This is a genomic window from Marinibacterium profundimaris (genome assembly GCF_002210095.1).
Taxonomy (GTDB): domain Bacteria; phylum Pseudomonadota; class Alphaproteobacteria; order Rhodobacterales; family Rhodobacteraceae; genus Marinibacterium; species Marinibacterium profundimaris.
This window is the reverse complement of sequence record NZ_AQQR01000002.1, coordinates 1-57,671: the sequence shown is the minus strand read 5'-3', so window position 1 is coordinate 57,671 and position 57,671 is coordinate 1. Positions and strand designations below refer to the sequence as shown.

Here is a 57,671-nt window from a genome sequence, read left to right as displayed (position 1 = left end):
CTGCTTGACCGCCTCGTAGGTCAGCGTGCCCGAGCGGCTCACGACGCCGACCTTGCCACGCTTGTGGATGTGGCCGGGCATGATGCCGATCTTGCAGGCGTCGGGCGTGATCACGCCGGGGCAGTTCGGCCCCACCAGCCGGCAGCTGGTGTCCATCAGCGCGCGCTTCACGCGCATCATGTCCAGAACCGGGATGCCCTCGGTGATGCAGACGATCACTTCCATCTCGGCGTCGATCGCCTCAAGGATCGAATCGGCCGCGAACGGGGGCGGCACGTAGATGACAGAGGCATTCGCCCCGGTCACGTGCTTCGCCTCGTGGACCGAGTTGAAGACGGGCAGGCCGATATGCTCCATCCCGCCCTTGCCGGGGGTCACGCCGCCGACCATCTTGGTGCCGTAGGCGATGGCCTGCTCGGTGTGGAAGGTCCCCTGCGAGCCGGTCAGGCCCTGGCAGATCACCTTGGTGTTTTCGTCGATCAGAACAGCCATGTTTATTCTCCTGCCACGGCCAGCGCCGGTTTCGTGCCCTTCACGGCGGCCACGATCTTCTCTGCGCCGTCCTTGAGGTTGTCGGCGGCGATCACGTTGAGCCCGGAGGTGTTGATGATCTCCTTGCCCTTGTCGACATTGGTGCCTTCCAGGCGCACGACCAGCGGAACGCTCAGCCCCACTTCCTTCACGGCGGTCACGACGCCCTCGGCGATCACGTCACAGCGCATGATGCCGCCGAAGATGTTCACCAGGATGCCCTTCACGTTCGGGTCGCTGGTGATGATCTTGAACGCCTCGGTCACCTTCTCGGTGGTGGCGCCGCCGCCCACGTCGAGGAAGTTGGCCGGTTCCGCCCCATACAGCTTGATGATGTCCATCGTCGCCATGGCCAGGCCGGCGCCGTTGACCATGCAGCCGATTTCACCGTCGAGCGCGATGTAGTTGAGGTCGTACTTGGAGGCCTCCAGTTCCTTCGCGTCCTCCTCCGTCTCGTCGCGCAGGGCGGCGATGTCGGGGTGGCGGTAGACGGCGTTGCCGTCGAAACCCATCTTCGCGTCGAGGCACTTCAGGTCACCCGAATCGTCCACGATCAGCGGGTTGATCTCCAGCATGTCCATGTCCTTGTCGTTGAACAGCTGGTACAGGATGCCCATCAGCTTGACGCATTGCTTGATCTGTCCACCTTCGAGGCCCAGAGCAAAGGCGATGCGGCGGCCGTGGAACGGCTGGAAGCCGGTGGCCGGATCGACGGAGAAGCTGAGGATCTTCTCGGGGGTCGATGCGGCGACCTCCTCGATGTCCATGCCACCTTCGGTCGAGCAGACGAAGGCCACGCGCGAGGTCACGCGATCCACCAGCAGCGCAAGGTACAGCTCGCGCGAGATGCCCGAGCCGTCCTCGATGTAGATTCGGTTCACCTGCTTGCCGGCGGGGCCGGTCTGATGCGTGACCAGCGTGCGGCCCAGCATCGATTGCGCCTCGTGAGCGGCCTCCTCGACCGACTTGGTGACGCGCACGCCGCCCTTCTCGCCGGCGCTGGCCTCCTTGAAGGATCCCTTGCCGCGTCCGCCGGCATGGATCTGGGCCTTCACGACCCACAGCGGGCCGTCAAGCGCGCTGGCCGCGGTCTTGGCCTCTTCGCCGCGCAGCACGGCGCGGCCATCGGCGACAGGCGCCCCGTAGTCGCGAAGCAGAGCCTTCGCCTGATACTCGTGGATGTTCACGCGTCCTTTACCTCCCTTGGTGTGGGCCATGTCGGCCCGGGTCGTGATTTACTTGATGAGCGGCAGAAGCTTCTTGAAGGCCGGCGTACCAGCCTCGCCCAGCCATTCGAACACGACCATTTCGGTCGTGACGATCCCGATGCCGGAGGCGTTCAGCCGCGCGAGGCAGGCCTGTTCGCTTTCCAGCGTCCGCGACGCGGTGGCATCGGAGACGACGAAGACATCATAGCCTTCCTCGATCAGGCTCGCCGCGGTCTGGACCACGCAGATATGCGCCTCCATCCCGGCGAGCACGGCCTGCTTCCGCCCCTGGCGGCGGAACTCGGCCGAGAATTTCTCGTCTTCCATGCAGGAAAAGTGCATCTTCGGCAGCACGATGGCGCCCTCCGTGGCCAGTTCTGGCACGGTGGAGCCCAGGCCGGCAGGGTATTGTTCGGTCATGATGACCGGCACGCCGACCTCCTGCGCGCTGGCCAGCAGCGTGCGGGTGTTGCGAATCGTCCTGGCCGGGGCTTGCATGGCGGGAACAAGCCGCTCCTGCATGTCGATGATGACAAGGATGGAATCCTGTGCGCGAATGAGCATGTCGGTCGCTGTCCCCCTTGCTGAGTCCCGGCCCGTCAGGGGCCGGATCACGGAGCGCCCGAAGGCGCATTAACCGTTGCGTGGTATGCCAGATACCACGGGTTTTTCATTTCATCAAGAGCCCCCAAAAACCCGAATTGGCGGCCCCCGTTCCATTCCCCCTCCAATTCGAAAAAATGACTCTCCATTTTGCTGCGCTGCAAAAAGGATCTGCGCGCAGCTTCGCGCCGGGTATTTCCTGATAACGCTAAAATAGATGAGAAATACATTTAATTACAATGGGTTGTGTGCCCGCTTTTGCAGCATCGCGTACCGCGCATACCGCCTCCAACAGCAGGGGGAAAGACAGCCACAGAACGCGGTGCTAAGGTGGCGTACCAAGTGCAGACTGTGCATCTGCAGCGAAGAAGACAGACAAAATTGAATTGCGTGCTCCAGGTCCGTGGTCTATGGTACACCACAGGATCAGGGTTGCACCGCAGATCGCAAAACGAACATGGAGAAGTGGCATGAAGCTTCGACCGATCGCGGCGAATTTTACCCTGAAAGACCACGTCTACGACAAGCTGCGTGAGGCCATTACCGAGATGGACATCTATGCAAGCGATGCCGACCTGCGCCTGGATGAGCGCTCGCTGGCCGAGCAGCTGGGTATCTCGAGGACGCCTCTGCGGGACGCCATCGCCCGGCTCGAGGGTGACGGCCTTGTCTCGGTGGTCCCACGCAAGGGGATCTTTGTCCGCCGCAAGAGCCTGGACGAGGTCCTGGAAATCATCATCGCCTGGGCGGCTCTGGAGAGCATGGCCGCCCGGCTCGCGGCGGAACGGGCCACCGATGCCGAGTTCCTGTCGCTGCGCAAGATTGCCGCCAAGCACAGCGGCAATCCGGAAAGCGCCGAAATCTCGGAATATTCCGACGAGAACATCAAGTTTCATCAACGCATCCTGGAAATTTCCAAATGCGGGATGCTGAAGACCATGGCCGACGGGCTGTTCCTGCACATGCATGCCGTCCGGCTGCGCGCCATGGGGGAAGGCGACCGGCTGCGCCGCTCGATCGTCGACCACGCCGAAATCATCGAGGCCTTGGAATCGCGGGATCCCGATCTCGCCGAATTCCGGGTGCGGGAGCACACGATGCGCCTGCATGAACACGTCCGCCGCACATGGACCCGGCTGGACGTAAGCCTTCGGGAAAAGATGGACACCGCCTGATCAAAGGCAGGCGGACCAGGCCGCAGCAGACGGCCACGGTTTAAAGGGAGAACTGAAATGGACGTTGCCACCGTAGCAGAAGATCGGAAAGCCGACCCGGCTCCGGAAACCCTGACGGACGGGTTTCACCTTCTGATCGATGCGCTCAAGCTTAATGGCGTCGAAACGATCTACAATGTGCCGGGTATTCCGATCACGGACCTTGGCCGCTATGCGCAGGCACAGGGCCTGCGGGTCCTGTCATTCCGCCACGAACAGCACGCCGGCTATGCCGCCGCGGCCGCCGGTTTCCTGACCAAGAAGCCCGGCATCTGCATGACCGTCTCGGCGCCCGGCTTCCTGAACGGCCTGACGGCGCTGGCGCATGCCACGACGAACTGCTTCCCGATGATCCTGATCTCGGGCTCGTCCGAGCGGGAAATCGTCGACCTGCAGCGCGGCGACTACGAAGAGATGGACCAGCTGGCCATCGCCCGCCCGCACTGCAAGGCCGCCTACCGGATCCTGCACGCCGAGGACATCGGCCTGGGCGTGGCCCGCGCGATCCGCGCGGCGCTGACCGGTCGTCCCGGTGGCGTGTACCTCGATGTTCCCGGCGCGCTGCTGGGTCAGGTGATGGACGCCGCCGAAGGCCAGAAGTCGCTGATCGAGGTGGTCGACCCCAACCCGACCTCCGTGCCGGGACCCGAGGCGATCGACCGTGCGGTCGAGGTGCTGAAGGGCGCCAAGAAGCCGCTTATCATCATCGGCAAGGGCGCGGCTTACGCGCAGGCCGACGAAGAGGTGCGCAAGCTGGTGGAAACGCTGGGCTTCCCCTACCTGCCGATGTCCATGGCCAAGGGCCTGCTGCCCGATGACCACGTGCAATGCGCCTCGGCCGCCCGGTCGCTGGTGCTGAAGGAAAGCGATTGCGTCTTCCTGATCGGTGCCCGCCTGAACTGGCTGCTGGGCCATGGCCAGGGCAAGAACTGGGGCGAGAAGGGCGCGAAGAAGTTCGTCCAGATCGACATCGAACCGTCGGAAATGGACAGCAACCAGAAGATCTCGGCGCCGCTGATCGGCGACATCGGGTCGGTTGCGAAGGCGCTGCTCGAAAAGATCGGGTCGGACTGGAAGAAGCCGTCCGAGGAATGGACCGGCGCGGTGCGCTCCAAGGTCGAAGGCAACGTCGCCAAGATGGCGCCGCGGCTGAAGAACAACAACTCGCCGATGGACTACCAGGGCTCTCTGGGCGTCATCAAGGACGCGATGAAGGAAAACCCGGACGTCATCCTGGTCAACGAAGGCGCCAACGCGCTGGACCAGTGCCGGTCGATCGTCGACCTGCACAAGCCGCGCAAGCGTCTGGATGTGGGCACCTGGGGGATCATGGGTATCGGTATGGGCTCTGCCGTCGCGGCGGCGGTCGAGACCGGCAACCAGGTTCTGGCCGTCGAGGGCGACAGCGCCTTCGGGTTCTGCGGAATGGAGATCGAAACGATCTGCCGCTACAACCTGCCGGTCTGCATCGTCATCATGAACAACAACGGCATCTACCGCGGCGATGGCGAGAACTGGTCGGGTGGCGAAGACCCGTCGACCACGGTCTTCGTCAAGGGCTCGCGCTATGACCTGATGATGCAGGCCTTTGGCGGCGTCGGCGTCACCGTCGACAACCCCGATGCCCTGCGCCAGGCGGTGAAGGAAGCATTCGCAAGCCGCAAGCCGACCCTCATCAACGCCGTGATCGCCGAAGGCGCCGGCAAGGAGAGCGGCAACATCGGCAACCTCAACCCGTCTTCGGTCGTGGCGCAGCAGCGCTACCCGCAAGCCAAGAAAATCAACGGATAATCAAGTGACTGCAATCAAGTTGACTGGCAAACTCGTGACTGGGGAGGCACGCAAATGAAGGCTCTCGAAGGAGTTAAGATCCTCGATTTCACCCACGTTCAGTCGGGTCCCACCTGCACCCAGCTGCTGGCATGGTTCGGCGCCGACGTGATCAAGGTCGAGCGTCCGGGCGTGGGCGATGCCACCCGGCAGCAGCTGGTGGATGTGCCCGGGGCGGACAGCCTCTACTTCACGATGCTCAACCACAACAAACGGTCGATCGAGCTGAACTCGAAGAACGAGACCGGCAAGGAAGTCCTGACACGGCTCATCGAGACATGCGATGTCATGGTCGAGAACTTCGCGCCCGGCGCGCTCGACCGGATGGGCTTCTCGTGGGAGCGGATCCAGGAGATCAACCCGAAGATGATCCTCGCGTCGGTCAAGGGCTTCGGCCCCGGCAAGTACGAGGATTGCAAGGTCTACGAGAACGTCGCGCAATGTGCCGGCGGTGCCGCGTCGACCACCGGGTTCCTCGACGGTCCGCCGCTGGTGACCGGCGCGCAGATCGGTGACTCGGGCACGGGTCTGCACCTGGCCCTGGGCATCGTCACCGCGCTGTACCAGGCCGCCAAGACCGGCCAGGGTCAGAAGGTTCTGGCGCCGATGCAGGACGGGGTGATCAACCTCTGCCGCGTCAAGCTGCGCGACCAGCAGCGTCTGGCTGCCGGCCCGCTGAAGGAATACTCGCAATACGGCGCGGGCATCGAATTCGGCGAAGCCACCCCGCGCGCGGGCAATGACTCGGGCGGCGGTCAGCCGGGCCGGATCCTGAAGTGCAAGGGCTGGGAAACCGATCCCAACGCCTACACGTACTTCATCACCCAGGCCGCTGTCTGGGAACGGGTCTGCGACGTCATCGGCGAGCCGGAGTGGAAGACCAAGGAGGGCTATGCCACCCCGCCAGAGCGGCTGGACAAGCTCGACGAGATCTTCGGCCGGATCGAGGAATGGACCATGACCAAGACCAAGTTCGAGGTGATGGACATCTGCAACCCGCTCGACATCCCCGTCGGTCCGATCCTGTCGACCAAGGAGATCATGGAAGACGAGGGTCTGCGCAAGACCGGCACCATCGTGGATGTCGATCACCCCAAACGCGGCCGCTACGTGACCGTGGGCTGCCCGATCAAACTGTCTGCCAGCCCGGTCGAAGTGACCCGTTCGCCGCTGCTGGGCGAGCATACGGTGGAAATCCTGCGCGACGTGCTGGGCTACGATGGCGAGAACCTCGCCAAGGTGGTCGAATCCGGTGCCGTCGGCAACGTGGACAAAAAGGCCGCCGAATAGAATTGTACTACAGGGGGTGAGCCGGCGCAGTGCGGTCACCCCCAGTCCTGGGAGGACATCAATGCGACTGATCGTGATGGGTCAACAGGCGTTCGGGAAGGACGTTCTGGCCAAACTTCTGGAGACGGGCACCGACGAAGTCGTCGCCGTCTATTGCGAGCCCGACAAAGAGGGCAAACCAGCTGACCCGATCAAGGAATTCGCCGTGGAAAAGGGCCTGCCGCTCGAGCAGCCCGCGAATTTCGATGACCAGGCCACGCTCGACAAGCTGGCCAGCTACAACGCGGACCTGATGGTCATGGCCTTCGTCAACGTCTTCGTTCCCGAAGCCGCACGCGACACGCCAACCCACGGTTCCATCTGCTTCCATCCCTCGCTGCTGCCGCTGCACCGCGGACCCTCGGCGGTGAACTGGCCGATCATCTTGGGATCGACCAAGTCCGGCTACAGCTGGTTCTACCCGTCCGACGGGCTGGACGAAGGCGACAGCCTGCTGCAGTGGGAATGCGAGATCGGGCCCGATGACACCGTCATCGACCTGTATTTCAAGAAGATCTATCCGCATGCGGTGGATAGCGTGCTGACCGTCGTGGACCTGTATCGCGACGGCAATCCGCCCCGCATCGTCCCCGACGAAAGCGAGGCGACCTATGAACGCCGCTGCAACAAGAACCACGCGCGTGTCGATTGGCACAAGCCCGTGGCCCATGTCTACAACCTGATCCGCGGCACCAACCCCGCGCCGGGCGCATGGACCACCTTCAACGGCGACGAACTCGGGATCTTCGACAGCGTCCGCGTGCCGGGAGACGGCATTTCGGGTCGTGTCCGCGAGATCACCGACGAAGGCATTTCCGTCCAGGCTGTGGGCGGGCGTGTACTGGTCAAGCGCGTGAGGCCCGCGGGCGACGCCAAGATGCCGGCATCCGAATGGGCCGCCTCCGTCGGACTGAAGCCCGGCGACACTTTCGGCAACTGAAGTAACGCAAACACCGGGAAACCAATCATGAACGACATCGATACGATCAAACCCGCCGAATCCTCTTCGAAGCCCAAGACCGACATCGAGATCGCCCGCGCCGCGACCAAGAAGCCGATCCAGGAAATCGGCGCCAAGCTCGACATCCCCAACGAACACCTGCTGCCCTTCGGCCATGACAAGGCCAAGGTGTCCGAGACCTTCATCAAGTCGCTTGCCGACCAGAAGGACGGCCACCTGGTCCTGGTGACCGCGATCAACCCGACGCCGGCCGGCGAAGGCAAGACCACGACCACCGTGGGCCTTGGCGACGGTCTGAACGCGATCGGCAAGAAAGCCGCCGTCTGCATCCGCGAAGCCTCGCTTGGCCCCTGCTTCGGCATGAAGGGTGGCGCCGCCGGCGGCGGCTACGCCCAGGTGGTCCCGATGGAGGACATGAACCTCCATTTCACCGGCGACTTCCACGCGATCACCAGCGCCCACAACCTGCTGGCCGCGATGCTCGACAACCACATCTACTGGGGTAACGAGCAGGAGGTCGACATCCGCCGCGTGGTCTACCGCCGCGTGATGGACATGAACGATCGCGCGCTGCGCCAGATCGTCTGCAACCTCGGCGGTGTCGCCAACGGTTTCCCGCGTGAAGCCGGCTTTGACATCACCGTGGCCTCGGAAGTCATGGCGATCCTGTGCCTGGCCACCGACCTGGCCGACCTGGAGAAGCGCCTGGGCGACATCATCGTGGCCTACCGCCGCGACAAGACCCCGGTCTACTGCCGCGACATCAAGGCCGACGGCGCGATGACCGTGCTCCTGCAGCAGGCGATGCAGCCGAACCTCGTGCAGACGCTGGAAAACAACCCGGCCTTCGTGCACGGCGGCCCCTTCGCGAACATCGCGCACGGCTGTAACTCGGTCGTCGCCACCACCACCGCGCTGAAGCTGGCCGATTACGTGGTCACCGAAGCGGGCTTCGGGGCCGACCTGGGCGCCGAGAAGTTCATGGACATCAAGTGCCGCAAGGCCGGGCTGAAGCCCGAGGCGGTGGTCATCGTGGCCACGGTCCGCGCGATGAAGATGAACGGCGGCGTCGCCAAGTCGGATCTGGGCACCGAGAACGTCGAAGCGGTCAAGTCCGGCTGCGCCAACCTGGGCCGCCACATCGAGAACGTGAAGAAGTTCGGTGTCCCGGCCGTGGTCGCGATCAACCACTTCGTCACCGACACCGATGCCGAAGTGCAGGCGGTCAAGGACTACGTCGCCACCCAGGGCACCGAGGCCATCCTCTGCAAGCACTGGGCGAACGGCTCTGCCGGCACCGAGGACCTGGCCAAGAAGGTCGTCGAGATCGTCGAAAGCGGTGAGGCCAACTACAAGCCGCTCTACCCCGACGAGATGCCGCTGTTCCAGAAGATCGAGACGATCGCGAAGGAGATCTATCGCGCCGAGGAGGTGGTTGCCGATACCAAGATCCGCAACCAGCTGAAGGAATGGGAAGAACAGGGCTATGGCGACCTGCCGGTCTGCATGGCCAAGACCCAGTATTCCTTCACCACCGACCCGAACAAGCGCGGCGCGCCCACGGGCCACTCGCTGCCGGTGCGCGAAGTGCGCCTGTCGGCCGGTGCCGGATTCATCGTGGTGATCTGCGGTGAGATCATGACCATGCCGGGCCTGCCCAAGGTGCCCTCGGCCGAGATGATCTGCATCAATGATGACGGTCTGATCGACGGGCTCTTCTGATCGCGATGTCAGGCAGCACCTTGCATACGATCATGATGCCGGTCCGCGGCGATGGCAGGGGGCCCGTGCTCTTTGCCCACGCCGCGGCGCTGGCCAAGCGCTTCGGGGCGCATGTGAAGGTCGTTCATTGCCACCCACGGACCGAGGACCTGATGCCCAAGGGCGTCGTCATCCCGAGCTTTCTGCGCAAGCAGATCGAGGAGGCCTCGGAATCCAGTGCTCATAGCGAAGAGGACTTCCTTCACGGGAAGTTCGCCGTCGATGCCACCAAGCATGGCGTCGCCGAGCAAGGCCCGGAGCTGCACAAGGCCACGGCCAAGTTCTACGAGTACACGGGCAAGCAGGTCGAGGCGGTACGCTATTATGGCCGCCTCTCCGACCTGATCTGCGTTGCCAAGCCAAGCCGGAAGGAAAACCTCGGGTACAACACGCTGAAAGAAGCGCTGTTCTACTCGGGCCGCCCGGTGATGGTCTGTACCGAAAGCGACCAGGTCGACATGACCATCGGCAAGCATGTCGCGATCGGCTGGAACGGATCGCTGGAAGCCACGCGCGCCGTGGCCCTGGCGATGCCACTGATCGAGACGGCCGAAAAGGTCACGATCCTGACCGGCGGAAGCCCCGAGCACTCCGCCACGCCCGAAGAGTTCAGGGACTACCTGGCAGCACGTGGCGTGACGGCGGATATCGGGAAGTTCGATGTTCAGGGCGTTGCCGGCCGGCAGCTTCTGAAGAAGACGGGCGACGTCGGTGCGGATCTTCTGATCATGGGCGCCTATCATGAAAGTTACGAACGGGAATCGCTGCTGGGGGGGAATTCGGCAGCTGTCGTAGAGGAAGCGACAATCCCGGTTGTGATGGTTCACTAGGACAACATCGAAACCAAGAGGAGGAAGAGGAGAAGCAAGACCGAGTAACGACATTCGGGAACCCAGCCGCCAGACATATAAAACGGTGCGGCAAGGTTAAGACACGCGTGGAGGTTCGCGTCCCGAATATCCGGACTACTTTTAGGGAGGAACTAAATGAATATCTGGAAGACACTCACGATGACCGCGGCCGCTCTGGCCGTATCGGCACCCGCAGCTATGGCCGAATGGCAGCCGCGCAAGCCTGTCGAATTCATCATCATGGCCGGCACCGGCGGCGGCGCGGACCAGATCGCGCGCCTTCTGCAGGGCCTGATCCAGTCCAAGGGCCTTAGCCCGCGCCCCTTCATTCCGATCAACAAGCCGGGTGGGTCCGGCGCCGAAGCCCTGTCCTACATGAAGGACAAGGAAGGCGACAACCACACCCTGCTGGTGGCTCTCAACAGCTTCTACACCACGCCGATCATCCAGGAAGAGCTGGAAATCGATGTGCTGAGCTTTGCGCCGATCGGACGTATGGCGATGGACACCTTCCTGCTCTGGGTCAACACCGACCAGGAAGACATCACCGATCTCGACAGCTATGTCGCGGCCGTGAAGGCAGCGGACAGCACCTGGAAGGTGGGCGGCACCGGCTCCGGCCAGGAGGATTCGATCCTCACCGCGATGATGGAAAAGGAACTGGGTTACGAAGTGACCTACATTCCCTTCCCGGGTGGCGGCACCGTGGCCAAGAACCTCGTCGGCAACCAGATCGACTCGACGGTGAACAACCCGTCCGAGCAGATGGAGTTCTGGCGCGCCGAGAACACCAAGCCTCTGGTGCAGTTCAACGGCGAACGGACCGAGCCCTTCATGGACGTGCCGACCGCCAAGGAACTTGGCGTCGACATCGAGTACTACATGCAGCGCTCGATCTCGGGCCCGGCGGGAATGGATCCCGAGGCGGTGGCCTGGTACCAGAACCTCTTCGAGGAACTGTTCAACTCCGAGGAATGGCAGGCCTATTGTGAATCCGATGGCCTGACCTGCGAGAAGTGGATCACCGGTGACGAACTCGCCGCCTTCCACGAAGCACAGCTGAAGCGTCACGAAGAGCTTATCGAAGCCGTCGGCGCCGAAAGCATCATGTCCAAGTAAAAGCCAAATGCGCCGGGCCGCCCAGCGTGGCCCGGCGCCCACCGGACAACAACCCGCAGCCACCAATCCGCCCTGCCTGTCCCGACCGGACAGCGAGAGGGATATGGACAGGACGCATGGCGTCGGCGCAGGCGGGAGTGGAGGATATCAATGTCTGTTCGTACGGCTGAGCTGTTCATGGCCATTGCCATGTTCCTGGCGTCCCTGGGACTGATGTGGACCGTCTATTCCGACGGGCTGGCCATCGGCTGGGTCGCGGGCCGCGGTCCTGGATCCGGGATGTGGCCTTTCTGGCTGTCCCTCGGGATGGCGCTGGCTTCGCTCTGGACTCTGTGGCGCTGGTACACAGGTGTCACGCCGGAATCGCGCAATCGGGAAGCTTACATCGACCCTGACACCGTCTTCATGGTCGGCATCACGGTCGTTCTGATCTTCCTGCTGCTGCTTCTTTCCAACATCATCGGTCTGTATTTCTCGATGATGCTCTTCCTGCTTGCCTACGTGAGGGGCCTCGGGCGGCACGGATGGGGTGTCACCGCGGGTGTCGTGCTGGGTATGCCGGTCGCCACCTACATGCTCTTCGAGGTTGCCCTGAACAAGTACCTGCCCAGGGGACTGCCTGTCTTCGAAAGCATCTTCATGCGTATCGACGACTTCCGCTACTCGCTCATGTACTGAGGTCGCCCCTCCAACACATGTCTTCCAACAGGGGACGCTCCAATGGATTCAATACTCACACTCTTGGGCGCCGGGCTGCTTCAGTCCTTCGAGCCGCTCAACCTCGCCATGATCTTCCTGGGCTGTCTCGCCGGGCTGTTCATCGGCGCCATGCCGGGCCTCGGGTCGGTGAACGGCGTGGCCATCCTTCTCCCGGTCACCTTCCTGGTGCCGCCCACCTCGGCGATCATCTTCCTGGCCGCACTTTACTACGGGGCCATGTACGGGGGGGCCGTGTCTTCGATCACGCTGGGCATTCCGGGGGCCTCGACCGCCGTTGCCACGGTGTTCGACGGCCGACCCATGGCCCAGTCGGGCCGCGCCGACCAGGCGCTGATGGCCGCGGCCATCGCGTCCTTCATCGGCGGCACGATCTCGGTCATCCTGTTCACCGGCTTTGCCCCGCCGCTGGCCCTCTTCGCGCTGAAATTCGGCCCACAGGAAGAATTCGCCCTGATGCTCGTGGCCTTCGCGACCTTCATCGGGCTGGGCGGCGATGACATACCAAAGACCATCTTCTCCATCCTCATCGGCCTGGTGCTCGCGGCTGTCGGCTTCGACATCATCTCGGGCCAGCCCCGCCTGATCTTCTTCGGCATGGTCGAATTCCAGCGCGGCATCGAATTCCTCGTGCTAGCGATCGGGATCTACGGCATCGGGGAAATGCTGTGGACGCTCGAACACACCAAGGGCGCGATCCAGATGCACAAGGTCGAATTCGGCCTGAAGCGGATCGTCAAGAACCTGGGCCAGGTGAAGAAGTACCTGCCGACCACCCTTCTGGGATCTGTCCTGGGCTTCTTCGTGGGCACGCTGCCGGCGGCCGGTGCAACGCCCGCGGCCCTGATGTCCTATGGCCTGGCCAAGTCGTTCTCGAAAGACGGCGACAGCTTTGGCAAGGGCAACGTGTCCGGTGTCGCGGCGCCCGAGGCGGCCAACAACGCGGCCTCGACCGGTTCGATGCTGCCGATGCTGACGCTGGGTATCCCGGGGTCGCCGACCACGGCGATCCTGCTGGGCGGCATGATCATCTGGGGCCTGCGCCCCGGTCCGCTGCTCTTCGCGGAAAGCCCGGATTTCGTCTGGGGCCTGATCGGGTCGATGTATGTCGCCAACTTCGTGACGGTCATCCTGAACATCGCGCTGATCCCGATCTTCATCCGGGTCCTGGCGATGCCCTTCTCGATCCTCGCGCCGATCATCTTCGTGCTCTGCGTCGTGGGTGTCTTCGCCACCACCGACCGGATGTTCGACACCTGGCTGATGCTGCTGCTGGGCTGCATGGGGTACCTGATGCGCAAGCTGAACTACCCGGTCGCCCCCGCCGTGCTGGCCATCGTGCTCGGGCCGCTCACGGAACGCTCGCTGCGCCAGTCGCTGATCTCCAGCCAGGGCGACGCGATGACCTTCCTCGAACGGCCGATCTCGCTGGTCTGCATCCTGATCGCGGTTGCTCTGGTGCTCTTCCCGGTGATCTCGAACATCCTGAGAAAGCGCAAGGCCACGCTGAAAGCGGCGGAATAACTCCCATCCCTGTCGTGACTTGGGGGGCCTTCGGGCCCCCCTTTTTTGTTCAGCTTTCGTAGCGGGTGTTGCCGCGCCGGTTCTCGTCGATCGGCAGTTCGGTGAACAGCGGCTGATGCGCGCGTTGCAGGCAGGCCTGCCGGGGGCACAGATGGCAGTTGATCCCGATCGGCGCATACAGCTTCGGATCGTCGAAGTTGTAGCTGGACGCATAGCGGATCCGGTGCGCATAGCCCGCCTCGCATCCCAGGGCGAGGGTCAGGCGCCTGTCCTGCGTCTCCTCCGAGAAGACGGGCCGGTGCACCGTCCGGCTGATGGTGAAGTACCGGTCGCCGTCGGGCAGTTCGACGAATTGCGGCATGATCACCCCCGGCGTGTAGAAGGCCGTGTGGATGTTCCACACCGGGCACGAGCCGCCGTGTTCGGCCAGGTGGAAGGTGGTCGAGTTGAACCGCTTCGTCACGTTCCCGGCCTTGTCGATCCGCAGGAAGAAGAACGGCACGCCGCGTGATCCTTCGCGGTTCAGCGCGGTCACCCTCTGGCACACCTGTTCGAAGGTCGCGCCGAAGGCCGCCGCCACGCGGTCAAGGTCATAGCCGGTGCTTTCCACCTCGGCGAAGAAGGCGTCGTAGGGCATGATGAAGGCGGCGGCGAAGTAGTTCGCCAGTTCCACCCGCAGCCGCGCCAGCGCCGGCTGCGCGGTGATGCGGCTGTCCTCCGCGATGCCCGAGACCATGTCCGGGAATTCCACCCCGCACAGCACATGCGCCAGCTGGAAGACCCGGTTCGCGTTGTTCAGGGCCTGCGACAGGTAGATCACCTTGTCGGTCTCGTCGTAGTACCGCAGCGCCTCGCCCATATCGTCGATTCGCCGCACCACCACGGTAATGCCGTGCAGCCGGTCCAGCCGGTCGCGCAGCTCCATGTAGCGATTCTCGGGCGATGTGAAGCGCCCGTTCCAGACCTCTTCCGCCGCCATTTCCAGTTCGGGGAAGTAGTTGCGGTGATCGCGGAAGAAATCGTGTATCATCGTCTCTGGCGAGGTCTTCAGCAACTCGCCGGCGGTCTCGCCCTCGCCCATTTGCATCATCTTCTCAAGCGCAGAGCGATGAGCGGTATGCAGCTGAAGGAACTGGTCAACAAGTCTGGGCGCATGGTCGATCGCGCCGCGGATTTCCTGCAGATCGGGTTTTTCGCCGGTAAAGATCGGATCCTGCGCCGCGCTTCGCAGCGCCGCGATCCGGCGGCTGCTGTCGTCCTGCGTCAGCTCTCGCCAGTCGATGTCATAATTGTCGGCGATCGTCATCAGCAGCTGGACCGAAAGCGATCTTTGGTTATTTTCCAACAGGTTGACGTAGGATGCGCTGATGCCCAGCGTCTTCGCCATCTGTGCCTGGGTCTGCTTCCGGTCGCGCCGCAACTGCCGCAAGCGGGGGCCGATCAGGGTCTTTGTCATCTCCGTGAACCTTACAACATTACAAAAAGAAAGGCCTGTAAGAATTACAATACACACATTGACCTTGTTTTCGTAGCGGGAATCGATGGCGCAATTATATTACCCCAACAACGGCGCATGAAGGCGACCCTAGGGAGGAGCAAAACGATGGCCAAGAAGATCCTGATCCTCGGGGCATCCTATGGATCGCTGCTGGGCACGAAGCTGCTCATGGCGGGATACGATGTCACGCTGGTTTGCCGTCGCAAGACCGCGGACCTGATCAATGCCGAAGGCACCGACGTCCGCATCAAGCTGCGCGACGAGGACGAGCACCGCTCGTTCAAGTCCAATGAGCTGCCAGGCACGCTCAACGCGCTTTCGCCCGAAGAGGTGAAGGCCGGCGATTACGACATGTGCGCGCTCGCCATGTCCGAGCCGCAATATTGTTCGGATCCGATCCTCGATCTGCTGCGGCGGATCGCCGGAGCGCAGCTGCCCTGCCTGTCGATCATGAACATGCCGCCGCTGCCCTACCTGCGGCGGATCAAGGGGCTCGACACCACCCCTCTCGAACCCTCGTTCAGCTGCCCCGAGGCCTGGAACGCCTTTACCCCGGGCAATGTCACGCTGTGCTCTCCGGATCCGCAGGCCTTCCGCCTGCCCGACGAAGGCGCCAACGTGCTGCATGTGGGCCTGCCGACCAATTTCAAATCCGCCCCCTTCGCGGATCCCGATCACAATGCCATGCTGACCGAAATGGCCGACAAGGTCGCCGCCATCCGCGTCGACGGCAAGGAAGTCCCGGTGAAGCTGCGCGTCTTCGACAGCCTCTTCGTGCCCTTCGCCAAGTGGTCGATGCTGCTGACCGGCAATTACCGCTGCGTCCAGCCCGACGGCGTCCGCCCGATCTGCGAGGCGGTGCAGGGCAACCTGGAGCTGTCGCGCGCGATCTATGACCAGGTCGACCGCATCGTCACGAAGCTGGGCGCCGATCCCGCCGATCTGGTGCCGTTCGAGAAATACGCCAAGGCCGCCGAAGGGCTGCAAAAGCCGTCCTCGGCCGCCCGCGCCATCGACGGCGGTGCCGACGCGATCGAACGCGTGGATCTGCTGGTCAAGCTGATCGCCGATCAGGTCGGCGTGTCGTCCTGCGAGCTGGACGAGATTTCGTCCACCGTCACCGCAAGGCTTGCCGAGAATCAGCGCGCCGCCGCCTGACGGACGAAGACCAACGCGCCGCCGCCTGACGGACAAGAATTACTGCGCCGTCGCCTGACGGACGAAAGTTACTGCGCCGCCGCCTGACGGACGACGCACCAGGAAAGAACCGGAGGAACCATGGAAGATTTTGCGGACCAACCGCTGGCAGCTGCCGCGACCGACACCTTCTTCAAGACCCATCTGTCCGAAACCGATCCCGCGCTGGCCGCGATGATCGGCCGGGAACTGGGCCGTCAGCGCGACGAAATCGAGCTGATCGCATCCGAAAACATCGTCTCGCGCGCCGTGCTGGATGCGGCCGGCAGCGTGCTGACCAACAAATACGCCGAAGGGTATCCGGGCCGCCGTTACTACGGTGGCTGCCAGTTCGTGGACGAGGTCGAGGACCTTGCCATCGAGCGGGCGACCCAGCTCTTCGGCTGCGCCTTCGCCAACGTGCAGCCCAACTCGGGCAGCCAGGCGAACCAGGGCGTGTTCCTCGCGCTGGCGCGCCCGGGGGACACGATCCTGGGCCTTAGCCTCGACGCCGGGGGCCACCTGACCCACGGCGCGAAACCGAACATGTCGGGCAAGTGGTTCAACGCCGTGCATTACGGCGTCGATCCCGAAAGCCACCTGATCGACTACGGCCAGCTCGAAGCGCTGGCGGTCGAGCACAAGCCCGCCATCATCATCGCCGGCGGCTCGGCCTATCCGCGCCAGATCGACTTTGCCAAGTTCCGGGCCGTGGCGGACAAGGTCGGCGCCTACCTTCTGGTCGACATGGCGCATTTCGCGGGCCTCGTGGCCGCGGGTCTGCACCCGTCGCCCTTCCCGCATGCGCATGTCGCCACCACCACCACGCACAAGACCCTGCGCGGCCCGCGCGGCGGCATGATCCTGACGGATGACGAAGCGCTGGCGAAGAAGATCAACTCGGCCATCTTCCCCGGCCTGCAGGGCGGGCCGCTGATGCATGCCATCGCCGGCAAGGCCGTGGCCTTCGGCGAGGCGCTCCAGCCCGAGTTCAAGACCTACGCCGGCCGCGTGATCGAGAACGCGCAGGTGCTGGCCAAGACGCTGGTCGACGCCGGCTTCGCCATCACGTCGGGCGGGACCGACACGCATCTGATGCTGGTCGATCTGCGGCCCAAGGGCGTGAAGGGCAACGAGGCCGAGAAGGCACTCGGCCGCGCCCATATCACCTGCAACAAGAACGGCGTGCCGAACGATCCCGAGAAACCCACGGTAACCAGCGGCATCCGTCTTGGCACGCCGGCGGGCACCACCCGCGGCTTCGGCACGGAAGAATTCGCCAAGGTCGGCAAGATGATCGACGAGGTGCTGACCGGGCTCGCCGCCAATGGCCCCGACGGCAACGGCGAGGTCGAAGCGAAGGTGAAGGCCGAGGCCGAAGCGCTTTGCCGCGCCTTCCCGATCTACAGCGACATGTGAACCAGGATACGGAGGAACAATAAATGTCTGGATTCAAAGGACTGGCCGTTCCCGGCCCCACCAATATGCCCTTCGAGGTCCGCCAGGCGATGGACGTGGCCCTTGAAGATCACCGCGCGCCGGACTTCCCGGAATTCACGCTGCCGCTGTTTGCGGACCTGAAGAAGGCGTTCAAGCTGGAAAACGGCCAGGTCTTCATTTTCCCCAGCTCGGGCACCGGCGGCTGGGAATCGGCCGTCGCCAACCTGCTGTCGCCGGGCGACAAGGTGCTGGCCTCGATCTTCGGCCAGTTCTCGTACCTGTGGGTCGACATGTGCCAGCGCTTTGGCCTCGATGTCGATGCGATCGACTGTGAATGGGGCACCGGCGCGCCGGTCGAGCTTTATGAACAGAAGCTTGCCGCCGACAAGGAGCACAAGATCAAGGCCGTTCTCGTCACCCAGAACGAAACCGCGACCGGCGTGACCTCGGACGTGAAAGCCGTGCGCGAGGTGCTCGACAGCCTCGGCCACCCCGCGCTTCTGTTCGTCGATGGCGTCAGCTCGATCTGCTCTATCGAGTTCCGGCAGGAAGAATGGGGCGTCGACGTTGCCGTGTCGGGCTCGCAGAAGGGCTTCATGCTGCCCACCGGCCTGGGCATCGTGGGTGTCAGCCAGAAGGCGCTGGACCAGCGGCCCAAGCCGGGCTTCCCCAAGTGCTTCTTCGACTTCGACGACATGATCAAGACGAACAAGGACGGCTATTTCCCGTACACGCCGGCCACCACGCTGCTGCGCGGGCTGCGCGCCTCGCTCGACATGATCTTCGAGGAAGGGCTGGAAAACGTCTGGGCCCGGCATCACCGCCTGGCCGAAGGCTGCCGCCGCGCGGTCGACGCCTGGGGCCTGACGCTTTGTGCGAAAGAGCCGAAGTGGAATTCCGACACCGTCAGCGCGATCGTGGTGCCCGAGGGCTACAACGCGAATGACGTGATCCAGACCGCCTACAAGAAGTACGACCTTTCGCTGGGCGCCGGCCTGTCGAAGGTCGCGGGCAAGGTCTATCGCATCGGCCACCTGGGCTACATGAACGAGATCATGGTGCTGCAATCCCTTGCAGGGGCCGAGCTGGCGATGCGCGATGCGGGCATTCCGTTCGAATCCGGTTCTGGTGTGGGCGCGGCTGTCGAATATTATGCGTCGACCGGGCAGACGACGGCGCTCGCCGCCGAATAAGCCCGGCCAGACCCGAACACCCGGCGCGCGTCCCTACCGGGGCGCGCGTCGCCATCTGACTACGTCAAGGGAACGCCCAACCTCATGCGCATCGTCTTTCTCGACCGCGGATCCATCGGACCCAGCGTTGAACTCCATCGCCCGTCCTTCGAACACGACTGGGTGGTCTATGACCAGACCGCCCCCGACCAGGTCGCCGAACGCCTGGCCGATGCGGATATCGCCATCTCGAACAAGGTGCCGATCCGCCGCGATTCGATCGAGAAATGCCCCAAGCTGAAGATGATCGCGATCCCGGCGACCGGCTACGACGCCTTCGACCTCGAGGCCTGCCGCGAGCGCGGCATCGTCGTCTCGAACGTGCGCGGCTATGCCATCAACACCGTGCCGGAACACACCTTTGCCCTGATCCTCGCCCTGCGCCGGTCCATCGTCGGCTACCGCCAGGACGTGATCGACGGCGAATGGCAGAAATCCGGCCAGTTCTGCTTTTTCAACCACCCGATCAAGGATCTGCGCGGCTCCAAGCTGGGCATCATCGGCGAAGGCGTGCTGGGCCAGGGGGTCGCCGACCTCGCCCGCGCCTTCGGGATGGAGATCATGTTCGCCGCGCACAAGGGCGTCGACGGCCTTGGCCCGCTTTACACGCCCTGGGATCAGGTGATCGAGACCGCCGACATCATCACGCTGCACAGCCCGCTGATGCCCGCGACCAAGAACATGATCGCCGAGCCGGAATTCCGCCGCATGAAGCAGAAGCCGCTGCTGGTGAACTGCTCGCGCGGGGGGCTGGTGCACGAGGGCGACCTGGTGAAGGCGCTGGACGAAGGCTGGATATCGGGCGTGGGCTTTGACGTGCTGACGTCAGAGCCGCCGGCGCCGGACAATCCGCTGCTGAAGGTGCTGGACCGGCCCAATGTCATCGTCACGCCGCATGTGGCCTGGGCCAGCGAAGAGGCGATGCAGACCCTGTGGAATCAGGTCCGCGATCACCTTGAGAATTTCGAGCGCGGTGAACCGAGCAATGTGGTCACCTGAACCAGCCTTGCCGGGCGGGGCCCCCGAGACCGGGGGCCTTGCGATGCAGGCGGCATGGGCCGCATCGCCGGGGCAGGGGAGGCCGACGCTTCGGCTTTCCGAAATCTTGCGGCCCGCCCCGTTGTCTCTGGTGTCCAGCAGGGCGGCCCGGCGGGGCCCGGTCTGTCCCGGGCCGTGTCAGGCCGCTGGGGGCCTCGCGCTCAGAGGATGCCGTAGCGCTTTGCCAGCGCGGCGGGCAGTTCTTCGCGGGTCAGGCCATCGGCGGCCAGGCGCGCATTGGACTTGTGCGACAGCTGGTCGAATTCGTTGCCCAGACGGTTGCAGTCGCGGATCGATTCGATCGTCATGACGACCGCGCGCAGCGGCGCCAGCAGGGCATCGCCAAGGCCGAAGCGGGGCGAGGAGTGATCAGCATAGGCCATGTCGGCACCTTTCGTTTCGTCGTGAATTCTGTTGCGATGGCTTATGCCGCAATGCGGCATAGCGAGCAACAGTTCAAGTGCATAACCGCTATGTTCGTTAATCAGGGCTTACGATTGGCCGTTAATAATGGTTAAATATCAGTAATTTACAAAGCCCCAACTAATACGCCATATACCAAAATCTGGTCTCTGGGATGCCAGAATCCACGCATCGGAGGAAAAAATGACCGCCAAGATCATCGACGGAAAGGCCTTTGCCGCCGACGTGCGCGCCCGCGTGGCCACCCATGTGAGTCGCCTGCAGGCCGAGCACGGCCTGACCCCGGGCCTGGCCGTGGTGCTGGTGGGCGAAGATCCGGCCAGCCAGGTCTACGTCCGCAACAAGGGCAAGCAGACCAAGGAGTCGGGCATGCTCTCGGTCGAGCACCGGCTTGACCCCGACACGGACGAGGCGACGCTGCTGGCGCTTGTCGAGCAGCTCAACAACGATCCCACGATCCATGGCATTCTCGTGCAGTTGCCGCTGCCGGACCATCTCGATTCCGACCTGGTGATCAACGCGATCGACCCGGCCAAGGACGTCGACGGTTTTCATATCTCCAATGTCGGCCTGCTGGGCACGGGGCAGAAATCCATGGTGCCCTGCACGCCGCTGGGCTGCCTGATGATGCTGCGCGATCACCATGGCTCGCTCTCGGGGATGAATGCCGTGGTGCTGGGCCGCTCCAACATCGTGGGCAAGCCCATGGCGCAGCTGCTGCTGGGCGACAGCTGCACCGTCACCATCGCCCATTCCCGCACGAAGGACCTGCCCGAGGTGCTGCGCCGCGCCGATATCCTGGTCGCCGCCGTCGGCCGGCCCGAGATGGTCGTGGGCGACTGGATCCGCCCCGGGGCGACGGTGATCGACGTGGGCATCAACCGGATCGAACGCGACGGCAAGACCAAGCTGGTCGGCGACGTCGATTTCGCCAGCGCCTCGCAGGTCGCCGGCGCCATCACCCCGGTTCCGGGCGGGGTGGGGCCGATGACCATTGCCTGCCTGCTGGCCAACACGCTGACCGCCTGCTGTCGCGCCAATGGTCTGCCCGAGCCCGAGGGTCTGACCGCCTGACCATCGCGGCCTTGGACCCGTGCGCGCTGGCCCGCTATCATCGGGCCAGCCCACCTTTTGCGTTCCATCCGATGGCAGGTCTGACATGTATCGCTTCCGCCTCTTCGCCGCGCGCCATTCTCGCAGCTTCGAGCGCCTCTACGCGGTGCTCGAAACCTCGATGGTGGCCCTTCACCCGCTGTTCCGCCGCATCGGCTATGGCCGGGTGGAAAAGGTCGTCGCGCCGGTCGAGAAACTGACGAAATCGCTGCTGTTCGATTGCCGCATGTGCGGGCAATGCGTGCTGTCGTCGACCGGCATGTCCTGCCCGATGAACTGCCCCAAGACCCTGCGCAACGGCCCCTGCGGCGGTGTCCGCCCCGGCGGCTATTGCGAGGTGAAGCCCGAGATGCGCTGCGTCTGGGTCGAGGCCTGGAACGGTGCCGCGCGGATGAAGGGCCGCGACAAGATCGGCACGGTGCTGCCCCCGGTGGACAACACGCTGAAAGGCTCCTCTGCCTGGCTGCGCGCCTCGCGCGAGAAGGCCGAGACGCGGAACGAGGCCACGGGCGATGCGCGCCGCACCACGATCGCGCGGGCCTTTCCGGGCGCGCGCCGGTCCGAACCGACGGCGGCGCCGCTGGCCTCGGAACCCGCCTCGGCCCGGGATCCCCGGCGATGACGGCGGATGGCACCGGCCCGGGCTTTGCCGCCGGCGGCCGGCTGGAACGTGTCCTGCGCTCGGGGCGCTTCGCGATCACGGCCGAGCTCAACCCGCCCGACAGTGCCGACCCCGAGGATGTCTACGAGGCCGCGCGCCCGCTGGGCGAGATCGCCGATGCGGTGAACGCCACCGATGCCTCGGGCGCCAATTGCCACATGTCGTCCCTGGGGATCTCGGCGCTGCTGGTGCGCGCGGGTTATGGGCCGGTGCTGCAGGTGTCGTGCCGCGACCGCAACCGGATCGCCATCCAGGGCGACGTGCTGGGCGCATCGGCGCTGGGGGTGCAGAACGTGCTGTGCCTGACGGGGGACGATGTGTCGGCCGGGGACCAGCCCGGTGCGCGGCCGGTCTTCGATTTCGATTCGATCTCGCTGCTGCGGACGCTCAAGACGATGCGCGACGACGGTGTCTTTCTGTCGGGGCGCAAGATCACCCATCCGCCGAAGCTTTTCCTGGGTGCCGCCGAGAATCCCTGCGTCGATCCGCTGGACTGGCGGGCCGAGCGGCTGGCCAAGAAGGTGGCGGCGGGGGCGGATTTCATCCAGACCAACCTGATCTTCGATCTGCCGCGGTTCGAACGTTTCATGACCCGCGTGCGCGAGCTGGGCCTGCACGAGCGGTGCTATATCCTTGCGGGGATCGGCCTGCTGCCCTCGGCCAAGACGGCGCGCTGGATGCGCGCCCGCGTGCCCGGCATCCATATTCCCGACGCGGTGATCGACCGGCTCGAGGGGGCCTCGGACCCGGCCGAGGAGGGCAAACTGATCTGCATCGAGCTGATCCGGGCGGTGCGCGATATCACCGGCGTGTCGGGCGTGCATGTCATGGCCTACCGCCGCGAACACCAGGTGTCCGAGATCGTGCTGCGCTCGGGCATCCTGGACCGCCGCCGCATCACCCGCTAGGCCCGCTCGTCCCGCCTGACGGCGCGCCTCGCTGCCCCTGGAAACAGCGGGTGAAAACAGCGAGGCGCGGATCCTCCAATCGTGAACGATTGGTAAATCCGCGCCTGCAAGTCTTTGATTTTTATAAGGTGCAGGCGTGTCCCACGCGTGGGACACGCCGCTTGGCTTACTCGGCTGCCAGCAGTTCCGCCTTCTCGACGCGCACGGCCGAGAACTTGAACTCCGGAATCTTCCCGTAGGGGTCGAGCGCCGAGTTGGTCAGGATGTTCGCCGCGGCCTCGACATAGGCGAAGGGCAGGAACACGTTCTTCTCGGCCACGGCCCGGTCGGCCCGTGCCATCACCGTGACGGTGCCCCGGCGGGTGCTCAGCTTGATATAGTCGCCCGGGGCCACGCCCAGCTCGCGCAGGGTCCTGGGATGGAGCGAACAGTTCGCCTCCGGCTCCACCGCGTCCAGCACGCTGGCCCGGCGGGTCATCGACCCCGTGTGCCAGTGTTCCAGCTGACGGCCGGTGATGAGGATGAAGGGATATTCCTCGTCCGGGAATTCCGCCGGCGGGATGACGCTGGCCGGGGCAAACCGGGCGCGCCCTTCGGACCGGGGGAAGCCATCGCCGAAGACGATCGGCTGGCCCGGATCCTCGGGCGACAGCGACGGATAGGTCACCGCCGTGGTCTCCAGCCGGTCCCAGGTGATGTTGTCGAACGACTTCATGTTCAGCTTCATCTCGGCAAAGACTTCCTTGGGATGGGTATAATTCCAGTCCAGCCCCAGCCGCTTCGCAAGCTCCACCTCGATCCACCAGTCTTCCTTGGCATCGCCGGGCGACGGCACCGCCGGGCGGCCCATCTGGACCTGCCGGTTGGTGTTGGTGACGGTGCCGGTCTTTTCGTACCAGGCCGAGGAGGGCAGGATCACGTCGGCATAGTTTGCGGTTTCGGTCAGGAAGATGTCCTGCACCACGAGATGCTCGAGCTTGGCCAGCGCGTCGCGGGCGTGGTCGACATCGGGGTCCGACATCGCCGGGTTTTCGCCCAGGATGTACATGCCCTTGATCTGGCCGTCATGGATCGCATCCATGATCTCGACCACGGTCAGGCCCTTCTCGTTCGAGAAATCGCCCGACTTCCACACATCGGTGAAGGCCGACCGCACGCCGTCGTCGGTGACCGACTGGTAGTCCGGCAGGAACATCGGGATCAGGCCCGCGTCGGACGCGCCCTGAACGTTGTTCTGGCCGCGCAGCGGGTGCAGACCCGACCCCGGACGCCCGACCTGGCCGCACATCAGCGCAAGCGCGATCAGGCAGCGGGAATTGTCGGTGCCGTGGATGTGCTGGCTGACGCCCATGCCCCAGAAGATCATCGCCGATTTCGCCGTGGCGAAGGTGCGGGCGACGTCGCGCAGGGTTTCGGCCGGGATGCCGCAGATCTTCTCCATCTCTTCGGGCGGGAAGCCCTTGAGATGTTCCTTCATCGCTGTCCAGTTCTCGGTGAAGGCTTCGATATACTGCTGGTCGTAGAGATTTTCCTCGACGATCACGTTCATGATCGCGTTCAGCATCGACACGTCCGAGCCGGCGCGGAACTGCAGCATATGCGAGGCAAAGCGCTTCATGCCCTGGCCCCGGGGGTCCATGACGATCAGCTTGCCGCCGCGCTTGGTGAACTGCTTGAAGTAGGTCGCGGCGACGGGGTGGTTTTCGATCGGGTTGCAGCCGATGGCGATGGCCACGTCGGCATTCTCGATCTCGTTGAAGGTCGCCGTCACGGCGCCGGAGCCCACGTTTTCCATCAGCGCCGCCACCGAAGAGGCGTGGCACAGGCGGGTGCAGTGGTCGACGTTGTTGTGGCCGAAGCCCTGGCGGATCATCTTCTGGAACAGATACGCCTCTTCGTTCGAACACTTGGCCGAGCCGAAGCCCGCCACGCGCCGTCCGTCATCGTCGCGCAGCTTGGCCAGGCCATTGGCCGCGGCGTCCAGCGCCTCGTCCCAGGTCGCTTCGCGGAAGAACTCGTGCCAGTTGCCCGGTTCCACGTTCAGCCCCTTGGCCGGCGCATCCTCGCGACGGATCAGCGGCTTGGTCAGCCGGTGCGGGTGGTGGATGTAGTCGAAGCCGAAGCGGCCCTTGACGCAAAGACGGTTCTCGTTGGCGGGGCCGTCGATGCCCTCGGCATAGAGGATCTTGTCGTCCTTGACCTTGAGAGAGATCTGGCAGCCGACACCGCAATAGGGGCAGACGGTTTCGACCTCGCGGTCGTAATCCTTGCTGTCGCCGGCCTGTTGGTCGTCCAGCACCGAGGCGGGCATCAGCGCGCCGGTCGGGCAGGCCTGGACGCATTCGCCGCAGGCCACGCAGGACGACGCGCCCATCGGATCGTCCTGGTCGAAGACGATCTTGGCGTCGTGCCCGCGGCCGGACATGCCGATCACGTCGTTGACCTGCACTTCGCGGCAGGCGCGGACGCAGAGGTTGCAGTGGATGCAGGCGTCGAGGTTGACGTTCATCGCCACGTGGCTGTCGTCCAGCAGCGGCACCCGGGATTTCTCCATCGCGGGGAAACGGCTTTCCTTGACGCCGTTCAGCGCGGCCATGTCCCAGAAATGCGAGGACTGGTCATGCGCCACCTGGGGCTGGTCGGCGGCGAGCAGTTCCACGACCATCTCGCGCGACTTGCGCGCGCGGTCGGTGTCGGTGTTGACGACCATGCCGTCGGCCACCGGCCGGATGCACGAGGCGACGAGCACGCGCTCGCCCTCGACCTCGACCATGCAGGCGCGGCAATTGCCGTCCGGGCGATAGCCCGGTTCCGGCTTGTGGCAGAGATGGGGGATGACCAGGCCGCGCCCATGGGCGGCCTCCCAGATCGTGAACCCCTCGGGGACAGTGACGTCCTCGCCGTTGAGGTTGAATGTCACCGTGGCTGTCTGTGCTCCGTCAGGCATGTCAGACCTCTTCGCTGAAGTGTTTCATGGTAAGGCGGATGGCGTTCGGCGCGGCCTGTCCCAGCCCGCAGATCGAGGCATCCACCATGATGCCGCAGAGATCCTCGAGCAGTTCCTGGTCCCAATGCTCCTCTTGCATCAGCTTGACCGCCTTTTCGCAGCCCACCCGGCAGGGGGTGCACTGGCCGCAGCTTTCGTCTTCGAAGAACCGCAGGATGTTGAGCGCGGCGTCACGGCACTTGTCCTGGTCCGACAGGATCACCACCGCGGCGGATCCGATGAAGGAGCCATGCGGTTGCAGCGTGTCGAAATCGAGCGGCACGTCATCCAGCGAGGCGGGCAGCAAGCCCGACGAGGGGCCGCCCGGCTGGTAGGCCTTGAACTCGTGACCGTCGAGCATGCCGCCCGCGGCCTCGATGATGTCGACGATGGTCGAACCGGCGGGCAGCAGGTGCACGCCCGGGTTCTTCACCCGGCCCGAAACGGAATAGTTCCGCAGGCCCTTGCGCCCGTTCTTCTCGGTCGAGTTCAGCACCTCGGGCCCCGACCGCGCGATGCGGGCGACCCAGTAGAGCGTCTCGACGTTGTGAACCAGCGTCGGGCGATTGAATATGCCGACCTGGGCCACGAAGGGCGGACGATGGCGCGGCAGACCGCGCTTGCCCTCGATCGATTCGATCATCGAGCTTTCTTCGCCGCAGATATAGGCCCCGGCGCCCCGGCGCAGGTCGATATAGCCCTTGGGCGCGATCCCGGCCTCTTCCAGCGCGGCGATCTCCTTGTGCAGGATGTGCAGCACCGCGGGGTATTCGTCGCGCATGTAGATAAAGCACTTCTCGGCCTCGACGGCCCAGGCGGCGATCAGCATGCCTTCGAGGAAGGTGTGCGGGTCGCGCTCAAGCAGGTAGCGGTCCTTGAACGTGCCGGGCTCGCCCTCGTCGCCGTTGACGGCAAGGTAGCGCGTGCCGGCGTTGGCCCGGACAAAGCCCCACTTGCGGCCCGACGGGAAGCCGGCGCCGCCGAGGCCGCGCAGACCGGCATCGAGCACGGTTTCCTGCAGCTTCTCCCAGTCGCCATTGGCGCGAAGGTCGGCCAGCGTTTCATAGCCGCCTTCGTCCTTGTAGGCGGCGAAGGGCTTGTAATCGGGGATCTTGGCGTGGGTGTCCTTCGCCTCGACGGCGGCCATGACCTTTTCGGGCGTGGCGTGGTCGACATGGGCATGGCCCAGCTCGATCACCGGGGCGGTGTCGCAGCGGCCCATGCAGGGCGCGCGCACCACGCGGACCTCGGCCGGGTCCAGCCCGTCCTCGAGCGCGGCCTTCAGCTGCTGCGCGCCGGCCATCTCGCATGACAGCGAATCGCAGACGCGGATGGTCAGGGCAGGGGGCGGAACCTCGCCCTCGCGGACCACGTCGAAATGGGCATAGAAGGTCGCCACCTCGTAGACCTCGGCCTGCGCAAGGCGCATTTCATAGGCCAGAGCGGCGATGTGATCGGCCGACAGGTGGCCGTATTCGTCCTGGATCAGGTGAAGAAATTCGATCAGCAGGTCGCGATTGCGGGGCGTGTCGCCCAGCAGCGCCTGAACCTCTGACAGCGCCGTATCCCCGAACTGCCGCCCCTTGGGCGTTTTGCGAGACTTTCCGGTGCCTTTTTTCTTCCAGATGCCTTTTTGATCATCCAAAGGTGCCATGGTGTCCTCCCTTGACGTGAAAAACGGTGGCACCTGGCCTCCGTCTTGTAAAATCTTGACTCGTTAAGCCGTAATAACCCCGGCTTATCGCGACTTGGTTGTGACCGACCTGAGAGCTTCCAAAGTCGGCAATCCCGTATCCCGCAGCCCCGACACGAGGCTCACGGATTTTTCCTGCACCGGCTCGACCAGCGACAGGGTCAGCGCGCCGGCCACCCCGCCAAGCGACTCCACCAGAACGCGCGGCAGAACCGTCGCGGCCAGCCCCTGCACAGCCATCACGATGGCCGAGGTAAAGCCGCTGGTCTCGGCCACCACATGCGGCGTGGCGCCGATCTGGTCGAAGACATGGTCGATGATGCTTCGGTTCTGCATGCCCGGTTCCAGTAGCGTCAGCGGCATCTTCGCCGCCTCGGCCCAGGTGATCTCGCCCGCGTCGCGGGGCGCCATTTCGGCGGGGGCCAGCAGCACGTAGCCCTCGGTATAAAGCGGCTCCACATGCAGCAGGTCGCGCGGGGCGCCGTCGGTATAGGTGACGCCGGCATCGAACCGGCCGTCCTCGATCCCCTGCTGGACCGCCACCGACGAGGCGGTTTCGATCCGCACCACGATCTGCGGGAAATCCCGGTTCAGATCGCGCATCAGCAGGCTGACATAGCCCACCGCCGTCGGGATCACGCCCAGCTTCAGCGAGCCCGAGATCTGCCCCTTGTGGCAGCGGAATTGCTGCTGGAAGACCTCGACCTCGTCCATGATCGACCGGGCGTGGCGGACGATCATCATGCCGTCCTCCGTCAGTCCCTGGAACCGGTTCCCGCGCTTCACGATCGAGGTCTGAAGCCGGTCTTCGATCTTGCGGATGCGCATCGAGAACGCGGGCTGCGAGATCCCGCATTCATTTGCCGCGCGGGCAAAATGCTTGTGGCGCGCAAGGGCGCTCAGGCATCGCAAGTCCTTCAGATCGATCACTTTTCCTCCCGTGTCGGCCTGTTCGGTTGGGGTCGTCCTCGCGGTCCCCTCCGACCTTTTGTCATGTCGCCGCCCGGGGCGGTTCCGTTGACATCTAACGTTTTGTGGCATACCAAGTACCACATGGCAAGCATTCGGGGAGGAGTGCTGAAAATGTTCGTATCAGAACACCAATCCAAGGAACTGCTGGCGCAGTACGATTTGCCCGTGCCAGTCAGCCGTCTGGCGCGTACGCCGGAGGAGGCGGAACGCCGCTGCGCCGAGATCGGCGCGCGCAAATACGTGGTGAAGGCGCAGATCACCGCCGGGGGGCGCGGGCTTGCCGGCGGGGTGAAATTCGCGGCCACGCCATCGGCTGTCGCGGACGAGGCGCGGCGCCTGCTGGGCAACCCTCTGGTCACCGCGCAGACCGGCGCCAAGGGCGAGATGGTCACCGCCGTCTCGGTCGAGGAGGCCCTCGACCTGGCGGAGAGCTACTACTTCGCCTTCGTGCTGGACACGCGCAGCGGCGCACCGATGCTGCTGGCCTCGTCCGAGGGGGGCGTGGAATTCGAGCAGCGCTCGCAGATGGACCCCTCGACCGTGAAATCCTTTCTGCTGGAATCCGACACGCCGGAGACGCGCGATGCGCTGGCCGGCTTCCTGTCGGAGATCGGGATCGAACAGGATCCGCCGACCGGCATCCTGATGGCAGCCCTGCGCGCCTTCATCGACAACGACATGACGCTGCTGGAAATCAATCCCTTCGCCCGGACATCGCAGGGCGAGTGGAGCGTGATCGACGCCAAGATCGCCCTGGATGGCGCGGCGCTGTTCCGCCACCCGGAATTCGAATCGCTGGCCGGCAAGCAGGGCCTCAGCGAGGTCGAGATGGAGGCCCAGGCCAACGACATCAACCTGGTGCGGATGGATGGCAACATCGGTGTCGTGGTGAACGGTGCGGGTCTGGGGCTGGCGACCAACGACATGGTCTTCGACGCCGGCGGGCAGCCCGCCAACTTCATGGACATCCGCACCACCGCCACCAGTTTCGACATCGCCAAGGGCGTCTCGCTGCTGCTGGAAGAGCCCAGGGCACGGGTCATCCTGCTGAATGTCCACGGCGGCGGCATGACCGCCTGCGATACCGTAGCCGAGGGGATCTCCTTCGCCTATTCTCGATCCGACCGGAAGCTTCCGGTGGTCGCGCGGCTGGCGGGGCAGAATGCCGACTGGGGCATCCGCATCCTCAAGGACCGCAAGATCCCGGTCGAGGTCTTCGATACCATGTCGGACGCGGTCAGCCGCGCCGTCGAACTGGCAAGCTGAGGGAGGGAGGCATGTCGATCTTCGTCAATTCCGACACCCGGGTGATCGTGCAGGGCATGACCGGGCGCGCCGGCACCTTCTACACCGACCAGGGCGTGCGCTATGGCTCCACCTACGTGGGCGGCGTGCGGCCGGGCAAGGGCGGGCGCAAGCACCTGGACCTGCCGCTGTTCGATACGGTCAAGGAGGCCGTGGCCGAGACGCAGGCCAATGCGAGCCTGGTCATCGTGCCCGCGCCCTTTGCCGCCAACGCCATGATCGAGGCGATCGAGGCCGGTGTGGAAACCGTGGTCTGCGTCACCGAACGCGTGCCGCAGCATGACATGAGCCGCGTGAAGGCGGCGCTGCGCCAGTCCGACACCATGCTGATCGGGCCGAATTCGCAGGGCATCCTGTCGCCTGGCCAGTGCAAGATCGGGGTCATGCCCACGGTCCATGCCAAGCCGGGCAATGTCGGCATCGCCTCGCGTTCGGCCTCGCTGACCTCCGAGATCCTGGCGCAATGTTCCCGCGCCGGGCTGGGGCAGTCGACGACCGTCGGCGTCGGCGGCGACAACCTGCACGGCGTGGATTTCGTCGATTGCCTGAAGCGGTTCAAGGACGACCCCGAGACCGAGGCCGTGGTGCTGATCGGCGAGATCGGCGGCCGGGCCGAAGAGGACGCGGCGGATTACCTGGCTTCTGTCGACTTCGGCAAGCCGGTCGTCGCGCTGGTGGTCGGGCGCCATGCGCCGCAGGGACGGCGGATGGGCCATGCCGGCACGGTGTCGTCCTTCGGGCTGGGCTCGGCCGCGGAAAAGACCGACCGTCTGCGCCGCGCGGGCGCCACCATCGCTGTGAATGCCGACGACGTGGTCACAGCGCTCGTCGCCCAGAACGAGGCAGCGTGAACCGATGAACAGTGCCGAACTGCCCGAAATGATGACTGTCGTCGAAATGAAGGAGCCGGGCGGCCCCGAGGTTCTTGCCCCCGGGTCCCGCCCCCTGCCCACGCCCGGCCCGGACGAGGTGGTGATCCGTGTGGTCGCCGCCGGCGTGAACGGGCCCGACATGGTCCAGCGCCGTGGCCATTACCCGCCGCCCAAGGGCGCCTCGGATCTTCTGGGGCTGGAAGTGTCCGGCCAGGTGGTCGCCGCGGGGGCCGGGCAATCGCTCTGGTCGCCCGGCGACATGGTCTGCGCGCTGACCAACGGTGGCGGTTATGCCGAATATGTTGCGGTGCGTGCCGATCACTGCCTGCCGATTCCCGATGGCGTCAGCGTGGTCGACGCCGCCGGCCTGCCCGAGACCTTCTTTACCGTCTGGAGCAACGTCTTCCTCGACCAGGCGATCCCCGAGGCAGGGAATTTCCTGGTGCATGGCGGATCCGGCGGGATCGGCTCCACCGCCGTGCAGCTGGGCGCGGCGATGGGGCTGAATGTCTATACCACGGTCGATTCCGAGGCTTCGGCCTCCTTCGCCACCTCGCTCGGCGCCACGCGCACGATCGACTACAAGTCGGAGGATTTCGTGCCGATCTGCCGCGAGGCGGGGGGCATGGATATCATTCTGGATATCATCGGCGGCGATTACGTGGCCCGCAACATCAAGGCCTCGCGCCACGATGCGCGGATCATCCAGCTGGCGTTCAACGCCGGATCCAAGGTCGAAATCGACCTGATGCCGGTCATGCTGAAACGGATCAGCTACACCGGCTCGACCCTGCGGTCGCGGTCCGACGCCTTCAAGGGACATGTGGCCGAAAGCCTGCGCGAAACGGTCTGGCCGCTCTTTGCCTCCGGTGCGTTGCGCAGCGTGACCCATGCGACGCTGCCCCTGGCGCAAGCCGCCGCCGCGCACGAGATGATGGAAGCCGCGCAGCAGCACGGCAAGATCCTCCTGACCGCCTGAAAGCCTGATCCCGGGCCATCGCCCTGAAATTCCGACCGTTCTGAAAGGGACAAGCCCATGAACACACAGGCCGATTTCCGGCGCGACCTGTCGGCGCGCGAAAGGGCGGTCGACCGGCTCCTGCTGGGCGATTACATCCGCAAGGCCGAGATCGGCGCCTTCGGGGAAGAACGCGATGTCGAGCAGACCCTGCGTTTCAACGTGATGGTGGAGCTTGTGCCCGCCGACGCGCCGGTGGGCGACGACGTGGACGGGATCCTCAGCTACGACACCCTCGTGCAGACCATCGACACCGTGCTGCGTGACGAACGCCTGGATCTGCTGGAAACACTGGCCGAGCGGATCGCCGATCGCCTGCTGGCGATTCCGGCGGTGCGCCACCTGACCCTGCGGGTCGAAAAGCTGGATCGCGGCCCCTTTGCACTGGGCGTGGAAATCGAACGGACCGCCCGCCAGGCCGTGGCCGCGGTTCCCGATCTCTTCGCGATCCGGGGCGAGGCGCCGCTGGTCGTGCTGGTGGACGAGGCCGCCCTTGGTGACGCGAGGCTGAGCGAACGGTTCGACGCCCTTCTCGCGCCCGGCCGCCCGGTTGTGCTTGCGCCCTGTTCGGCGCCGGAGCGCGGCGAAACCGGCGGGGTGGACCGGCAGATCGACCTGCTGGCGATGGAACAGGCGGCCTGGCGCATTGCCGGACGCGATGCCCGCTGCCGTGTCATCGAAAGCCGGACCGAACTGCAACACGCGATCGACCAGACCTGTCTGGCGGTCTGGGCGCCAAGCCGGATCGTGCGCCGCGCAACCGATCCGAAGGTGCGCGACAGGTTGCAGGGGCGGGCCCTGGCCGAATGGTTCGCGGAACGCCTTGGCGCCGGTGACGTCGTTGAGCTTGGCCCGATTGGTGCCGCGCACAGGCTGGACGCAACCGGAACGTGATCACAAGGACCGATCACGCGGGCGGGTGCCGGGGCGCATCGTGATCACGCTGCTTGTCGCCCGCGCTCGCAACGGCGCCATCGGGCGGGACGGCACCATGCCGTGGAGCCTCCCCGAGGATCTGGCCCATTTCCGCGAGGCGACCACCGGCGGCGCGCTCATCATGGGTGCCCGCACCTGGCGCAGCCTGCCGCGACGCCCGTTGCCGGACCGGCTGAACTGCGTCGTCTCTTCGGATCCGGACCTGGCCGAGCATGTCTTTCCCAGCCCGGCCGAGGCGGTCCGCTTTGCGCGCGAGGCGGGCCACCAGGCGATCCACGGAATCGGCGGCGCCCGGGTCTATGCCGACCTGATGCCGCTGGCCGATCGGATGCTCATCAGCGAGGTCGAGCTTGACGTCGAGGATGCCGATACCTTCTTTCCCGACTTCGACGAGACCGGGTGGACCTGTTGCCAGACCACGCTGCTCCGGCGCCGAAATCCCATGTGCATTCTGCGCGATCTGCGCCGTCGGACGTAACGTCCAGATTTGCGGCAAAACCGGGAAGGCACGGGGAATCCACGAGAAATCTGGAATTTCTCCGCCGCAATGGCAAATACCCGTTTGATTGTTCTTGGTATACCTAGTACCATGAACCTGTGAGCCCGGACCTCCCGGGCGCACGGGACCGATACCGACCCGTGACCGCAGGTGCTGACCGCTGGTGACCCCTCGCCGGCACAACCTGCGCCTGTCCCGAGGCCGCCCCTCATCCTCCCTCTCCTCCCGGGGTGGACGACATGGGGTGGCGCAGGGCAGCCCTGCCGGCACGGCACGGTATCGAACCTGTAGGGTGGCGCGATCCCGTCCGTCGTGGCGGATCGCGTCGCCCAACCTTTTGGGAGAGAAGGATCAGACCCCATGAACACCCGGCCCGTCGGGCTGCATGCCAGCCCAAATCACGCCTGTCCTGACGATTCGGCTGCCGAAGCCGCGCTTCGGGTGCTGCAGGACTGGATGGCATCCGGCGCCGGCGACAGGGATGCGCCGGATCTGAAGGCCCGGCTGGCCGAACTGGCGCGGGGCGGGGCGCTGTCACGCGACTATCCCGACCGATTTACAGCCGATGCCGATTACATCGCCGGCCTGCCGGACCTGCAGAACGGGCCGCAAAGCCTGATCCGCGGCGCGCGCGACGGCATTGCCCATGTCGGCATTTCGGGCTTTCGCCTGCCGATCCGCTACCGGCGCCGCGACGGCGACCCGCTGACACTGGAAACCGGGGTGACGGGCACCGTCAGCCTGGGCGCGGACAACAAGGGCATCAACATGTCCCGGATCATGCGCAGCTTCTATCGCGCTGCCGACCGGGAGTTCAGCTTTGACGTGATCCGCGAGGTGTTGCGCGATTACCGCGCCGACCACGATTGCTCTGACGCGCGCATCGCCATGGACCTGCGCTTCCCGATGCGGGTGCCCTCGCTCCGGTCGGGGCTGGAGGGCTACCAGTATTATGCGCTGACCCTGGAAGAATTGGTCAGTGGCGGTGAAAGCCGTTCGATCCTGCATCTCGACTACGTCTATTCCTCAACCTGCCCCTGTTCGCTGGAATTGTCGGAACATGCCCGAGCCATCCGTGGCCAGCTGGCGACGCCGCATTCGCAGCGCTCTGTCGCGCGGCTGTCGCTGGTGCTGCGCCCCGATGCGCCGGTGCTGTGGTTCGAGGACGTGGTGGACCTGTGCCGCCGTGCCGTGCCGACCGAGACCCAGGTCATGGTCAAACGCGAGGACGAACAGGCCTTCGCCGAGCTGAACGCCGCCAATCCGATCTTTGTCGAGGATGCCGTCCGGCTTTTTGCCGAGGTGCTGTCGGGCGATGACAGGGTCGGCGATTACCGCGTGGTGGCCAGCCACCAGGAAAGCCTGCACAGCCACGATGCCGTGGCGCTGATGACCCGGGGGCCGACCTTTGCCGGGGCGCCCGTCGACATCCACCTGTTCCGGGATCTCAGGGGGCTGGGATGACCCCGCCCGGAGAGATTGCGCCCATCAGCGGAATTTGCACTATACTGCCGGGTGACGCGGACGGCGCGCCTGGACTGGCCGGTGGGGAGGGACCCGGCCGGACCACTACGGACGCGCCCGAAAAACAGCCCGAAGGGGCGCAAAGGGGGCCCGTAATGCTGATGTCCGACCACAGGTCCGGCGTCGTCCGGATCGAACCGGGGGCCGGTGTCGTGGCCGAGGCGCATGGCGAACGGGCCGGCGACCTGCAGCACCTGGTGGATATGGGGCTGACCTGCCCCGTCTCGGTCGCGCTGTCGGTGGAACGCTTGCATGGCATCGCCACCGGGCAACGCTTTGACGCGGCCGGGGTGATCAACGAATTCGGCCCCGACCCGCTGGTCTCTGTCCTGCCGTCAAGCGGCCGCCGCTCCTGGGGCGGACCGCGCGAATTCCCCGATGTCGGCCTGAACGAGGCCACCCATGCGCTGCTTGCCGCCCGCTTCGGACAGGAGCACGCGGACCGGCGTTGGTTCGATTTCATCCTGCGCTATGCCACCGATGTCGCCTGTCTCGATGCCGAGCCCTTCGATGAGGCCGCCGCCGGGTCCGACCCGGCCGGCGCCGCGCTCGAAATCTACCTGCGCGAGGCCGGAGAGGCCTTTCCCCAGGATCCCGGTCGGCAGCTGTCGCAGGTCGTCTCCTCCATGGCGACGGCCTGGGGCGGGATCACCGCCCGGTTGCTGCGCCATGCCCAGGGCGCGCCGCTTGAGGCCGGGCTGGCCCTTCTGGTGCAGGACAACCGCTGGTCCGTGGCCCCGGGCGAAATTGCCACCGGGCGGGTGCGGATGTTCGATCCGGTGACGGGGCAGACCCGGCTGAACGGCAGCCTGCGCGCGCTGACCGAGACCGGAGCGCCCGCGCCGGCCGAGGATATCCCGACCGCCCTGCAGGACCGCGCACCGGAGCGTGTGGAGGCGCTCTCTGCCCTGCTCGACACCGCGCGGCGGGGCTTTCGCGCGGATCGCGAGATCGACGTCGCGTACGAAGGCGGCCGGTTCCTCGTGCTGGATGCGAGCCCGCAGGCGTCCAGCGCCCGGGTGGCTCTGAACAACGCGATGGCGCTGGTCGAGGCCGATGTGATCACGCGCGAAGAGGCCCTGCTGCGCGTCGCGCCGCCGTCGCTGACCGCGTTCCTGCATCCCCAGGTGCAGCCCGATCCGGCGCGCAAGCCGCTGTTTTCCGGCGTGGCGGCCTCCCCGGGCGGGGCGACGGGCCACGTGGTCTTTACCGCCGACGCCGCCGCCGCCCGCGCCGCGCGCGAGGAGCCCTGCATCCTCGTCCGGCGCGAGACCAACCCCGAGGACATCCGGGGCATGCATGTGGCCCAGGCCATCGTCACCGAGCGTGGCGGCATGACCAGCCATGCGGCCGTCATCGCCCGGGGGCTGGGCGTGCCCTGCATCACCGGCGCCTCCGGCGTCGTGATATCGGCCGAGACCGAGACGATGACCCTGGGCGATGGCCGCGTCCTTCACGAAGGCGACCTGATCACCGTCGACGGCACCCATGGCGAGGCGCATATGGGCGAGATCCTGATGACCCCCGCCGATGACGATCCAGGGTTCCTGGAATTCATGTCCTGGGCGGATGCCGCCCGCGACATCGGGGTGCGCGCCAATGCCGACACGCCCCAGGATGCGGCGCTGGCGATGAGCTTCCTGGCCGACGGGATCGGGCTTTGCCGGACCGAGCACATGTTCTTCGAACCCTCGCGGATGGTTGTCATGCGCGAGATGATCTTCGCCGGAACCGAGGCCGACCGCCGCGCCGCGCTGGACCAGCTGCTGCCGATGCAGCGGTCGGATTTCAGAGAGCTCTTCGCGACCATGGCGGGGCTGCCGGTCTGCATCCGGCTGTTCGATCCGCCGCTGCACGAATTCCTGCCGATGGACCGCGAAGGGCGCATGAACCTCGCCCAGTCGCTGGACCTGTCGCTGACCGAGGTGAACCGGCGGATCGAGGCGATTTCCGAGTTCAACCCGATGCTGGGGATGCGCGGTGTGCGCCTGGGCCTGATGCATCCCGAGATCTACGAGATGCAGGTGCGCGCGATCTTCGAGGCCGCGATCGAGGCGGGCCGCGCCGTGGGCGCCACGGTAGAGCCCGAGATCATGATCCCCCTCGTCGCCGGCCGGTCCGAGGTGAAGCTGGTCAAGACGCGCATCGATTCGGTCGCGGCGCAGGTCCGGGTGGCCACGGGGCAGGAGGTCGCCTATCGCCTCGGTGTGCTGGTCGAAACCCCGCGCGCCGCGCTTTGCGCCGGCGAGATCGCGGAATATGCGCAGCTGCTGAGCTTCGGCACCAACGACCTCACCCAGATGACCTATGGCCTGTCGCGCGACGACGTCAGCCGGTTCATGAAGGCCTATGTCGAACAGGGCGCGCTGACCGGCGATCCTTTCGAGAAGCTGGATTTCAAGGGGGTCGGAGAGCTGATCCGCATTGCCGCCGACCGGGGGCGGGCGACGAACCCGTCCATCGACCTGTCGATCTGCGGCGAACATGGCGGGGATATCGACACGATCGACTTCTGCCGCACCGGCGGGTTCACCTATGTCTCCTGCTCGCCCTACAGGGTGCCCATCGCGCGCCTCTCGGCGGCGCAGCTGGCGATCAGGGCCCGCAGGGATGAGAAGGACGGGACCGCAGGATAACCCTGCGACAATTCCGGGCGGCCCGGATCAGGGCGTGGCCGACACCAGCCGTGCGCGGATCCGGTCGAGCGTGGCGATGGCCTGCGCAATCTCGTCCTCGGACATCTGCAGCGCCTCCCGCACATGGGGGGCGATTTCGGCCGCTCTGGCCTGCAGGGCGCGGCCCTTGTCCGTTAGGGTGATCCGCACCACGCGCTCGTCCCCGCTGTCCCTTTGGCGGTTGACCAGCCCGGCCTCGGCCAGCCGCTTGATCAGCGGGGTCAGGGTGCTGGACTTCAGGTGCATCGCAGCGCCGATCTCGCGCACGGATCGGTTGTCACGCTCCCACAGCAGGGTCATCACCAGGCTTTGCGGATAGGTCAGACCCATCGGTTCGAGGCTGGCGCGGTAGAATTGCGTGAAGGCATGGCCGGCGGAATAGATCGCAAAGCACAGCATGCTCGCCAAGACCGGATCCCGGTCGGCGTCGGGGAAGGGGGGCGTGCCTTGCTCTGCCATGACCCAACGGATGTAGATCGCGCGCGATCGTCTCGCAAGGGGCAGGTGCCCCGTGCCGGCCGCCCGGCGCCAGGTCACCCGGGGTGCATAACCGCGAGAATGGCGCATAAAGGAAGGATACAGTGGTGAGCCGTGCAGGAGTCTGCGCGTTGTTGCAAATCATGGGGTTACGCTGGCGAACCCCCAGAACAGCCCCTTTGAATTCTTTGACGAAATTCAGGGTCTGACGAACCGTCCGGACACGCCCGGAGCCCCAAACAAAATTGCCGGGGGAGCTGGCACTCCACCCGACAACAAAGAAAGTCTTTCGACACGAAAAACCTACGCCCCCTCCGCCACTGGCGCAAGCCTCACGGAGGACCGGTCATGAGCTACGTCGTAGAGGCCCATTGCCATGAGCGCCGTTTCGGCAGTGCCGTCCGCAAGCAGATCATCATGTTCCTGGCCAACAAGGCCAGCGATGACGGCTCGGGCATCTGGTGCTCCAAGGGGTTCGTCCAGCGCCACACGGAGCTGAGCGAGACCAGCGTCAAGCGGACCATCTCGGACTTCCTCCGCGAGGGCATCCTGGTCCAGACCGGACAGCAACGGCCCTGCAAGAACGGCTTCACCGTTGTCTACCGGATCGACATGGATGTCGTGGCGCAACTGGAGTTGATTGGGGCCCCGGCAAGGACCCCCGCGCAGACGGGGTCCTCAGAGGACGGGGTGCGTCCTGACCCCGGTACCGGGTCCCCTGAGGACGGGGTACGGGGTCCTCAGGGGACCCCAAACAATCCTAAAACAACCCCTAAACCTCCTACGCGCGCGCAGGAGCCGGGGGAGGAGGATTTGGGGAAGATCTGGGATGCCTATCCCGAGGATCGGCGACGGGACCGGCCGACCTCGCTCAGGCTGGCCCGGGATGCTCTGTCCGAGGTGACGGCGGCCGAACTGCTGACGGCAGTGAAGGCATATGCCCGGCACTCGGCCGGGCACACCCGATCGAAGGTCAGCTTCTCGGACAACTGGTTCAGGCTGGGGAAATGGCGACCTTTCGTCGAGGCGGCCAGGGCCGAGGCGCACAGGCCGCAACAGATCGTCGAGAGGCAGCTCAGCGACGCCGCCGAAGCGATCCGCGAGCGGAAGGACTGGATGTACCGACACCTGCCGGAGGACAGGGTTTTCCAGGCGGTGCAGCGCGGGCTGATCACGCGGGAAGAGGCCCAGACCGCGGGGTTCCTGCGATGACCAGACCCGGCATGATCCCGGCCCCCGGCTGGCCAACGACCCCCGCGCCAAGGCGGTCCGCGCTCCCGGGACACCCCGCAAAAGCCTGCCGACGCGCCAACCCCATGGCTGGCGGAGAAGGGCTTTTGCAGCCGCCATGGGCGGCTTCGATCCGGGACGGATCGGCGGCGGAGCCGCCTGGCTGGGTGCAGGGGCGCAGCGCCTTGCCCGACGTGTTGCTTGCCAACACAGTAGTCGGTCCATATTGCGTTTCCCGGGGAACGGAGGTCGCAGCATGAGCGGCCCCCAGTTCTTCCACCTCCAGAGCTTTTCCCGCAAGGCCAACCCCGCCGGCCAATCGGTCGAGCAGGTGCTGGCCGAAGCGGCCCGCATCCCCCGGTTTTCCACCCACGTCCCCGCCCCTCGCCCGCCGCGTGTCGTCGCGGGTCTGCACCCGGCGCGGATCAAGGAGCGTCATGATGCGATGGTGGAGGCCGGGCGGATTTCCGTGACGCTGGCCGATGGCTCGACCAAGGAGCGCGGCATCCGCAAGGACCGTCACACTCTGCTGACCTGCGTGGCCTCGCATCCGCTCCTGTCCAGTCAGGTCGAGGCGGACGCGGAGGCCCGACGGAAATACGAAACCTGGGTCGAGTACAACCTCGCCCATTTCCGGCGGATGTTCGGCGACAAGCTGATAGGCGTGGTCGAGCACCTCGATGAAGAGCACCCGCATCTGCACGCCTTTGTGCTGCCGACAGATGATCCCACCTGTTCCGCCCGCGACCTGAACCCCGCCTGGGCCGCGAAGACCGAAGCCGAAGCCGCCGCCCGGGAGGCCGGTCACGACGCCAAAGCCGCGGTGAAGCTCGGGAACGCGGCCTACAAGGCCCGGGCGCGGGAACTTCAGGACGAGTACCACCGCGAGGTCGGCATTGCCGCCGCGCTCACCCGGCTGGGTCCGAAGCGGGAAAGGCTGTCACGGGCGGAGTGGCGCGCGCGCAAGGCGGCTGCGGAGCAGGACGCGCTGCTGCTGCGGGAAATGGAGGATCGTGTCTCGGCGCTGGCCATCCACGAGGAAGAGCTCTCGGCCACGGAGGAGGAGATCACCGCCCATCTGGCGGAGCAGCTGGAGCACGCCGCCCTGCTGGACGCCGAGGCAGAGGCGAAGCGACAGAGCGCATCGACCGAGAGCGATGCGCTGCTCGAGGCGTCCCGCCGCGATCGCGAGGCGGCAGTGGCCAGACTGGCCACCGCGGAGGCGGAGGCAACAAGGCTGGAAAACCGTGCCCGGAAGAAGGCCGAGGAAGATACCGCCGTGGCCGACGCCTACCTCCTCGACGCCAAGCGCAAGGCTCGGCAGCTGCGGCTCGACGCCGAGAGCAAGATGGAGGAGGTCCACTCCCAGGCCGATTCCTATCGCCGGGACGGGGTACGCGAGGCCTTTGAGCTGGCCCGCAAGCTGATGATCGGCGTGCTGACCGGTGAAGTCGTGCCGGCGCCAACGGGGGAAGGCTGGACCATCCACGATGAACGCCTGAAGCGTCGGGTCGGAGAGCTGGATATCGCGAGCTCCCTGGATCGCATCCTTCAGATCGTCTCCCGGTGCTGGGAGCTGATCAAGCGCCACCTGAAACCGGCTGCGGCCGAGGCTGAATTGAACGACCTGGTGGAGGATCAGCCCCCGGCCGGGTGCGATCCGCGATACCAATCAGCGAAGGGGATCGAACCATGACCCGAGAGCTGGACGCCCGGATCGAGGAGCTTCGGGCCAGGCGAAACCACACGATCCGGAAGACGGAGGCAGAGCTGGCGGAGATGCAGGCTGAGCTCGAACGGCAGATGACGGCCTTCCGCAAGGAGGTGGCGGCTGAGGCAAATCGGATCGGGGGCGTCATGCAGGTCACCGGCCGAAGGGTTGCTGTGGCGGAAGAGCGGCAAGCGAAGCTCGAGGCAGACCTCACCATCCTCGGCAAGGAAAGCGGCCGCCTTCTGCGAAGACATAGGCGCCTTGGCCTGGGCATATTGCTGGGAAGCGTCCTGCTGGGCAGCACCTTCATATCCTTGGCGCTCTGGGGGGCACCGCTTTGGCCCTTGTGATCAACTCGGCACGGACGGGATCAATCATGATCGGTTTGCCCAGATCACGAAGCGATGCGCTATCCAAGCGCGCGACCGGCTGCCATGGAACAAGGAGGCCTGAAGATTGCGATACATGAGCTGTGACGACTTTTTGTCCGCTGTCGAGCAGGCCGAGGCCGGGCCGAGCTCAGGTGACATCGATGGCGCCCCGCTGATCGACAACTGGTTCCTTGTCTGGCGTGACGGTGATGCCATCCGGGCCGACGGCGACGTTAGCGGCCACCCCGAGATTTCAGACCCATGGGTGACAACGTCTCCTGTGCTGGGCTTCCAGTACGATTTCGACCTCGAGACAGGCTGGTTGCGGACAATGTCGCGCTGGTATCGCCTTGGTCGGCTGAGGGCTGTGCCGATTCCGTCACCCGATCCGCAGGCAAAGCGGAGAGAAGCTCTTGATGCCGCGCAGGATCTGCTCACGCGACATCGGGAGACTTGGCGCGACCAAATCGTGTCGGGCGGACCACCAGTGGCACCTGATTTGCCAGAGTCGAGTACGGCTCGGATCGATGGGCCGACTGAGCCTCTTGGCCCGGTCACAGGCCTTTTCATCTAGCAGGAGTCAGGTGTGCCGGAGAATATTCGAAAGATCATGGGAAACGCCGTCTCAGACTAGAGGCGCCCCCTGTTCTACCTGTGTGGAAGACGTGCGAACCTGGAGAGACGCTTATGTCAGAGGTAGGTGGCAAGTACCTTTTCGGAACTTGGCTGAGCGCCACCGAAATCGCCAATCTCGCGATCTGCACCGACGTTTCAGAGCGGGGCGATCCGTGGACCGCGGAAGCGAAGGACGCCGTCTACAAGCTGCTCAAGCCCACGATATCACCGCACATCAGCTCGCAATCCCGCGGCGGTGCCGGGCCCACGAGAAGCCTCGACCAAGCCTATCAGCTCCTCCTGCTCGACCTGGCCACACACGGAATGGACGCACCCGCAGCCGTCATGCGGAAGCTCCTGACGATCTGGGCTCTGGGCGCGTTTGGAAAGAACGCATCGCTGGCAGGCCTCGATGACGGCCAACTGCTCAATGCGATACTTAATGAACTCGGGTTGTTACTCTAAGCCTACTCCCCAAGGGTTGAATGATGCGTTTTGGGCAACCACGCTGAACGGTTTCAGAATGTCAAGCCATGCGTCCTGAAATGGTGACCGAACGCTGATTTCTCCGGCTGTTGTGCTCTGCTCCCCGACCCCTAGGCCCCATGATCGCGGAGTGAGCCTGACTGCGCTTTCGGTTTTGGTTCGGCAGCCTCGAAAGCCGGCTATGTGCTTTGATCTAAGAGAAGATGGAAAATCTGAGGCGGTGCTCTTGTCTGCTCTCTAGGCTGCTGGCAGGGTGAGGTCTGCCATAGTAGTGCGGACGTGAATACGGAGATCGCCTAATATATCGTGGGGAAAGTCAGGCGGAGCCCTTCGGAATAGCCGAACCCGGAACTCTTAGTGGCGGCTTCGCAAATAGGCATCGCAAAATGCGGGGATGTCCAAGTACTTGTTTGGAGGGGAGGCCGCGTGGCCACTTTTGAAGATTGGGCGTCAGCGCAGCAGATAGATGCGGCGTTACTTTCGCAATGGCGGTCACGAGGCGCGACACCGTTCCCTGGTCAGTTGACGCCGGGCGATCCAGCTGAGGCCCGCCGCGTGGCGAGCAAATGCCTTCTTGCCGCGAATAATTCTAGGCAGTTCTTTTCGAAGTACCCAGCACTCGCAATCTGGGCGACGCTGGATCAACTTGCCGTACGATACGGTGAGAGCTCAAAGCACGTTTATTCCCACATCTCCCACGGCCTTGGTGCGTCCCTGTCGTCACCCGACGCGAAAGAAGGACTGAAGATAGGGTTTCGCATAGCTTGCCAAAAGCTTGGCCTCAAAGTGTCTGGCAATCATCCGAGCGATCTCTTCTTCCCTCTTCTCGGTGTCGCAGATGCCCAAGTTGGGTCGCTTGCGTCGGCGTTGGTGTCTGCGCTCAAACGGCTGGGACCACCTGCGATCGAGGACACCGCGGCATCGGTGGCCTGGCAGCGCGCAACACTGACCTGGATGCCAGAAGCTCTGAAACGGGCGCGATCATCGCTCTTGTTTGATCAGGTTGGCCATTATGCGTTGCGAGCGAACGCCTGGCGACTAAGCGATGCGCCGATCGGGCCGCGCGACAGGGCGCTCTTCGAAGCGCTTGATCGCGCGGCACGTAACCAAGGCCTAAGGAAGGAGCACGTGATCGGCCCACCGCGTCCAATCTGGTGGAAAGATGCAATCGCACTTCTGCCAGAACAGGGATCGGTTCCACAAAGCCTTGAGATGGGACCGTTTCCGAAACGCGTGACAGGTGGCCAGCCCGTCCCACTGCCAACGCCATGGCCTCCAACAATTACATGGTCCGCGGGTCGGCGAGAGGCAATTCGTACGACGCCAACCGAAGGGGTGGCCTGGATCTTCGATGCCTATACGGGCACCTTCCTATACGAGGCGCGGGGGGCGGAGGCTCAGGCTTTTGTGCATGCGGAAGAAGTGGTTATCTTGGCGCGCGCACCATTCGAGGCGACAGGCTTCGGTCCGTCGGTCCCAGCCAAAGACCCTACGTTCTCCATGGCGTGGGTGTCGGTTGGAACTGGCGCCGAAGCCGCAGGGGTCGGCTTCAAGGTGCGGATTTCCGTCAGCGTGGAGCCGGGCCTCAGGGTGATCGCACCGCCACTTGGCAGCTGGGGTGCACGTATCCTTCGAGAGGGGACGCAAGAGGGCTTCGTTGAGGTTCGAGTGGATCCGGCGCTCGTGGAACCGCGGGTTCTGCGGATGACCCTCAGCGGACAGAGATCGCATGCGCCGGTCACGCCGGGGCCAGACGGTGTAGCGCGCGTTTCATTTCGTTCGCTGCGGCTCGACCGCCCAGCTGCGCCCGGACGCGCGGTTTTCGATCTGCTGGTGACGGGCGCATCATCGACTGGCGATGCACGCGCTGAGCGCACTAATGCCGCTTATATCTGGCCCGGTGTAGGGCGGACGCCCTCAGGCAATGTCGAGGATGTTGTAGCCCCCGAGACCTTCAGCGCCGCTCACAGCGCCGGCTGGTTGAAGATCGCCGGCCGGCTCACCATGGACCCGCGCCATGCTGCTCCGGCGGCGTGCCTTGCCGTGTCGGTCGATGGCGATTTAGCTGAGTTTGAAATCCCGTTCCGCGGCGTGCGTGTCTGGCGGCATCGCCCAGGGGTTGATGGGCGCGAGCGGGTGGCGCATGGCGCGGTCTGGTTACGCGGCGCTTCCGAACGCCAGGACGCGATCGTCGTCGAAGGAGCGCCATCTGATACAGATCTCCTCATTTTTGGCGTGCGACAACGTGGTCCGTTCCGGGGCTCCCGCCGGCTAGAGGTTCCGGCATCGGTTTTAGGCGGCGAAGGACAAGACGACCGTATTGCTCTGTGCCATCCTGATGGCCGCGTCGAGACTCTGCTCAGGGTCTTGCAGGTCAACGACCCGAGGCGGATCGAATGTTTCGAAGACGATGTCTTCGTGTCTGTGGCTTTCGAGCCGGCGAAGCGTCTCGATGGGGTGGGCATTCGGATAGAGGATGTCTCCGGAGAAGTTTCCGAAGGATTCGAAATGCTCGGCCCGCGTCCGGTCAAGGCGCCGCTACCCTCGGGTGTTTCCGTGACATTGGGCGATCGCATCGAGGTCCAGATTAGGAAGTCGGAGTTTAGGATGGCCGCGCGGGCGACAATCCTAGTGCGCGAAGTCGGAGAGAGCTTCGAAGAGCTATGCGGTTCCGATAGGCACCCGGTTGCAGTTGGCCTCAACGGGGCGTCAGGACCGAGCCGCAACGCACTATCAAACCTTGCGAGGCTGGCGGCGGAGCCGAGCACCGCCGCACTTGCGGACCAACTTTACCGCGCTCTGGCCCAATCCCGCACCGAGGCTGCCCGACAGCTTGCGCAGCAAGGCATGGTGCGCCCTTTCCTGCCAGCACTCGCTGCGACGACTTCAGGCGGCCGCGTGGCCCGGGGCGATGTTCTAGGCGCCGCGCCCTGGCTTTTTTCGCGCGACCTATCTGCGCTTGGCGCCATTGACCAGGACGGAATGCTCGGCGCGCTTGCCCGGCTCGAGACAGTTGACGCGGACGGTTTGCCCGATCCGAGCGCAACAGATGCAACAACGCGGTGGCTCGACAGGATCGCGCTTGCGGAGGGGCTGCCTCCCGTACTTGGAGGCGATGCCATGGAGCAAGCCATGGGCCTCCTGCGCCTTCGGCTCGACAAGTTTGGTGGACGTCCTCTGCTTTCCGAAGGAGTGCTCGGTGGAGCTGCAAGATCGGTATTTGCGGCTCATAGCGCTGAGTTGGCTAGGCTCCGCGCATTCGATCTGACGGGCGGAAAGGACGCGCTCCCTGCACGCATCACAGCATTGCTCGAGCGCTTTGCCCGGGCGAGCCGGATCGGGCGCTCGGATGATTTCTTGGCCGACCTCGTGACCCGCACCGGATTGCCACGCGATACCGTTGGCGAGGTCCTGACTGTGTCGGTGCGATGCGGCCCCGAGCTCTTTTCAATCATACTGATGTTCTGGGATGCCGCGTGTCGCGCGCATGCACTCCAATCCAGAGAGGCGACCCCATGAGTGACTTGGATCCGAACCGGTTTCGCAGTGTATTGGATGCAACCCTAAAGCGCTTCGTGACTACAGCGTCACCAGTCAATTCAGTGCGGGCGCCCCAGCTGGCAGCGAAGCTTGTCTCCGCTGTGGCGGCGCAGGAACTGGTCAAGGGTCCTTTTGTAGAGACGTTGCCGGACTTCGAGAAGGGGCGCTCGCTCGAGAGCCTCCGGAGCGATGGCCTACTGCAGCCAGCATGGGAAACCATGGCGCATACCGCACCTGCAGTGTGGTCCCGCCCGCTCCATGCTCATCAGGAGCACGCATTGCTGCGTGACGACAACTACCTCGTGGCAACGGGAACGGGCTCAGGCAAGACTGAGAGCTTCCTATTCCCGCTTATAGACGACATTCTCGCGCAGGGTGACCTGGAACGCCCGGGCGTGCGAGCGATCCTTGTTTACCCATTGAACGCGCTCGCGAACGACCAACTCACGCGGATCGCGAAGCTTCTTTTCAGAGACCTCGGGAATCCCGGCATCACGCTTGGACGCTATACGGGGCAGGTGAGATCAACTGCGTCGCGCGAGCAGGAAGAGTCCACCCTGCGGGCCACCCCAACATACGTGGAAGAGTTCGGCGAAGATGTGCAGGTTCCGCTTGAGTGGCGCTTGTCGCGGGCGGAGATGCGGGCCCAGCCACCCCACATTCTCATAACCAACTACGCCATGTTAGAGCACATCCTGCTACTGCCCACCAACCGCCCGCTCCTCAACGGCGCCGACCTGCGCTGGATCGTGCTCGACGAGCTACACACCTACACGGGCGCATCAGCGATCGAGGTGTCCTTCCTGCTCCGTCGTCTGAAAGATAGTGTCGGAGCAGCGCCAGGATCGGTGCGCTGTGTGGGAACCTCCGCATCGCTCGACGAGGCGCGGAAGGAAGAGTTGGCCACTTTCGCAGCCGACCTGTTCGGGGAGCCGTTCGCTGCCGCAAGATCCGTGGTGATGTCGCGCCGCCGGAGGCACCCAGCTCTCGCGGGTCAGCACGCACCGAGTGGGTTCGGTGCAGATCAATGGGACGCGGCAAGGGCACTATCGGCCTTCGTTGCCATGCGCGAGCGGACCGGCCACGTAGTATCGGTGCGAGACTGGAACTTGGAATGCGAACTCGAGGATCTCGACGCGTTATGCATCGGCGATGACACTAGACTTGGAGATGGTCTAATCCAGTGCCTGAGCCGTTTCACTGAGGTTCACACACTTGCGGACATTCTTGAGCGTGGCCCGCAACCGCTAACGGATCTTGCCGAGGAGATCTTTCCGGACGACGATCCGGCAACTGCGATTGCAGGCCTCATCGGACTCATTTCCATCGGAGTGTTGGCAAAAAGTGAAGATTCTGCGGTCTTTCCACTTCTTCCCGCGCGGTATCACTTGATTGCCAGTTCCGTGGATCGTGTTGGCGTCACGCTCGACCATGACACGGGGGAAGGCGTTGGTACGGTGCATATCGGTCCTGTGCGGGACGAAGAAGATCGGCCAATCTTTCACTTGATGACCTGCCGCAATTGCGGAGAACCTTACCTCGAAGCCTGGATGACCGGTGCCGGACTCGATCCAGATAAGGGGCGCGCCTCGGATCGGGTCCTGCTTAGGCCTTTGCCTGGCCTGGCCACTGCAGAAAGCGAGGAAGAAGAGGACAACGAAGATCCGAACGTGCCGGAAGTCTGGTGGGTCGATCCCATGACCGGCCTCCCGCTCGAAGAGGGAGAGGCCGGAGCGGTCGGGCTCGAGGCGGTGCAAATGGAGCATGACGACGAAGGTGCCCACTTGCCGCGCTGCTGTGCCTGCAACCACCGGCCAGCGCGACATCGCGAGCCGATCACCACGATTCATCCCGGCGACGAGGCGTTTTCGGCAGTCTCCGCGCAGGCGCTTCTCGAGTCGTTGCCCGCCCGGTCGGTCGGCACGGCGCCGCCGATGGACGGGCGCAACTTGCTTGTCTTCTCGGACAACCGCCAAGACGCGGCGTTTTTTGCTCCATTCTTCGAACGGACTGCGCGCGACATGGCGGTTCGGGGTGCGATGCTAGATGCGCTGTCGAGGGGCGCACTCGATTTAGACAACTTGGTCACGGCCTCGCAACGATCCCTGCGACAGCATGGTCTTAGACTTTACGCCCCTGGCGTCGAGCCGATGCTGAGGGAGGAGATCAACGAAGAACTGCGTCTGAAGACCCTGATCGCGGCTGAACTATCGACCTTCGGAAAAGGGCGGCTGTCACTAGAGGGGTTCGGCCTTATTTCGATCGACTACGAGGGACTTGATCGTGTCGTGAGGCTTGCCGAAAGACCGATGCCGGATGCCTTGAAACCGCATGCAGAGGCCTACGTCCGATGGCTTCTGAAGACGGCGAGAGAGCATCGAGCAATTGCTTATGAAGGGTCGGGTGGCGTCGATCTCGTCGACGATTCCATTTGGGGCCGGTTTAACGCCCAGCGAGATCGCTGCATCACGCTTAACAAGAACCCGCGGGCAAGCCTCGCCATGCACATCATTCCGGCAGCTGGCCACTCGAACCGGTTCGTTCAACTCTTGCAGAAGATGGGAACAGCCGTCGACGCTCCTATCGACGATGTAACGGCGCGCGATGTGCTGGAACGCATCTTCAGGGCGTTCGAAAGTCCGAATTCGATGATGATCGCGCACGGCAGAGGCCTCGGGCTTAAGCTTGACCGGCATATCCGGGTGATACCGGGACGCGAGAGGCCGCTTCTGCGCTGCGACACCTGCGGCGTGCGCACCCAGATCGACACCGCTGGGGTGTGCGCGTCGCGCGGATGTAGTGGTCGGCTTGAGCCTGTGTCAGAGGCAGAGCGCGATGCGCTTGAAACCACGAACCACTACGTCGCCCGCTATGGCGAGCGACCGATGCTGTCGGTTGCTCGCGAGCATACGGCTGCGATCGCCGGGCATGTACGCGCACGCACCGAGGAGCTTTTCAAACAAGGCGAAGTGAACCTTCTGAGCTGCACGACGACGATGGAAATGGGAGTCGACCTCGGGGATCTCGAGGCAGTATTGTGCAAGAACGTTCCACCTTCGATCGCGAACTACCAGCAACGAGCAGGCCGCGCCGGACGACGGGCCCAGGTAGCCCCGATTGTGTTGACCACTGCGCGCTCAAGCCGATACGATCAGGCGGTCTATCATCGCTTCGGGCAGTATCTGGTCGAGAAGCCGAGGGTCCCATATCTCAACCTAGACAATCCAGGCTTTTTCCAGCGCCACCAAATGTCGGTAGCGCTCGCGGGCTTCCTTGACTATCGACTTGGTGCTGCGATTGGTATGGGCGCACCGCGGCTTAAGGCACTGTTCGGTGAGTTTCTCGACGGCGCAACCCGGACGGGCTGGGGCGAGGATCGTGATGCTTGGGCAGCGTCGAGCGCGGGTCAGCAGGCATTCCGTCGGGCGGCGAACCTCGCCCTGAGGCTCGAATCCACAGTTCTGGGGATTGCACTCGATGCACGCGGTGTGGAGGCCATGTTCCGCCGCCGCACCGATGCCCTGGCTGATGCGGTCTTCGGCCGCTGGCAAATCATGCACGACAATGTACAGCTCCTAGAGGTCGAGCGTGCGGCCCTACCGGAAAGCGACGAAAGAGAACGTGACAAGAAGGCACGCGCGATCGCTGCGCTCAATGCCCAAAAGGCAAGGTTCCTGAACCAATTCGTGGTCGAGGAAATGTCACGCCGCGCGGTCATTCCAACCTACGCATTTCCGGTCCACTCGGTCGCACTTGAGGTGATGACCCGCGCGGGAGGCGGCGGCTTCGGTACATCGCAAGTTCCACTCGAACTTGATCGCGACGGTGCCATTGGTATCACCGAATATGCGCCGCGGGCGGAGGTGGTCGCAGGCGGTCGCGTTTGGACCTCCGCGGGCATATCTAAGCGCAACAGGTTCACGGGCGATGATGCCTTTGTCGACAAGGCGCTCTACCGGGCATGCGAAGCGTGTGGCTGCCCGCAAATCACCGCAGAAGGCGCCGATCCGGCGGAAGATTGCGCACAATGCCGAGCGCCATTTCATCCTTTCAACCGGGTGCGACATTTCTTGCGACCGAAGGGCTTTGTCACGTCGTTCGCGGAACCAGACGGAAGGGACCCTGGGGCTGCGCGTATTCGGCCGGCGCCGACCGACGACGCCCGGCTTCTGACTGAGGCACCGCGAAGTGCCTACCAAGCGACCGACATTGAGGATATCCGCACGTTTCATGCGCCCGGATCTGGTCGGCCGGAAGCCGAACTGGGTCGGATCATCACGATCAACCGCGGCCCCGATCGCGGTGGCTTCGTCTGGTGCCCCGCATGCGAGCATGCTGAACCGGTCGAAGGTCACGGCCCGGAGCGACGCTGGCAAAGGCGCAGCATGATGTCCACGCACATCAATCCCCGCACAGGGGAGCGCTGCAGGGTCGATCTTGCGCGACAGGTGCAGCCGATCGACCTTGCCCATGTTTTCGAGACCGATGTCCGCGCCTTCCTGTTCTCAGGCGGGCCTAGGGCGCGCATCGGGACACCACCACCGTTCGACGAAACGCTGCGCCGCACTCTGCAGGAAGCACTGAGGCTCGGGGCGGCGCAGCTTCTAGAGACGGACCCACGCGACTTGCGGGCGCTAACACAAGTCCTCGATGGTGACCTAGTTGTCGTGCTCTACGACGCGGTCTCGGGGGGCGCTGGCTATGCGGCGCGACTGACCCGTGACGCGGGATTCTCGATGCGGGTACTGCTCACAATGACTCGGGACGTTCTCGAATGCACAAATCCCGACTGCATTCGTGCATGCTCGCGATGCCTACATGATTATTCTAACCAGCGGGTTTGGCACGAACTAGACAGGAATCCGGCTCTGGTCTGGGTCGACGCACTCCTGAATGGCGTCGCCGTTTCAGCTTGATTTGAAAGGATGAGCATGAGCTTCCGGACGACAACCACGACGAAGTGCGATACATCCTCTTTCGAGGAATCGGTGACCGAAGCGATGCTCCGCGGCCTCCCGCGTGGACCAGACGACAGACGCCCGCTGGTCACTGAAATACCGGAAGGCCTCGTTTTTCCTTTGCGCGAGATGGCCCCAGCCGCGCTCAACTATGTCATGTCGCAGCGCCGCTTCAGCCTACGCGAAATCAAGTGGCTGATCTGGGCTTTCCCTCACCTCGACATAGAGAACATCAAGGAGGATCAAACGCCTTTCTACGAAGCGTACTTCGAGCTCATCGAGCAGCGCCCTGCGCTTGCTGTAGCATTCGATATCCGAGCCTGCATGGGCGTATCGAATGCCAAGATGCGAACCAAGATCAAGAAAAAGCCAACCATCGCAATGGCGCTGGGGTCCTCCCCAGGGCTTTCGGCTTCCGTTGATCGGTTTATGGACGAGGAGGAACCGATGTCGACGGAGCTACTTGTCGCGTTCTTCTATGACTATGCGTCGGCCGAGTGGCGACGGGTAGACGAGCGAAACGACGGGACGCGACAGGAACTGCTCAGCATTTTCACGCCAACAATCGAGATCGGCGAAGAGGTAGACGAGGAAGAAGACACTGCGGAAACCGACGTAACTCAGGCACTCGAATTGGCACAGCAGCTAGTCGCGGCATTGACACTGACCTCGGGCACTGATGCGTTCTCAGAAGCCATCGCTGCTCTCGAAGAGGCGCAAGATGCAGCGATCGCAGCGGCCGACGCCGATGAACTTGGTCGACGGCTGGCGGCGGTACAGATCCTCATGGACGTTATGCAAATGCCATCAGAGGCTGCGGAAGGATGGATCGCAAACCACCCAGCTTGCATCGAGCCTTTTTGCGCGGCGAAGGAAAACCTGGACATCGCGGCTGCGGCGGTCGCGGAGCTGGAGACAAGCGTAGCGGAGCGGAAGAAGGCCATGGAAGAATGCATGGCCAAGAGCGACTTCGCTCTCCTCGCCACATTGTCAGGGGAAGCGTCGCAAATCATGCAGGAGTTCGACCAGGCGTCTCGCACCTTGGCATCGGCAAAGGCGTTCTTCTCCGATGCGGTGGCGGCGGACGGGAAAGACGTAAACTGGCCCATCGATTGGGTTACACCGATTGCACGAGTGCCTGATACTTTTTCCTCGCACAGCCTCGAAGAAAAGAACCGAGCGCCCACAGATGTGGTTGCACCGAGGGTGAACGAAGGGAAAGACGGTTCGCATGACGGCTGCGGAGCAAGCCTGATCGGACACGCTCAAGCGCATGATTGCGCGGAAGCCGCCCACAGCGCGACTCAGGTGCCCGGCACTTCGGCGATGCCCGAAGCTGTCCAGCCGGGCGAGGATGTGCAAGCGAGGACGACAGCAGCGGTGGAGGCTGCTGGGGACCGGGCCGAAGGGCGGGCCAACATGACCGACCTAGCAACGACTAAGCACTCCGAAGAACCTTTGAAAGAAGTTCAGGCCGGGGTTACGAAAGCGCCGGATGACCCAAACCCGGAAGCCGGAGAAGCCACGGTTGCAGAGGATGCAGGTACTGATATTGAGGCGGACACACTGCCAGAAGCCGCCCTATTCGCAGAGCTGCTTCTAAATGACATGCATGCAGTCGCGGCCCGATTGGCCGAGGCGCTCGATGCCGAGGGGCAGCAGACACCGCTTTCGGCGCCCGCATTGCGCGCGGCCTCGCTCGCGCGCACTCTTGGCACCGATTACACGCCCGGCTTCAACAGGCTAGTCAGCGAAACGTCCCTGGCATGTGCAAGCGGTCAGGAAGCAGATGCAGCTATGGCGTTTGGGGCATCTCTGGCAGGCGCAGTCTTCGTCTCCGAGGTGGCCTTGCGTGCAGCCCTGAGCCAAGTGCGCCTTGGTCGGTTCGGAGCTGAATTGAACGCACTCAAAGACATTGTCGAGGCGCTGCCGTTTACTTTTCCACCAGGGCCGGACGCGCTTGCTGAGCTCGCAGGAGCACCAGCACGGCCGCGAACCGACCGGCTTTCCGAGCGGCTTACATCTTGGGCACGCGATGCCCAGCATATGAGTGGACCGTGCCAGCCCTCGACTCGGTTCCTACGTGCCGTGGCCAAGCCGGGAGGCATCGTTGGCGGCGCAGCCGAGGCGATAGCTAAAGGGGCACCAAATGCTGGGCATAAGGCACGTGAGGCGGCCAATTTCTGCACCAACAGCGACGTCTTTGAAGGAGTTCTGCGCAACGAACTTCAGCCGCTTGGTTCGCGCAGCACGTCAAGGCTCAACCCCGCTTCGCGGGACTACCTCAAGCGCCGTTTCGGTGAGGCCGCAGAAATCCTCGAAGGATGGCTAGCTGCGCAATCTGGTCAGCAGGAACGCGATGTCAGCCCCAGGATGCGCCGCGAGGTAGACACGCTTAAAGACGCTCTTGTGGGCGCTGCCGAAGCGCTGTCTCGTCGTGCCGAGCGGGCGGCTGACGTGCGAGTCTTCGACGCGGCGCTTTCGGAGTGGCTTCGTCAGCAAGTACTCGCGGTGAGCGAGGGTCTCTCTGGCAAGGATTTGCGTCGGTTCGCATCGGAGGAGGAGGTCGAGAGCTTGGAAGCAGCTCGATTGGTCCCCGCGGCGCGGCGCGCACTTGCGGACGCCGACACTCAGACTCTGCTTGCTGTCTTGCACTCTTCGGGAATCCCGACTCCGGAGGAAGCTGCGCGCCAGGCGTTCGAGGCGGGAGCGTTCGCAACAGCGCTGCGCCTTGATCGTACGTTCGGAGAGACAACCGAACTCGCGCTCGTCCCGTCGCTAGAGAACGCTCAGAGAGCTTATGCCGAAAACCTCAAGATACGCCTTCAGAAGTTGGTAAAAAGAGTTTCGGTCTTGCGGCGCCTCGACCTCGACAAGGCACGGCAGGAATCGCTTCCAGCGCGCTCGGCGCGGCTTCGCGAGGCGCTAGATGAGGTAACGGCGCTGGCAGACGGGGACGGTCCGCTTACCGATCTAGATGCAACGACTGTCTTCTGCGTGGGGTTCGAAGCCGAGTGCGACGAGGCCGAAGCTGAGGTGCGCGCCGACCAGCTTGACAGAGTGCAGAAACGTCTTGGCGATGCCAGCGAGGAAGATCGCGCCGAGCTGAGGCGGCAGATTGAGAGCGGCCATGCCCTTGAGGGGATCGAAAACAGTATTGCACTCTTGCGCGACGGCCGGGCTCTCGGAGCCCCGGTTTCCGACGAAGGCGGCCCGATGGGCAGGTTTTCCAAGGAAGTCTTGAGTGCAATAGAAGCCGGGTCATGGCCCAAGACCGCTGATGCCTACGCTGCAGCGTTTGCCGCGGAAGCCGGCCCGCTCGTAACCGACGCCGCGCGTCGTGAAAATGCTGCTCAGCTCATGGAGATTGTTTGCGCACTTCGCACGGAATCGCGCAAGAGTATTCCGAGCGCCAAATCGATCCAGAACGCCCTTGAGGCGCTTGGTTTCCGCAACGTGCGTCTTGGTGCGGCCGAGCGAGGACAGGGGCCGCGCACGCAGGTATGGTCGCTGTCGCTCGCCGCTGATTGCACGCCCCAACCGGCAAAAAGCTGGTTCCTGCCGCCGATCTTCGGAAGTGCGTCCGGTCAGCGTTACAAGCTCATTTTCGCAGCCGTTGACGTCATGCCGGAAGTGATCGTGGATGCGCTCTCAGAGGATGTGCCTGCATTCGTTCTGGTCGCTGGCGTTCTTTCTCGAGCGCTGCGGCAAGAGTTTGCGGAAAAGCTCCGTGGAGCAAGGCGCCCCGCGGTCCTAATCGACGAGGCTCTGGCCGCTTTTGCGGCGAGTCAGCGGACGGCGCGTCTAGAGATCCTGTTCGCGTGCGGCCTGCCATATGGTTTTGTCGAGCCTTACGTAACGAATGCGGGGAACCTTCCGCCCGAGATGTTTTTCGGTCGCGGTGAGGAGATAAGGCTCATTAAGAGCAGAGATTATGAGGGCTGTCTGGTGTTCGGGGGCCGCCAGCTCGGCAAGTCGGCACTGTTAAACCATGTGCGCGAGACGACTCATGACCCGGATGCGGGCCAAATCGTGGTCCTGCGATCAGTTACCAACCTCGGCCAGCCTGACACGCCCTCATCGACGGTCTGGCGCATCCTGCATTCGGAGCTTTTTCCATTCGCTGGCGTCGTTCAACCGGGTAGTCTCGGCAACGCAGAAGCAACGGCAAACGACATACAGACTTGGTTAGGACGGGACGGTTCACGTCGAATTCTCGCGCTGCTCGACGAAACAGACGAATTCATGTCGGCAGAGAGCGCGAGCGGGTTCCCCGAGATCACGCGCCTCAAGGACTTGATGGAAAGGACCGGCCGACGATTCAAGGTCGTTTTTGCCGGCGTTCATAACGTGCAACGTCTGCACAAAGTCACCAACTCGCCCCTGGCGCATTTCCGCCAGCCGATCGTCGTAGGCCCACTCAACCGAACCCACGAAGACAAACAAGCTGCGCGAGACCTAGTCATCCAGCCATTACGCGCCGCTGGATACAGATTCGAGGATCCGTCTGCAGTCGACGAAATACTTGCCTATACCAACGAGTATCCTTCCCTAGCACAGGAATTTTTGCAGGGGCTCTTGCGACAGTTGAACCGGGCGGCGACACGCTCAGATCATCTTAATCCCAATGGCCCCCTCTGGCAGGTGCCGAGTGCCATGCTTTTCGAGCACGAGCGTTTCGAACAGATAGAGAACGAGATCCGCAAGAAATTCCGCTGGACGCTCGATCTCGATATCCGCTACGCGCTTATCGCTAACGTGCTTGGCCAGCTGGCGCATCAGGGATCCGAGCAGAACGTGCTTATGGAGGGTATCCCGCTTCACGACATCTATGAGGCAGTGCAGGACTTTTGGCCACCGGCTCTGGACCGGATGGACCCGGCTGGTTTTGGCGTCATTCTCGACGAGATGTATGACCTTGGCGTTCTGGGGCGCATCCAAGTGGGCAGCTCGCAGGTCTACCGCTACTGCCTGCGATCGCCCCAGGTAGTGAAGATGCTGGGTCAGCCTGAGGACGTCGAGAACGAACTCCTGAACATCGCTCACAGTGAGCCGGCGGTACGATACGACAAGGCCATTCATCGCCTGAGCATCCAAGCAAAACGCGATGGCGCACGCAGGTACCATTTGCCTCTAACCGTTCTGCAAGTGGAGCGACTCCTCGATCCTAATGATCTTGCACCGCGGGTGATCTGTGGCCTCAAGGTGCTCGGACTAGAGCGTGTTGCCACAATGCTTGACCGGGTGTCGAGGGAAATGGCGCTACCCGGCTTGGCGCCCGGCAAGTATGTCGAGGTAGTTGCTACGGACGGTCAGACCGAGTTGCGGGCAGCGCTCGACGCCCGGATAACAGCCAACACGGTCCGGGTGGTCGCCCACATGAACTCCGGCTCAGAGAAAGATGCCGAGCGCGTTCTCAACTTTCTGAGCCGACATGAAGCGGTACTTTCGGGAAAAATCCGCCCGATCCTGCTGTTGGATGCCGAACATGACGGATTGCGCAACTTGGCCATCCGGCAGGGGAATGCGGCGGCATTCCTCGCCCCTTGGGGTATGGAGTTCCTGCGCATGCACCTGCGTCAAGTCGAGGCCAATCACCTCGATCAGCCTGCAATCCGCGAGGCTATCATGACTGCAACTGGCGGGGTGCCCGATCTCGTAGTGCGCGCGGTGCAGGGTCTTCGCGCAGAGGAAAAGCCGCTCGAAGCTGTGGCGCATTTGGCAAAGGCTGTGGACAAACTCGGCGCGTTGCGGATAACGGATGCAATGAAGCAAGCGCTCGAGCTCATTGTCGACAATCCCCGAACGCAAAAGGATGCGCCTGAGGATCACTTCGATACAATTGACGAACTGATCAAGGACACAACAGGCGCCGACCTTACGACGCTCGGACCGGATCTGAAGGCACTTGGTCTACTCCGCGCATTCGTTCCAGCACGCAAAGTCGTCGAGGCTTCCTCCTTGGGTGCGCTCGTAAGACGAACTGCGCTGGCGCAGTAAATCCGTCGCGTCGAGCCCCATTAGTGCCATAGCTCGGAAAATTTTGGGAAAATGTCAGGCTTTGAGTGTGAGCGATAGGAATAAGGATCTACCGGCCCTTGGCCCGAATGCGGTCCAAGGTCAACTTGGAGAAGCGCTTGTTGAGGCTGCGATCTTGCAACTCGGGCAGCTGTATGATCGCCGAGCTGGTTTGGATTTCGGAGTTGACGGTATCATTGAATTGACGACAGGCGAGTCCGAAATGTGCGCGTCGGGTCGCCAAGTTGGTGTCCAAGTCAAACGTGGTATAAGCAATGCAGTTGCGACAAGCCACGGGTTCACTCATTACTGGCACGGAAGCTCATGCCAATTATTGGTTGCGTCATTCACTGCCGATTATCGTTGTGCACAGCGATCCGGTGACGAACAGGCTTCGTTGGCGTGAGGTCAGCGAGAAGAACCTTCGAAGGACTCGCAAAGGCTACGCCATCGATTTACCTGCAGAAAGCGAACTGCGGACGTCGCTTGACGCGATCAGGGCTCTCGCCGAGAGGCACAAATATAGCGAGTCCCACGCAGACAGAGTCATCGTCGTTCCTTACAGCATGAGTGAAGGAATCCGTATCGACGACGCTGAGCTCGGACTAAAGCGTCCGGCTCAAAACCTGAATCGCAAGGGATTCCCTT

Annotated in this window: 41 protein-coding genes and 1 pseudogene (1 of these 42 running past the window's edge); 33 read left to right on the top strand and 9 right to left on the bottom strand. The window is 63.9% G+C overall.

Annotated elements, in window-relative coordinates; genetic code table 11:
• The 3 genes in view from sucD (ATO3_RS05240) to ATO3_RS05230 are tightly spaced (at most 48 nt apart) and all read right to left on the bottom strand, a layout consistent with a single transcriptional unit that may run on beyond the window.
• On the bottom strand, nt 1-492 hold the 5' portion of the coding sequence (sucD, locus tag ATO3_RS05240; RefSeq protein ID WP_088648778.1) for a succinate--CoA ligase subunit alpha. It extends 390 nt beyond the left edge of the window; the window shows 492 of its 882 coding nt (coding positions 1-492); the start codon lies at nt 490-492; its stop codon lies off the left edge, out of view.
• A gap of 2 nt (nt 493-494) precedes the next feature.
• Entirely contained in the window at nt 495-1,718 is a 1,224-nt protein-coding gene (sucC, locus tag ATO3_RS05235) for an ADP-forming succinate--CoA ligase subunit beta (RefSeq protein ID WP_088648777.1), read from the bottom strand.
• 48 nt (nt 1,719-1,766) lie between these two features.
• Entirely contained in the window at nt 1,767-2,303 is a 537-nt protein-coding gene (locus tag ATO3_RS05230) for a hydrolase (protein ID WP_088648776.1), read from the bottom strand.
• 509 nt (nt 2,304-2,812) lie between these two features.
• On the opposite strand from ATO3_RS05230, the gene ATO3_RS05225 reads away from it, so the two are divergent.
• The 9 genes from ATO3_RS05225 (at nt 2,813) to ATO3_RS05185 (ending at nt 13,648) form a co-directional block, all read left to right on the top strand.
• Nucleotides 2,813-3,517 carry a GntR family transcriptional regulator gene (locus ATO3_RS05225; RefSeq protein WP_088648775.1) on the top strand — a complete coding sequence of 235 codons (705 nt, stop codon included), beginning with the start codon at nt 2,813-2,815 and terminating at the stop codon, nt 3,515-3,517.
• A gap of 57 nt (nt 3,518-3,574) precedes the next feature.
• Entirely contained in the window at nt 3,575-5,347 is a 1,773-nt protein-coding gene (gene oxc / locus ATO3_RS05220) for an oxalyl-CoA decarboxylase (RefSeq protein ID WP_088648774.1), read from the top strand.
• A 54-nt stretch (nt 5,348-5,401) separates the two neighbouring features.
• On the top strand, nt 5,402-6,676 hold the full coding sequence (frc, locus tag ATO3_RS05215; RefSeq protein WP_088648773.1) for a formyl-CoA transferase: 1,275 nt from the start codon (nt 5,402-5,404) through the stop codon (nt 6,674-6,676).
• A 61-nt stretch (nt 6,677-6,737) separates the two neighbouring features.
• Complete coding sequence (locus ATO3_RS05210; RefSeq protein ID WP_233152038.1) at nt 6,738-7,655, top strand: methionyl-tRNA formyltransferase; 918 nt, start codon at nt 6,738-6,740, stop codon at nt 7,653-7,655.
• Between the two features lie 27 nt (nt 7,656-7,682).
• The gene (locus ATO3_RS05205; RefSeq protein ID WP_088648772.1) at nt 7,683-9,398 is read left to right on the top strand and encodes a formate--tetrahydrofolate ligase; all 1,716 of its coding nucleotides are present in this window, start codon (nt 7,683-7,685) and stop codon (nt 9,396-9,398) included.
• Between the two features lie 32 nt (nt 9,399-9,430).
• Nucleotides 9,431-10,267, top strand: a complete 837-nt coding sequence (locus ATO3_RS05200) for a universal stress protein (protein WP_233152037.1) — start codon at nt 9,431-9,433, stop codon at nt 10,265-10,267.
• Between the two features lie 156 nt (nt 10,268-10,423).
• Nucleotides 10,424-11,407, top strand: coding sequence for a Bug family tripartite tricarboxylate transporter substrate binding protein (locus tag ATO3_RS05195; protein WP_088648770.1), 984 nt, complete (start codon nt 10,424-10,426; stop codon nt 11,405-11,407).
• Between the two features lie 150 nt (nt 11,408-11,557).
• Complete coding sequence (locus ATO3_RS05190; RefSeq protein ID WP_088648769.1) at nt 11,558-12,085, top strand: tripartite tricarboxylate transporter TctB family protein; 528 nt, start codon at nt 11,558-11,560, stop codon at nt 12,083-12,085.
• A gap of 42 nt (nt 12,086-12,127) precedes the next feature.
• Nucleotides 12,128-13,648 carry a tripartite tricarboxylate transporter permease gene (locus ATO3_RS05185; RefSeq protein ID WP_198963212.1) on the top strand — a complete coding sequence of 507 codons (1,521 nt, stop codon included), beginning with the start codon at nt 12,128-12,130 and terminating at the stop codon, nt 13,646-13,648.
• A gap of 49 nt (nt 13,649-13,697) precedes the next feature.
• On the opposite strand, the gene ATO3_RS05180 is transcribed toward ATO3_RS05185, so the two are convergent.
• On the bottom strand, nt 13,698-15,104 hold the full coding sequence (locus tag ATO3_RS05180) for a helix-turn-helix domain-containing protein (RefSeq protein WP_088648768.1): 1,407 nt from the start codon (nt 15,102-15,104) through the stop codon (nt 13,698-13,700).
• A gap of 147 nt (nt 15,105-15,251) precedes the next feature.
• Here ATO3_RS05180 and ATO3_RS05175 point away from each other — a divergent pair, with 147 nt between their 5' ends.
• The 4 genes from ATO3_RS05175 to ATO3_RS05160 all read left to right on the top strand — a co-directional run bounded on the left by ATO3_RS05175 (nt 15,252) and on the right by ATO3_RS05160 (nt 19,993).
• Nucleotides 15,252-16,304, top strand: a complete 1,053-nt coding sequence (locus ATO3_RS05175; protein WP_088648767.1) for a ketopantoate reductase family protein — start codon at nt 15,252-15,254, stop codon at nt 16,302-16,304.
• Nucleotides 16,305-16,424: 120 nt separating this feature from the next.
• The gene (gene glyA, locus ATO3_RS05170; RefSeq protein WP_088648766.1) at nt 16,425-17,741 is read left to right on the top strand and encodes a serine hydroxymethyltransferase; all 1,317 of its coding nucleotides are present in this window, start codon (nt 16,425-16,427) and stop codon (nt 17,739-17,741) included.
• A 23-nt stretch (nt 17,742-17,764) separates the two neighbouring features.
• Entirely contained in the window at nt 17,765-18,955 is a 1,191-nt protein-coding gene (locus ATO3_RS05165) for an aminotransferase class V-fold PLP-dependent enzyme (RefSeq protein WP_088648765.1), read from the top strand.
• An 84-nt stretch (nt 18,956-19,039) separates the two neighbouring features.
• Nucleotides 19,040-19,993: a D-2-hydroxyacid dehydrogenase gene (locus tag ATO3_RS05160; RefSeq protein ID WP_088648764.1), complete on the top strand. Its 954-nt coding sequence runs from the start codon at nt 19,040-19,042 to the stop codon at nt 19,991-19,993.
• A gap of 200 nt (nt 19,994-20,193) precedes the next feature.
• On the opposite strand, the gene ATO3_RS05155 is transcribed toward ATO3_RS05160, so the two are convergent.
• The gene (locus tag ATO3_RS05155; RefSeq protein WP_088648763.1) at nt 20,194-20,415 is read right to left on the bottom strand and encodes a hypothetical protein; all 222 of its coding nucleotides are present in this window, start codon (nt 20,413-20,415) and stop codon (nt 20,194-20,196) included.
• Nucleotides 20,416-20,638: 223 nt separating this feature from the next.
• Here ATO3_RS05155 and folD point away from each other — a divergent pair, with 223 nt between their 5' ends.
• From folD to ATO3_RS05140, 3 genes are all read left to right on the top strand, one after another.
• The gene (gene folD / locus ATO3_RS05150) at nt 20,639-21,529 is read left to right on the top strand and encodes a bifunctional methylenetetrahydrofolate dehydrogenase/methenyltetrahydrofolate cyclohydrolase FolD (RefSeq protein ID WP_088648762.1); all 891 of its coding nucleotides are present in this window, start codon (nt 20,639-20,641) and stop codon (nt 21,527-21,529) included.
• 85 nt (nt 21,530-21,614) lie between these two features.
• Nucleotides 21,615-22,190, top strand: coding sequence for a methylenetetrahydrofolate reductase C-terminal domain-containing protein (locus ATO3_RS05145; protein ID WP_088648761.1), 576 nt, complete (start codon nt 21,615-21,617; stop codon nt 22,188-22,190).
• A complete protein-coding gene (locus ATO3_RS05140; RefSeq protein ID WP_088648760.1) occupies nt 22,187-23,137 on the top strand; it encodes a methylenetetrahydrofolate reductase in 951 nt (316 codons plus the stop codon). The genes ATO3_RS05145 and ATO3_RS05140 overlap by 4 nt, the downstream gene beginning before the upstream one ends.
• A 166-nt stretch (nt 23,138-23,303) precedes the next feature.
• On the opposite strand, the gene fdhF is transcribed toward ATO3_RS05140, so the two are convergent.
• The 3 genes from fdhF to ATO3_RS05125 form a co-directional block, all read right to left on the bottom strand.
• Nucleotides 23,304-26,084: a formate dehydrogenase subunit alpha gene (fdhF, locus tag ATO3_RS05135; protein ID WP_088648759.1), complete on the bottom strand. Its 2,781-nt coding sequence runs from the start codon at nt 26,082-26,084 to the stop codon at nt 23,304-23,306.
• A 1-nt stretch (nt 26,085) separates the two neighbouring features.
• Entirely contained in the window at nt 26,086-27,777 is a 1,692-nt protein-coding gene (locus ATO3_RS05130; RefSeq protein ID WP_088648758.1) for an NAD(P)H-dependent oxidoreductase subunit E, read from the bottom strand.
• Nucleotides 27,778-27,861: 84 nt separating this feature from the next.
• Complete coding sequence (locus ATO3_RS05125; protein ID WP_088648757.1) at nt 27,862-28,746, bottom strand: LysR family transcriptional regulator; 885 nt, start codon at nt 28,744-28,746, stop codon at nt 27,862-27,864.
• Nucleotides 28,747-28,899: 153 nt separating this feature from the next.
• Here ATO3_RS05125 and ATO3_RS05120 point away from each other — a divergent pair, with 153 nt between their 5' ends.
• The 7 genes from ATO3_RS05120 to ATO3_RS05090 all read left to right on the top strand — a co-directional run bounded on the left by ATO3_RS05120 (nt 28,900) and on the right by ATO3_RS05090 (nt 37,578).
• On the top strand, nt 28,900-30,054 hold the full coding sequence (locus tag ATO3_RS05120) for a succinate--CoA ligase subunit beta (protein WP_088648756.1): 1,155 nt from the start codon (nt 28,900-28,902) through the stop codon (nt 30,052-30,054).
• A gap of 11 nt (nt 30,055-30,065) precedes the next feature.
• The gene (gene sucD / locus ATO3_RS05115; RefSeq protein WP_088648755.1) at nt 30,066-30,944 is read left to right on the top strand and encodes a succinate--CoA ligase subunit alpha; all 879 of its coding nucleotides are present in this window, start codon (nt 30,066-30,068) and stop codon (nt 30,942-30,944) included.
• Nucleotides 30,945-30,948: 4 nt separating this feature from the next.
• Complete coding sequence (locus ATO3_RS05110; RefSeq protein ID WP_233152036.1) at nt 30,949-31,944, top strand: NAD(P)H-quinone oxidoreductase; 996 nt, start codon at nt 30,949-30,951, stop codon at nt 31,942-31,944.
• A 57-nt stretch (nt 31,945-32,001) separates the two neighbouring features.
• Complete coding sequence (locus ATO3_RS05105; protein WP_088648754.1) at nt 32,002-32,877, top strand: dihydroneopterin aldolase; 876 nt, start codon at nt 32,002-32,004, stop codon at nt 32,875-32,877.
• A gap of 40 nt (nt 32,878-32,917) precedes the next feature.
• Nucleotides 32,918-33,397, top strand: a complete 480-nt coding sequence (locus tag ATO3_RS05100) for a dihydrofolate reductase (protein ID WP_088649336.1) — start codon at nt 32,918-32,920, stop codon at nt 33,395-33,397.
• Between the two features lie 381 nt (nt 33,398-33,778).
• Nucleotides 33,779-34,882, top strand: a complete 1,104-nt coding sequence (folE2, locus tag ATO3_RS05095; protein ID WP_088648753.1) for a GTP cyclohydrolase FolE2 — start codon at nt 33,779-33,781, stop codon at nt 34,880-34,882.
• Between the two features lie 155 nt (nt 34,883-35,037).
• On the top strand, nt 35,038-37,578 hold the full coding sequence (locus ATO3_RS05090) for a putative PEP-binding protein (RefSeq protein ID WP_088648752.1): 2,541 nt from the start codon (nt 35,038-35,040) through the stop codon (nt 37,576-37,578).
• A 27-nt stretch (nt 37,579-37,605) separates the two neighbouring features.
• Here ATO3_RS05090 and ATO3_RS05085 read toward each other — a convergent pair whose 3' ends face one another.
• Nucleotides 37,606-38,016 carry a MarR family winged helix-turn-helix transcriptional regulator gene (locus ATO3_RS05085; RefSeq protein ID WP_233152071.1) on the bottom strand — a complete coding sequence of 137 codons (411 nt, stop codon included), beginning with the start codon at nt 38,014-38,016 and terminating at the stop codon, nt 37,606-37,608.
• A gap of 426 nt (nt 38,017-38,442) precedes the next feature.
• On the opposite strand from ATO3_RS05085, the gene ATO3_RS05080 reads away from it, so the two are divergent.
• From ATO3_RS05080 to ATO3_RS05035, 10 genes and pseudogenes are all read left to right on the top strand, one after another.
• Entirely contained in the window at nt 38,443-39,306 is an 864-nt protein-coding gene (locus tag ATO3_RS05080; RefSeq protein WP_198963210.1) for a hypothetical protein, read from the top strand.
• A gap of 274 nt (nt 39,307-39,580) precedes the next feature.
• A complete protein-coding gene (locus tag ATO3_RS05075; protein ID WP_088648750.1) occupies nt 39,581-41,020 on the top strand; it encodes a hypothetical protein in 1,440 nt (479 codons plus the stop codon).
• Nucleotides 41,017-41,385 carry a hypothetical protein gene (locus ATO3_RS05070; RefSeq protein WP_088648749.1) on the top strand — a complete coding sequence of 123 codons (369 nt, stop codon included), beginning with the start codon at nt 41,017-41,019 and terminating at the stop codon, nt 41,383-41,385. Before ATO3_RS05075 ends, ATO3_RS05070 begins: the two co-directional genes overlap by 4 nt.
• Nucleotides 41,386-41,500: 115 nt before the next feature.
• On the top strand, nt 41,501-41,980 hold the full coding sequence (locus tag ATO3_RS05065) for a DUF6634 family protein (RefSeq protein ID WP_088648748.1): 480 nt from the start codon (nt 41,501-41,503) through the stop codon (nt 41,978-41,980).
• A 113-nt stretch (nt 41,981-42,093) separates the two neighbouring features.
• Nucleotides 42,094-42,486 carry a hypothetical protein gene (locus tag ATO3_RS05060; protein WP_088648747.1) on the top strand — a complete coding sequence of 131 codons (393 nt, stop codon included), beginning with the start codon at nt 42,094-42,096 and terminating at the stop codon, nt 42,484-42,486.
• Nucleotides 42,487-42,933: 447 nt separating this feature from the next.
• Nucleotides 42,934-46,026, top strand: coding sequence for a DUF3348 domain-containing protein (locus ATO3_RS05055; protein WP_143747228.1), 3,093 nt, complete (start codon nt 42,934-42,936; stop codon nt 46,024-46,026).
• The gene (locus ATO3_RS05050) at nt 46,023-50,963 is read left to right on the top strand and encodes a DEAD/DEAH box helicase (protein WP_158217905.1); all 4,941 of its coding nucleotides are present in this window, start codon (nt 46,023-46,025) and stop codon (nt 50,961-50,963) included. The genes ATO3_RS05055 and ATO3_RS05050 overlap by 4 nt, the downstream gene beginning before the upstream one ends.
• A 9-nt stretch (nt 50,964-50,972) precedes the next feature.
• A complete protein-coding gene (locus tag ATO3_RS05045) occupies nt 50,973-57,005 on the top strand; it encodes an SMC family protein (RefSeq protein ID WP_143747227.1) in 6,033 nt (2,010 codons plus the stop codon).
• A gap of 67 nt (nt 57,006-57,072) precedes the next feature.
• Nucleotides 57,073-57,246: pseudogene (locus ATO3_RS29570) on the top strand (hypothetical protein); the annotation flags it as partial.
• A 52-nt stretch (nt 57,247-57,298) separates the two neighbouring features.
• The coding region (locus ATO3_RS05035) for a DUF4365 domain-containing protein (RefSeq protein ID WP_143747226.1) at nt 57,299-57,671 on the top strand (373 nt) is incomplete at its 3' end.

Bases quoted from the DNA above. Each gene is read 5' to 3' on its own strand.
- ATO3_RS05230 (WP_088648776.1), bottom strand. From the start codon at position 2,303: ATGCTCATTCGCGCACAGGATTCCATCCTTGTCATCATCGACATGCAG.
- ATO3_RS05205 (WP_088648772.1), top strand. From the start codon at position 7,683: ATGAACGACATCGATACGATCAAACCCGCCGAATCCTCTTCGAAGCCC.
- ATO3_RS05160 (WP_088648764.1), top strand. From the start codon at position 19,040: ATGCGCATCGTCTTTCTCGACCGCGGATCCATCGGACCCAGCGTTGAA.
- ATO3_RS05180 (WP_088648768.1), bottom strand. From the start codon at position 15,104: ATGACAAAGACCCTGATCGGCCCCCGCTTGCGGCAGTTGCGGCGCGAC.
- ATO3_RS05050 (WP_158217905.1), top strand. From the start codon at position 46,023: ATGAGTGACTTGGATCCGAACCGGTTTCGCAGTGTATTGGATGCAACC.
- ATO3_RS05225 (WP_088648775.1), top strand. From the start codon at position 2,813: ATGAAGCTTCGACCGATCGCGGCGAATTTTACCCTGAAAGACCACGTC.
- frc (WP_088648773.1), top strand. From the start codon at position 5,402: ATGAAGGCTCTCGAAGGAGTTAAGATCCTCGATTTCACCCACGTTCAG.
- folD (WP_088648762.1), top strand. From the start codon at position 20,639: ATGACCGCCAAGATCATCGACGGAAAGGCCTTTGCCGCCGACGTGCGC.
- ATO3_RS05085 (WP_233152071.1), bottom strand. From the start codon at position 38,016: ATGCTGTGCTTTGCGATCTATTCCGCCGGCCATGCCTTCACGCAATTC.
- ATO3_RS05070 (WP_088648749.1), top strand. From the start codon at position 41,017: ATGACCCGAGAGCTGGACGCCCGGATCGAGGAGCTTCGGGCCAGGCGA.
- sucD (WP_088648755.1), top strand. From the start codon at position 30,066: ATGTCGATCTTCGTCAATTCCGACACCCGGGTGATCGTGCAGGGCATG.
- oxc (WP_088648774.1), top strand. From the start codon at position 3,575: ATGGACGTTGCCACCGTAGCAGAAGATCGGAAAGCCGACCCGGCTCCG.
- ATO3_RS05140 (WP_088648760.1), top strand. From the start codon at position 22,187: ATGACGGCGGATGGCACCGGCCCGGGCTTTGCCGCCGGCGGCCGGCTG.
- ATO3_RS05175 (WP_088648767.1), top strand. From the start codon at position 15,252: ATGGCCAAGAAGATCCTGATCCTCGGGGCATCCTATGGATCGCTGCTG.
- ATO3_RS05075 (WP_088648750.1), top strand. From the start codon at position 39,581: ATGAGCGGCCCCCAGTTCTTCCACCTCCAGAGCTTTTCCCGCAAGGCC.
- ATO3_RS05045 (WP_143747227.1), top strand. From the start codon at position 50,973: ATGAGCATGAGCTTCCGGACGACAACCACGACGAAGTGCGATACATCC.
- ATO3_RS05185 (WP_198963212.1), top strand. From the start codon at position 12,128: ATGGATTCAATACTCACACTCTTGGGCGCCGGGCTGCTTCAGTCCTTC.
- ATO3_RS05190 (WP_088648769.1), top strand. From the start codon at position 11,558: ATGTCTGTTCGTACGGCTGAGCTGTTCATGGCCATTGCCATGTTCCTG.
- ATO3_RS05130 (WP_088648758.1), bottom strand. From the start codon at position 27,777: ATGGCACCTTTGGATGATCAAAAAGGCATCTGGAAGAAAAAAGGCACC.
- ATO3_RS05155 (WP_088648763.1), bottom strand. From the start codon at position 20,415: ATGGCCTATGCTGATCACTCCTCGCCCCGCTTCGGCCTTGGCGATGCC.
- ATO3_RS05120 (WP_088648756.1), top strand. From the start codon at position 28,900: ATGTTCGTATCAGAACACCAATCCAAGGAACTGCTGGCGCAGTACGAT.
- glyA (WP_088648766.1), top strand. From the start codon at position 16,425: ATGGAAGATTTTGCGGACCAACCGCTGGCAGCTGCCGCGACCGACACC.
- ATO3_RS05060 (WP_088648747.1), top strand. From the start codon at position 42,094: ATGTCAGAGGTAGGTGGCAAGTACCTTTTCGGAACTTGGCTGAGCGCC.
- ATO3_RS05210 (WP_233152038.1), top strand. From the start codon at position 6,738: ATGCGACTGATCGTGATGGGTCAACAGGCGTTCGGGAAGGACGTTCTG.
- fdhF (WP_088648759.1), bottom strand. From the start codon at position 26,084: ATGCCTGACGGAGCACAGACAGCCACGGTGACATTCAACCTCAACGGC.
- ATO3_RS05090 (WP_088648752.1), top strand. From the start codon at position 35,038: ATGCTGATGTCCGACCACAGGTCCGGCGTCGTCCGGATCGAACCGGGG.
- ATO3_RS05065 (WP_088648748.1), top strand. From the start codon at position 41,501: ATGAGCTGTGACGACTTTTTGTCCGCTGTCGAGCAGGCCGAGGCCGGG.
- ATO3_RS05195 (WP_088648770.1), top strand. From the start codon at position 10,424: ATGAATATCTGGAAGACACTCACGATGACCGCGGCCGCTCTGGCCGTA.
- ATO3_RS05200 (WP_233152037.1), top strand. From the start codon at position 9,431: ATGATGCCGGTCCGCGGCGATGGCAGGGGGCCCGTGCTCTTTGCCCAC.
- ATO3_RS05145 (WP_088648761.1), top strand. From the start codon at position 21,615: ATGTATCGCTTCCGCCTCTTCGCCGCGCGCCATTCTCGCAGCTTCGAG.
- ATO3_RS05105 (WP_088648754.1), top strand. From the start codon at position 32,002: ATGAACACACAGGCCGATTTCCGGCGCGACCTGTCGGCGCGCGAAAGG.
- ATO3_RS05110 (WP_233152036.1), top strand. From the start codon at position 30,949: ATGAACAGTGCCGAACTGCCCGAAATGATGACTGTCGTCGAAATGAAG.
- folE2 (WP_088648753.1), top strand. From the start codon at position 33,779: ATGAACACCCGGCCCGTCGGGCTGCATGCCAGCCCAAATCACGCCTGT.
- ATO3_RS05165 (WP_088648765.1), top strand. From the start codon at position 17,765: ATGTCTGGATTCAAAGGACTGGCCGTTCCCGGCCCCACCAATATGCCC.
- ATO3_RS05080 (WP_198963210.1), top strand. From the start codon at position 38,443: ATGAGCTACGTCGTAGAGGCCCATTGCCATGAGCGCCGTTTCGGCAGT.